The sequence below is a fragment of the Bosea sp. BIWAKO-01 genome, assembly GCF_001748145.1.
Taxonomy (GTDB): Bacteria; Pseudomonadota; Alphaproteobacteria; order Rhizobiales; family Beijerinckiaceae; genus Allobosea.
The window spans coordinates 5,998,124-6,055,794 of the sequence record NZ_BCQA01000001.1 but is presented as its reverse complement, the minus strand read 5'-3'; the positions used below and the strand labels follow the sequence as shown (position 1 = coordinate 6,055,794).

General features: G+C 65.6%; 42 protein-coding genes and 1 pseudogene (1 of these 43 cut by a window edge). 23 read left to right on the top strand and 20 right to left on the bottom strand.

All coding sequences use genetic code 11. From position 1 onward, the window contains the following. The first annotated feature begins 474 nt into the window (after positions 1 to 474). Positions 475 to 999: a helix-turn-helix transcriptional regulator gene (locus BIWAKO_RS28145; protein ID WP_141740262.1), complete on the top strand. Its 525-nt coding sequence runs from the start codon at positions 475 to 477 to the stop codon at positions 997 to 999. Positions 1,000 to 1,108: 109 nt separating this feature from the next. On the opposite strand, the gene BIWAKO_RS28140 is transcribed toward BIWAKO_RS28145, so the two are convergent. Continuing rightward, a complete protein-coding gene (locus BIWAKO_RS28140; protein ID WP_069881464.1) occupies positions 1,109 to 2,659 on the bottom strand; it encodes an MFS transporter in 1,551 nt (516 codons plus the stop codon). Between the two features lie 201 nt (positions 2,660 to 2,860). Here BIWAKO_RS28140 and BIWAKO_RS28135 point away from each other — a divergent pair, with 201 nt between their 5' ends. After that, a complete protein-coding gene (locus BIWAKO_RS28135; protein WP_069881463.1) occupies positions 2,861 to 3,781 on the top strand; it encodes a LysR family transcriptional regulator in 921 nt (306 codons plus the stop codon). Here the strand turns inward: BIWAKO_RS28135 and BIWAKO_RS28130 are convergent. The 4 genes from BIWAKO_RS28130 to BIWAKO_RS28115 all read right to left on the bottom strand — a co-directional run bounded on the left by BIWAKO_RS28130 (position 3,775) and on the right by BIWAKO_RS28115 (position 7,551). Next, the gene (locus BIWAKO_RS28130) at positions 3,775 to 4,152 is read right to left on the bottom strand and encodes a hypothetical protein (protein WP_069881462.1); all 378 of its coding nucleotides are present in this window, start codon (positions 4,150 to 4,152) and stop codon (positions 3,775 to 3,777) included. The two genes, BIWAKO_RS28135 and BIWAKO_RS28130, sit on opposite strands and share 7 nt — an antisense overlap. Positions 4,153 to 4,643: 491 nt before the next feature. After that, entirely contained in the window at positions 4,644 to 6,344 is a 1,701-nt protein-coding gene (locus BIWAKO_RS28125; protein WP_069881461.1) for an arylsulfatase, read from the bottom strand. 258 nt (positions 6,345 to 6,602) lie between these two features. Then, positions 6,603 to 6,821 (bottom strand): hypothetical protein, encoded by a 219-nt coding sequence (locus BIWAKO_RS28120; RefSeq protein ID WP_069881460.1) that lies wholly within the window; start codon positions 6,819 to 6,821, stop codon positions 6,603 to 6,605. A 142-nt stretch (positions 6,822 to 6,963) separates the two neighbouring features. After that, positions 6,964 to 7,551, bottom strand: coding sequence for a Chromate resistance protein ChrB (locus tag BIWAKO_RS28115; protein WP_069881459.1), 588 nt, complete (start codon positions 7,549 to 7,551; stop codon positions 6,964 to 6,966). A gap of 133 nt (positions 7,552 to 7,684) precedes the next feature. Between BIWAKO_RS28115 and BIWAKO_RS28110 the strand changes: the two genes are divergently transcribed. Next, positions 7,685 to 8,446, top strand: a complete 762-nt coding sequence (locus BIWAKO_RS28110; protein ID WP_069881458.1) for a COG4280 domain-containing protein — start codon at positions 7,685 to 7,687, stop codon at positions 8,444 to 8,446. Beyond that, positions 8,443 to 8,649 carry a hypothetical protein gene (locus BIWAKO_RS28105; protein WP_069881457.1) on the top strand — a complete coding sequence of 69 codons (207 nt, stop codon included), beginning with the start codon at positions 8,443 to 8,445 and terminating at the stop codon, positions 8,647 to 8,649. Before BIWAKO_RS28110 ends, BIWAKO_RS28105 begins: the two co-directional genes overlap by 4 nt. Positions 8,650 to 8,656: 7 nt before the next feature. On the opposite strand, the gene BIWAKO_RS28100 is transcribed toward BIWAKO_RS28105, so the two are convergent. Both BIWAKO_RS28100 and BIWAKO_RS28095 read right to left on the bottom strand, forming a co-directional pair. Next, entirely contained in the window at positions 8,657 to 9,130 is a 474-nt protein-coding gene (locus BIWAKO_RS28100) for a GNAT family N-acetyltransferase (protein WP_069881456.1), read from the bottom strand. Positions 9,131 to 9,341: 211 nt separating this feature from the next. Continuing rightward, positions 9,342 to 10,394, bottom strand: a complete 1,053-nt coding sequence (locus BIWAKO_RS28095) for a LacI family DNA-binding transcriptional regulator (protein WP_069881455.1) — start codon at positions 10,392 to 10,394, stop codon at positions 9,342 to 9,344. 142 nt (positions 10,395 to 10,536) lie between these two features. Between BIWAKO_RS28095 and BIWAKO_RS28090 the strand changes: the two genes are divergently transcribed. From BIWAKO_RS28090 to BIWAKO_RS28055, 8 genes are all read left to right on the top strand, one after another. Next, positions 10,537 to 11,844 carry an ABC transporter substrate-binding protein gene (locus tag BIWAKO_RS28090; protein WP_069881454.1) on the top strand — a complete coding sequence of 436 codons (1,308 nt, stop codon included), beginning with the start codon at positions 10,537 to 10,539 and terminating at the stop codon, positions 11,842 to 11,844. A 6-nt stretch (positions 11,845 to 11,850) separates the two neighbouring features. Further along, positions 11,851 to 12,801, top strand: coding sequence for a carbohydrate ABC transporter permease (locus tag BIWAKO_RS28085; RefSeq protein WP_069881453.1), 951 nt, complete (start codon positions 11,851 to 11,853; stop codon positions 12,799 to 12,801). A gap of 82 nt (positions 12,802 to 12,883) precedes the next feature. Then, positions 12,884 to 13,657: a carbohydrate ABC transporter permease gene (locus tag BIWAKO_RS28080; protein WP_244523694.1), complete on the top strand. Its 774-nt coding sequence runs from the start codon at positions 12,884 to 12,886 to the stop codon at positions 13,655 to 13,657. 7 nt (positions 13,658 to 13,664) lie between these two features. After that, the gene (locus tag BIWAKO_RS28075) at positions 13,665 to 14,849 is read left to right on the top strand and encodes an aminotransferase class V-fold PLP-dependent enzyme (RefSeq protein ID WP_069881451.1); all 1,185 of its coding nucleotides are present in this window, start codon (positions 13,665 to 13,667) and stop codon (positions 14,847 to 14,849) included. Between the two features lie 523 nt (positions 14,850 to 15,372). Further along, positions 15,373 to 15,636, top strand: coding sequence for a DUF1488 family protein (locus BIWAKO_RS28070; RefSeq protein WP_069881450.1), 264 nt, complete (start codon positions 15,373 to 15,375; stop codon positions 15,634 to 15,636). 28 nt (positions 15,637 to 15,664) lie between these two features. Next, on the top strand, positions 15,665 to 15,877 hold the full coding sequence (locus BIWAKO_RS28065) for a hypothetical protein (RefSeq protein WP_069881449.1): 213 nt from the start codon (positions 15,665 to 15,667) through the stop codon (positions 15,875 to 15,877). An 11-nt stretch (positions 15,878 to 15,888) separates the two neighbouring features. Continuing rightward, the gene (locus tag BIWAKO_RS28060; RefSeq protein WP_069881448.1) at positions 15,889 to 16,122 is read left to right on the top strand and encodes a hypothetical protein; all 234 of its coding nucleotides are present in this window, start codon (positions 15,889 to 15,891) and stop codon (positions 16,120 to 16,122) included. Between the two features lie 36 nt (positions 16,123 to 16,158). Further along, positions 16,159 to 16,422, top strand: coding sequence for a hypothetical protein (locus BIWAKO_RS28055; RefSeq protein WP_069881447.1), 264 nt, complete (start codon positions 16,159 to 16,161; stop codon positions 16,420 to 16,422). Here BIWAKO_RS28055 and BIWAKO_RS34495 read toward each other — a convergent pair. The 4 genes and pseudogenes from BIWAKO_RS34495 to BIWAKO_RS28040 form a co-directional block, all read right to left on the bottom strand. Beyond that, positions 16,419 to 16,643: pseudogene (locus BIWAKO_RS34495) on the bottom strand (integrase core domain-containing protein); the annotation flags it as partial. The gene BIWAKO_RS28055 and the pseudogene BIWAKO_RS34495 overlap by 4 nt on opposite strands. A 6-nt stretch (positions 16,644 to 16,649) precedes the next feature. Then, positions 16,650 to 17,102: a GNAT family N-acetyltransferase gene (locus BIWAKO_RS28050; protein WP_069881446.1), complete on the bottom strand. Its 453-nt coding sequence runs from the start codon at positions 17,100 to 17,102 to the stop codon at positions 16,650 to 16,652. 537 nt (positions 17,103 to 17,639) lie between these two features. Beyond that, the gene (locus BIWAKO_RS28045; protein ID WP_069881445.1) at positions 17,640 to 18,041 is read right to left on the bottom strand and encodes a hypothetical protein; all 402 of its coding nucleotides are present in this window, start codon (positions 18,039 to 18,041) and stop codon (positions 17,640 to 17,642) included. A 371-nt stretch (positions 18,042 to 18,412) separates the two neighbouring features. Continuing rightward, positions 18,413 to 19,309, bottom strand: a complete 897-nt coding sequence (locus tag BIWAKO_RS28040; protein ID WP_244523569.1) for a DMT family transporter — start codon at positions 19,307 to 19,309, stop codon at positions 18,413 to 18,415. A gap of 166 nt (positions 19,310 to 19,475) precedes the next feature. Between BIWAKO_RS28040 and BIWAKO_RS28035 the strand changes: the two genes are divergently transcribed. The 5 genes from BIWAKO_RS28035 to BIWAKO_RS28015 all read left to right on the top strand — a co-directional run bounded on the left by BIWAKO_RS28035 (position 19,476) and on the right by BIWAKO_RS28015 (position 34,366). After that, on the top strand, positions 19,476 to 19,937 hold the full coding sequence (locus BIWAKO_RS28035; RefSeq protein WP_069882865.1) for an Lrp/AsnC ligand binding domain-containing protein: 462 nt from the start codon (positions 19,476 to 19,478) through the stop codon (positions 19,935 to 19,937). A 679-nt stretch (positions 19,938 to 20,616) separates the two neighbouring features. Then, positions 20,617 to 28,428 carry a peroxidase family protein gene (locus tag BIWAKO_RS28030; RefSeq protein WP_069881444.1) on the top strand — a complete coding sequence of 2,604 codons (7,812 nt, stop codon included), beginning with the start codon at positions 20,617 to 20,619 and terminating at the stop codon, positions 28,426 to 28,428. A gap of 83 nt (positions 28,429 to 28,511) precedes the next feature. Further along, on the top strand, positions 28,512 to 30,308 hold the full coding sequence (locus BIWAKO_RS28025) for a type I secretion system permease/ATPase (RefSeq protein ID WP_069881443.1): 1,797 nt from the start codon (positions 28,512 to 28,514) through the stop codon (positions 30,306 to 30,308). Next, on the top strand, positions 30,305 to 32,989 hold the full coding sequence (locus BIWAKO_RS28020; RefSeq protein ID WP_069881442.1) for a calcium-binding protein: 2,685 nt from the start codon (positions 30,305 to 30,307) through the stop codon (positions 32,987 to 32,989). The genes BIWAKO_RS28025 and BIWAKO_RS28020 overlap by 4 nt, the downstream gene beginning before the upstream one ends. A gap of 57 nt (positions 32,990 to 33,046) precedes the next feature. Further along, a complete protein-coding gene (locus BIWAKO_RS28015; RefSeq protein WP_069881441.1) occupies positions 33,047 to 34,366 on the top strand; it encodes an HlyD family type I secretion periplasmic adaptor subunit in 1,320 nt (439 codons plus the stop codon). Positions 34,367 to 34,503: 137 nt separating this feature from the next. Here BIWAKO_RS28015 and BIWAKO_RS28010 read toward each other — a convergent pair whose 3' ends face one another. Then, positions 34,504 to 35,910 (bottom strand): heavy metal sensor histidine kinase, encoded by a 1,407-nt coding sequence (locus tag BIWAKO_RS28010; protein ID WP_176733421.1) that lies wholly within the window; start codon positions 35,908 to 35,910, stop codon positions 34,504 to 34,506. 16 nt (positions 35,911 to 35,926) lie between these two features. Continuing rightward, positions 35,927 to 36,592: a heavy metal response regulator transcription factor gene (locus tag BIWAKO_RS28005; RefSeq protein WP_069881439.1), complete on the bottom strand. Its 666-nt coding sequence runs from the start codon at positions 36,590 to 36,592 to the stop codon at positions 35,927 to 35,929. Positions 36,593 to 37,172: 580 nt separating this feature from the next. On the opposite strand from BIWAKO_RS28005, the gene BIWAKO_RS28000 reads away from it, so the two are divergent. From BIWAKO_RS28000 to BIWAKO_RS27990, 3 genes are all read left to right on the top strand, one after another. Then, the gene (locus BIWAKO_RS28000; protein ID WP_069881438.1) at positions 37,173 to 37,847 is read left to right on the top strand and encodes a LuxR C-terminal-related transcriptional regulator; all 675 of its coding nucleotides are present in this window, start codon (positions 37,173 to 37,175) and stop codon (positions 37,845 to 37,847) included. Between the two features lie 335 nt (positions 37,848 to 38,182). Then, complete coding sequence (locus BIWAKO_RS27995) at positions 38,183 to 40,624, top strand: arylsulfatase (protein ID WP_069881437.1); 2,442 nt, start codon at positions 38,183 to 38,185, stop codon at positions 40,622 to 40,624. Positions 40,625 to 40,940: 316 nt separating this feature from the next. Next, positions 40,941 to 41,867: an alpha/beta hydrolase gene (locus tag BIWAKO_RS27990; protein WP_069881436.1), complete on the top strand. Its 927-nt coding sequence runs from the start codon at positions 40,941 to 40,943 to the stop codon at positions 41,865 to 41,867. 85 nt (positions 41,868 to 41,952) lie between these two features. Here the strand turns inward: BIWAKO_RS27990 and BIWAKO_RS37435 are convergent, their stop codons facing one another. Genes BIWAKO_RS37435 through BIWAKO_RS27975 form a run of 3 tightly spaced genes read right to left on the bottom strand, consistent with a single transcriptional unit; the run spans position 41,953 to position 45,088 of the window. After that, positions 41,953 to 43,008, bottom strand: coding sequence for a cupin domain-containing protein (locus BIWAKO_RS37435; protein ID WP_069881435.1), 1,056 nt, complete (start codon positions 43,006 to 43,008; stop codon positions 41,953 to 41,955). Continuing rightward, positions 43,008 to 44,018, bottom strand: a complete 1,011-nt coding sequence (gene pdxA, locus BIWAKO_RS27980; RefSeq protein ID WP_069881434.1) for a 4-hydroxythreonine-4-phosphate dehydrogenase PdxA — start codon at positions 44,016 to 44,018, stop codon at positions 43,008 to 43,010. Before pdxA ends, BIWAKO_RS37435 begins: the two co-directional genes overlap by 1 nt. Further along, positions 44,015 to 45,088, bottom strand: a complete 1,074-nt coding sequence (locus tag BIWAKO_RS27975; RefSeq protein ID WP_069881433.1) for a four-carbon acid sugar kinase family protein — start codon at positions 45,086 to 45,088, stop codon at positions 44,015 to 44,017. The genes pdxA and BIWAKO_RS27975 overlap by 4 nt, the downstream gene beginning before the upstream one ends. 74 nt (positions 45,089 to 45,162) lie before the next feature. Between BIWAKO_RS27975 and BIWAKO_RS27970 the strand changes: the two genes are divergently transcribed. Next, entirely contained in the window at positions 45,163 to 46,041 is an 879-nt protein-coding gene (locus BIWAKO_RS27970; protein ID WP_069881432.1) for a LysR family transcriptional regulator, read from the top strand. A gap of 207 nt (positions 46,042 to 46,248) precedes the next feature. Here the strand turns inward: BIWAKO_RS27970 and BIWAKO_RS27965 are convergent, their stop codons facing one another. Beyond that, positions 46,249 to 46,578 carry an ArsR/SmtB family transcription factor gene (locus BIWAKO_RS27965; RefSeq protein ID WP_069881431.1) on the bottom strand — a complete coding sequence of 110 codons (330 nt, stop codon included), beginning with the start codon at positions 46,576 to 46,578 and terminating at the stop codon, positions 46,249 to 46,251. A gap of 77 nt (positions 46,579 to 46,655) precedes the next feature. On the opposite strand from BIWAKO_RS27965, the gene BIWAKO_RS27960 reads away from it, so the two are divergent. Next, positions 46,656 to 47,636, top strand: coding sequence for a quinone oxidoreductase family protein (locus tag BIWAKO_RS27960; RefSeq protein WP_069881430.1), 981 nt, complete (start codon positions 46,656 to 46,658; stop codon positions 47,634 to 47,636). 360 nt (positions 47,637 to 47,996) lie between these two features. On the opposite strand, the gene BIWAKO_RS27955 is transcribed toward BIWAKO_RS27960, so the two are convergent. Both BIWAKO_RS27955 and BIWAKO_RS27950 read right to left on the bottom strand, forming a co-directional pair. Further along, positions 47,997 to 48,479 (bottom strand): peroxiredoxin, encoded by a 483-nt coding sequence (locus BIWAKO_RS27955; protein WP_244523692.1) that lies wholly within the window; start codon positions 48,477 to 48,479, stop codon positions 47,997 to 47,999. A 275-nt stretch (positions 48,480 to 48,754) separates the two neighbouring features. After that, positions 48,755 to 50,185: a DUF1254 domain-containing protein gene (locus tag BIWAKO_RS27950; RefSeq protein ID WP_069881429.1), complete on the bottom strand. Its 1,431-nt coding sequence runs from the start codon at positions 50,183 to 50,185 to the stop codon at positions 48,755 to 48,757. Between the two features lie 586 nt (positions 50,186 to 50,771). On the opposite strand from BIWAKO_RS27950, the gene BIWAKO_RS27945 reads away from it, so the two are divergent. Next, positions 50,772 to 57,062, top strand: coding sequence for an autotransporter domain-containing protein (locus BIWAKO_RS27945; protein WP_176733420.1), 6,291 nt, complete (start codon positions 50,772 to 50,774; stop codon positions 57,060 to 57,062). A gap of 98 nt (positions 57,063 to 57,160) precedes the next feature. Here the strand turns inward: BIWAKO_RS27945 and BIWAKO_RS27940 are convergent, their stop codons facing one another. Continuing rightward, positions 57,161 to 57,671 carry the 3' portion of a LysR substrate-binding domain-containing protein gene (locus tag BIWAKO_RS27940; RefSeq protein ID WP_069882864.1) on the bottom strand. The gene runs 383 nt beyond the window's last position, so 511 of the gene's 894 nt are visible here — the last part of the coding sequence; the start codon falls outside the window, past its right edge; the stop codon is at positions 57,161 to 57,163.

Below are 57,671 nucleotides of genomic sequence, written 5' to 3'. Positions count from 1 at the left end.
GGACCCGGTCGAATTCCTCAGCGAGCTGCCTGCAAGCGACGTTCGGCGTGCCTGGTGTCCAGTTCCGGGCCCATCAGGATGCGCCGTAGTTTCTGAACCGCATTGCAAAATCGCGCCTTCAGGATCCCGCCGCGGGAACAGGCGGGACCCTGCCAGTGATAGCATCGAAGGGAAAATGGGCCAAGACCAGCCAAATTCGGGGACAGGGGGAGCCTTTTGCCCGCTCCCGAATTTTTGGTGGAGTCCATGTCTGGCATGACGACCAGCGTAGCGCCATCCGCACGGAAATCCTTCTCAAAGGAGCACGTGAGGGATTACAATTGTAGCCACAGAGCATCGGAAACATGGGGGGCCAAAGAACAGAGGCTCGGCTAACCGATGATCGCGAGGCCTGATATCACCTCCAGCGCGGCAACCGTCGAGCAGGTCGGCGGCAGAACTCTGGCTAGCGATCCCAGTGCCACCTTCCTCGGTATGCTCGATCGCATCGGCTGCGGCTATCTCCTCCTCGATGACCACCGGAACATCGTAGAAGCCAACGCGACGGCCCGCCTGATCCTTGGTCCCGAGGATGGCTCTGTGGACAATCTCGACCGGCTGACGAGCGCATTGAAGCAATTGCTTCAGCGCGGCCCAAACCGCTCGCCGCTCGGGCCCCTGACCTGGATCGTGATCTGGAGCCAGGAGGATGCCCCCTTCGTGCTTAGTCAGTCCGCGGACGACATCCCGGCTGGTCGCAGCGTCGTCATGTTGCTCAATCTTGACGCCCACCTGGAACCCAATCCCTTTATGCTTCGGCGCATGTTTGGCCTCACTTTGGCCGAAACGCGCCTCGCGCTTGAATTGGCGCGCGGCGGCAAGCCCGTGGATGTCGCCCGGGTTCACCGCGTCAGCCGCACGACGGTTCGCTCGCAACTGGCGTCGCTCTTCGCCAAGACCCAGACCAGACGTCAGTCGGAGCTGGTCAACTTGCTCGCCCGCATTGCCCTCTTGCCTTGAAAGGTCGCTCGAGCTCGCGCGCCGGGGGCCCTGGCTCCCGGCAATCCGCTGATCGTGCGCAGATGAGCTCTCTCCACCCATGCCTTGCCGCAAACCGGGCGAGCCCGGGTCAGGCTTCCGAGGTGCGCAGGCGCTCTTGCGCCTCCACCGCTGGCTCGGCCCCTTGCTCCCCGCCGCGCCCGAGGAAGGCGAAGACGACGATCGCGGTGACGACCGTGACGGCGCAGAGCATCACGAGCACTGTCGCGAAGGCCTCGCCATAACCCTGGACGAGCGCAGTCCGGCTCATCTGCGGCAAGGCGGCCGCGGCGCTCGCGATGTCGCCGGTGACGAGCCGTTGGGCGGCGGGGCCCGCATGCGCCGTCGTCGCGCCAGCTGCAAGATGGCCCGCCGTCAGGGCGGACAGCACGGCGCTGACGACCGCGAGCGCCACGCCTTCGCCGGCCACGCGCGTGGTGCTGAAGATGCCGGTCGCCATGCCGGCGCGTTCCCTGGGCACGACGCTGACTGCAAGCCCGTCCATCAGCCCCCAGGGCAGGCTGATGCCGATGCCGATCAGCGCCATCGGCATGGCGATGCCCATCGTTTCGCCGCCGAGCGGAACGCGGCTCAGCCAGAACAGGCCGGCAGCGCAGATCAGCAGGCCTGCGCCGCAGATCGTCGCCGGCGCGAACCAGCGCGTTAGCAGGCCGGCCGCGATCGGCAGAACCAGCAACGGCGCGGAGAGTGCGATCATCAGCCGGCCGGCGGCGATCTCGCTCAGGCCCTCGATGCCGATGAAGCGCACGGGCAGCAGGATCAGCAGCACGACGAAGGCATAGGCCGGCGCTGCGGCCAGCAACTGCACCCCGACAAACCGGGGGTAGCGGAACAGGGAGAGGTCGAGCATCGGCCGAGCGACGCGGCCCTCGATCACGACGAAGGCGATGAAGAGCAGGACCGAGCCCGCCAGCAGGCTCATCACGCCTGGCTCGTACCAGCCGCGCTCCGGCGCCAGCAGGGCGCCATAGGTGAAGAGCGCCAGGGCCAGCGTGAAACTGGCGGCGCCTGGCCAATCGAGCCCGGCGGCGTCGGGATCGCGCGATTCCTGCAGGACACGCGCTCCGAGCGCCAGGGCGAGCACCGCCAGGACGACCACGAGCCCAAAAATGCTGCGCCAGCCGAAGGCGTCGATCATCAGGCCTGATGCAATCGGTCCGAAGGCAAGGCCGATGCCGAAGCTTGTGCCGACGATGCTGAAGGCGCGGATGCGCGACGCGCCATCGAATTCCTGTGCGAGCGCCGCCATGCCGCCGGAAAAGGCGGCGGCCGCCGCGACGCCCTGAGCCGCCCGCCCCAGATCGAACCACAGGATGTCGGGCGCAACGGCCAGCGCCATGGAGAGCACGGCGAATGCGCCGACGCCGATGAGGAAAACGCGCTTGCGGCCATAGGCATCGGCCAGTCCGCCCGCTGCCATCAGGCTCGATCCGAAGGTCAGCATGAAGGCGTTGGTGACCCAGTTGAGGGCGATCGGGCTGCCGCCCAGCGCCTTGCCGATGGCAGGAAGCGCTACGGCCGGCCCGGTAAAGGTCAGCGGCATGGCCGCAGCGGCGAGGCAGACGGATAGGAGCACGAGCGCCTGCTCGGCCGTGCGCGGCCGCGTGATGGTTTGCGTCATGGATTGGATGCCCTGTTCGATGGCGGCGGCGCTGCGATTGGGCGGCGCCCGCCTTTCCCGGGAAAGCTGGCCTTTCCCCGGGGAAAGTTCGTCTTTCCCCGTGAGACAGGATAATCTCGATGGAATACCTGCCAAGGAGTCGCGCATTCCGATCTTGGCGGAAGAAAACGCTCGAATGATCGTGTCTCGGGAGAGTCAGGAATGGATTCGCTGAGCGGCCTGATGGCCTTTGTCCGGACCGCCGATCTCGGCAGCTTCGTCATGGCCGGGCGCGTGCTCGGACTGTCTGCGTCGGCGGTCGGCAAGGCCGTGACCAGGCTCGAACAGCAGCTCGGCATCCGGCTGTTCCAGCGCTCAACCCGCAGCCTGCGGCTGACCGAGGAGGGGCGGGCCTTCCACGAGCGCTGCCGGCGCATCCTCGACGATCTCGACGATGCCCGCGCCATGCTCGCCCGGACGATGGACGTGCCGCGCGGGCGCCTGCGCGTCAGCACGCCGATCGTGAGCTACCACCTGCTCTTGCCGGTCCTGCCGGAGTTCATGGCGCGCTACCCCGAGATCGAGGTCGATCTCGATTTCAACGACCGCCTCGTCGACCTGATCGACGAGGGCGTCGATGTCGCGATCCGCAGCGGCGAACTCCCGGATTCGCGCCTGATGACGCGGACCCTGCGCCCTTTCCAGATGCTGCTCTGCGCCGCACCGTCCTATCTGGAGCGCCACGGCAAGCCGGAATGCCCGCGCGACCTCGACGGGCATCTCGGCATCCGCTTCCGCTATCCCAACAGCGGAAAGGTCCAGGCCTGGCCGCTCACGCTCGTGGCTGGCGAGGCGGAATTGCGCACGCGCACGGTCCTGACCTGCAACAATATGGAGGCGCTGCGCGGCGCCACGGTCGCCGGCCTTGGCATCGGCTGCATGCCGGATTTCCTGGTGCGGGACCCGTTGGCGAGGGGCGAGCTGCTCACCCTGCTCGATGACCGGATCGATGCTCCCGGCCATTTCAGCCTGATCTGGCCCTCCAACCGCAACCTCTCGCCGAAGGTCAGGGTCTTCGTCGATTTCATCGGGGAGCGCCTGTTTTCAACCCGCTGCGAAGCGCCTCCCCAGCCGTGTCAGTGAGGCGACGGCAGCTTGTCCAGCAAGGTGCGAAGTCCGCGCACGGTGGTCTCGTCGAAGCTGATATCGATATCCACGCCGGAGCGGGTCTTGGTCCGCAGGATCAAGGTTCCATCATCGGCCATCACGAAACTGGTCTGTTCGGCGAGCACGGCGTTGACGACGTCGGCATGTGACGGGGAGCCGCGCATCTCGGCGGCGTGCATGGCTGCCGCTTCGAAGCGCGACAGGAAATCCCCCTCGAGCAGGCGCGGGATGTGAAGGATGAAGCGGCGTCCATTGCTGTCCGTCAGATCGAGGCAGCTGGTTTGCCCGCTCGCGGAGGCACCATGGCCATTGACCTGGCTCAAGAGGATCGTGGCGGGCTCGGTCATCCCTGGCATTCCCTGGATTTGCTGATCTCACCCGCCTCCTTAGCCGTTTCACTGCGAAGTCGGAACTTTGCAGGAGGGTGGTTTGCCGAGATTCGACGCCACCGGCTAAGCGTCAGCTCCCCACCGGCTTGTCGCTGGCTGGCCGTTGCGGCTCCGGCATCGGCCTGGACCGGCGTTGACGCTTGCATCGACGGCCTCGGCTTCAAGCACTGTGCGTCCGAGGGGCCAGCGACCGACGTCATGGCCATCGTCCACCACGGCGAGATCGACCGATAGTTTTCCCACCCGCGCCGGAATCAAGCGTGTGCAGCTTGCGTTCTCGCCCAATCTCCGGCGCGACCGAAGAAAAGCGGGCAGCTCCGACAGCGCCGCCCGCCGCTCGCTTCGCCCAGATCATCGAGCCGGATATCGTACCCAGTCCGATGATCTAACCCTTTGTCCTTGCATCGGCTTTGCCCGGAAAACCGCAATCCGCTTTTCGGGCCGATGCCTTAGTTGCCGGGCTTGTTCTTGATGGCCTGGTCGATCTGCCGCTTTACGGCCTCCAGATTGAACGAGGCCGGGTCCTGCATCGGTGGATAATCGATCGCGGTCCGAGCAAGCTTGGCGACCTCTTCCTGAACGGAGACGAACCGCCAGAATTCCCGGGCGTAGAAGTCGTTCATATAGCCGCCACCGAGGTCATTGAGGCTCTGGCCGCCGATCGACGGGGTGCGCTCGAAGGGATCCTGGCGGATATTGACCATGGTCGGCATGTCGGTGGTGACCTTCGCGCCGGGCCAACCCTGGGGCTGCTGGTAGAACTGGTACTTGAAGTTCTCGATCCGGACTGCGCCGAGTTGCGGGCCGCCGAAATAGAAGAACTCACGCCGCGCGGACGGACCGTTGCCTTGCAGCAGATCGATCTGGCTATAGCCGTCGAGATGGTTCTTGTAGGTCCTGTCGCCCAACGCCACGCCCTTGAGGAGCTGGCCGGTGATGTCGCTATTGCCGGCTGCAGCCAGGAGCGTCGGGAACCAGTCCAGCGCCGAAAAGATCCCGTTCTCGACCGTGGCGGACTTGACCTTGCCCGGCCAGCGAATGATCGCCGGTGCCCGGAAGCCGCCTTCCATGACCGTTCCCTTGGTCCCTTTGAAAGGGGTCATCCCGCCATCGGGCCAGGTGAAGACTTCAGCGCCGTTGTCGGTGGTGAAGATGACGATCGTGTTGTCCGCCTGCCCTGAATCCTCCACGCATTTCAAAAGGGCGCCGACGCTGTCATCGAGCTGCGCCATGCCCGCCTCTTCAAGGCCGAAATTGGTCTTGCTGTTCATCAGCGCCTGATATTTCGGCGACAGGAACGTCCAGACATGCATGCGCGTCGTGTTGTGCCAGACAAAATACGGCTTCTTGTCAGCCTTGGCCTTGTCCATGAAATCACATGACGACTTGACCAGGATTTCGTCGAAGGTCGTCATGTCATATTTGGCCTTCGGCGTGATGTCGTGCATGTTTGGCACGTTGCTCATATTGGGGTAGGGCGCCAAAGGCCCCTCATCCACGATCCTCTGCTTGCCGACCTTTCCCCAGCGCGGCATTTCCGTCGCGTCATCCACGGTTGTCGCAAAGGTATGCAGCAAATTGCGGGGGCCGACCTTGTCGCGATAGGACTGCTCGTCCGGGAACGAAAACCAGAACGGATCGGACATCGCGTCGAGGTGGTAGAGATAGCCGAAGAACTCGTCGAAGCCGTGCAATGTCGGCAGGAACTTGTTCAGGTCGCCCAGATGGTTCTTTCCGAACTGGCCCGTGGCATACCCTTGGGTTTTCAGAGCCGTGGCGATCGTCGCGGCCTGGGCCGGCATGCCGACATCCGCGCCTGCTTGTCCAACAGTGGTCAAACCCGTGCGCAAGGGGATTTCGCCGGTGATGAAACTTGCCCTGCCGGCGGTGCAACTGGCTTCGGCATAGTAATCAGTGAACATCATTCCCTGCGCCGCCAGCCTGTCGAGGTTGGGCGTCTTCCCGGACATGATCCCTCGGTGGTAGGCCCCGACATTGAACCAGCCCACGTCGTCGCCCATGATCACGAGGATGTTGGGTCGCTGTTGCTGCTGGGGCTGAGGTTGCTGCGATATCGCAGGGAAGCTCGCTCCCGTCAGCATGGCGATACTTGCAGAGAGACCAAGCCATTCGCGTCGACCAATTTTCATGTCCGACCCTCCAGGATGATGCTTGCGGCCGCCCCTGGTGCCCGCGGGCACGCTCAAGACCGAGTCAAATTGGCGGCGGTGGTGGTTTAACGAGAAAACTGGGCTCGGCTCTACTGTACCTTGGGCCAGTATCGAACGGGTCCGTTGGCGCTTCGATGCCCCAGGAACGACAATTCGAAGGTCCTGACTGGCCAGGCTTCGTCTGCCACCGGCGCCGCGCAGGCGTCCTGCCCAGGCATCTTCGTTCCGATCAAGCCGCTAGAATGCCCGCTCGCTCGTCTCGCGAAGCTTCTCGGCCTCGGAGCGGAAGGTCCGGTATTCCCAGCGCCCTGTGACGGGGTGGCGCCGATGCCAGAGCGCTTCCAGCCAGAACGGCCCGGCGTCGTCGCTCGGGAAGACCGGCCGCCACGCATACCATCCGCTCCAGATGCAGTCCGCAGCTGGGATCGGGCCGACATCGCGCGGGGCAGCCGTCATGATGCGTCTCCGCTAGGGCGCTGGTGAAAATGGAATCCTCTGCAATGCTTTATCGCCTTGTCTTCACGTGATTTCGCACGCCGGACCGCTACGTGGCCGGCCGGAATCGCTCTGTCTTCACGCAATTCCGGACGCAGAACCGCTACGCAGTTTTGCTGGAATTGCTCTGCCCCTTCGGCGCCTCGGGGGACATGTTCTCCTCCTGCGCCGAAAAGACATTATGCGCGTAAGCGTCGAGAATAGCTTCCGACTTGACCAGGCGGCCCGCTGCCTCTTCGGCGCGATTGGCCTTGTAGAAATCGAGCTTCTGGATCTTGGCGATCCAGGTCTTGAACTTGGTCAATTCCTGCTCGTTCTCCTCGAGCTCCGCGAAGGTGAAGTGCTTGACGCGGGTCTCCTCCGCAATCTCCTCCTCGAAGGCGATGCATTTCTCGATGAACTCCGTGTACTCGTCGTCGCGGTCGGCATTGAACCGGGCGATGATCTTGTCCTGCTGCTTCTGGTCGAGGCCGACTGTCGCCAGCAGCAGCGCTTCGCCCTCGGCCTCGGCGATCTCGTTCTCCAGCATCTTGAGCCGCCGCAGGTGGTCATCGGTCTTGGGCAGCACGCAGACGCCGCCCTGCAGGTAGACCGCGCCCATGCCCTTGAGCTTGCGCCAGATCGAGACCCGCTTCCGCGCCGGCTCGGCGGGCACCTTGTAGGTCAGCAGCAACCATTCCAATGCAGGCATCGGCTCTCCCAGAATCTCTTGAATGTAACAGCCGTTACAAATACAATGAACGTGACATCGCGTATCGAGCATACCATGGCCGCGCCAGGAAATCTCGTTCTGCTGCGCCGCCTGCGAAACGAAAGCGACAACCATGATCGCATGGGCAACGGCCGCCCCCGCCATTTCCGCCGCCTTCCTCGCCTCGCTGGTCGAGGTGGTCGAGGCCTTCACCATCGTGCTCGCGGTCGCAACGGTGCAGGGCTGGCGTCCGGCCCTGGCCGGGACGGCAGCGGGGCTCGGCGTCCTCGGCCTTCTGGTCCTGGCCCTGGGGCCGGTGATCGACCGCGTCCCGCTCCAGAGCCTCCAGCTCGTCATCGGCGTCCTGCTCCTGCTGTTTGGCCTGCGCTGGCTGCGCAAGGCGATCCTGCGGGCGGCGGGCATCATCGCGCTGCATGACGAGGAGCGCGCCTTTGCCAGCGAGACGGCCAGCCTGAGCGAGGCGGCGCGCCTTGACGCGACGCGGCGCAATTGGATCGCGGGCCTCGCCGCCTTCAAGGCGGTCGTGCTCGAGGGTGTCGAGGTGGTCTTCATCGTCATCGCCGTCGGCGCCGGGCGCGGGCTGTTGTGGCCGGCGGCGCTCGGCGCGGTCGCGGCCTGCGCGCTCGTCCTGGTCATCGGATTAGTCGTCCACAAGCCTCTGTCGCGCGTGCCGGAGAACACGCTCAAATTCGGCGTCGGGGTCATGCTCTCGGCCTTCGGCGTCTACTGGACCGGGGAGGGGCTCGGCGTCGCCTGGCCCGGCCATGATCTCGCGATCCTGGTCCTGGCCGCCATGTTCCTGGCCATCGGGCTCAGCCTGGTGCCGCTCGCCCGCCGTCCCCGGAAGATCGAGCCTCAGGAGATGGCCCGATGAACCTGTTGCGTCTGATCGTTCGCGAATTCGTCGGCCTGTTCGTCGATGACGAGAAGCTGGCCCTCTCCATCCTGGCCGTGGTCGGGGCGTGCGGGCTGCTTGCCCGCTACCAGCAGGGCACTTCCATCACGGTCGGCCTGTTGCTGCTCTTTGGCTGTATCGGCGTGCTTGTCGTCAGCGTCCTCCAGGGCGCGCGGCGATAGGGCTGGATCAGCGCGTCATTGGATCGATCCGATAGAGCTTGGAGATCAGCCCCTCCTGCGAGCGATAGGTCCGGAAGCCCATCGCCTCGTAATAGGCGAGGCCCATGCCATTGGCCTCGCCGATGGTCGCATCGATGTTTCGCAAGCCGAAGGTCCTGGCGGCCTGCATCGTTGCCTGAAACAGCGCCGAGCCGACACCCTGGCGGGCGGCGTGAGGGCTGACATGGGTTCCGATGATCCCCCAGCCCTCGGACACCCCGTAGGGATTGCCCTTGACCGCATGGCGCAAGGACTGGAACCCGAGAATCCGCCCCTGTTCGTTCTCCGCGACGGAGCATGCGATGCGGTGTTCCTGCACGATATAATGAGCCAGGACCCAGTCGGGATCGCCGGCGCTCTTTCGGAGCCCTGCGGCGAAGATCTCGTCCAGGGCCTGGCTCATGCCCTGCGCATCGGCCGATAGGGCGGGTCTGATCTTCATGCTGAGTCTGCTCTCATGGACTGGCGGGACTTTACCGAACGATCGCCCGTCGCGGGAAGGCCGGATGTCCGCCCCGACCGCCGTCGGGGCAAGGGGCGGCGCTGGCTCCATGCTCCGTTCCGCCGGCTCCACGCCCTGCGCGGCGATAGGGCGAGCGGGCGAAGCCTGTATCGCTCCAGCGCCGCCTCGCGCTCGATCTGCGCGCCCCGAGCTAACCCCGTCCGTTCGGCTTGCGCGGCATGGTTGGCGCGGTCGATTGCCTGACGATCAGCTCCGGCGGGAAGATCCGGCTTTGGACGGGCTGCGCTTGTCCCATCGCATCGACCAGGCAGTCGATCGCCGCATGCGCCATCGCCGAGAGCGGCTGCCTGACACTGGTCATTGGTGGGTTCATCAGGCGGGCCAGGAACAGGTCGTCGATGCCGACCAGCGAGATGTCGTCGGGAATCGCCAGGCCCTGTTCGCGCAAGCCCGCCGCGAGGCCGATCGCCAGCAGGTCGTTCATCGCGATCACGCCGGTCGGGCGCTGCTGCAGTCTTGCGATGGTGAGTCCGGCATCGATCCCGAGTTCCGCGATCATGTCGTCGCCAAACTCGTTCGGCGGCAGCGAAATCTCATGGACATGCCCGTCCAGCCCATGCCTCCGCGCTGCCGTCCTGAAGCCGTTCAGACGTGCCGCGCGCGCGGCCGTTTGAAGCGGTCCCGTGACATAGGCGATATGCCGATGTCCCAGACCGACGAGATGATCCACCGCAAGCGTCGTGGCCAATGCGTTGTCGGTCGATACGACGGTGATGCCCTGGGCTGCCGACAAGGCGGCATTGCCCTCGAAGGCGACGATGGCGAGCCCCTTGGCGGCAAGGCCGGAGAGATGCCGGGGGTTCAGCAGGGACGACCCGGTGATGATGCCGCGAACGCCGAAAGCTGCCAGTTCCTCGGCGAACTCGGTCTCCCGCTGCGGGTCCCGGTAGGTGTTGCACAGGATCACCTGATGCCCCCGGGCCTGGGCGGCATGCTGGATGGCGGTGGCGATTTCGCCGAAGAACGGATTTGCGACCGAGGGCACCAGAAGCCCGATCACGGCTGAATGCCCGGTCTTCAGCTGCCGCGCGGCCGAACTCGGCTTGTACCCGAGTTCCGCGACGGCGCTGCGGATGCGCTCAAGCGTGGCGGGGGTCATCTTCGCATGTCGATCGTTCAGGAAATTCGAGACACTTGAAGCGGAGACGCCGGCTATCCGCGCCACATCGAGAATGGTCGCCACCCCTTGGTTTCTCCCCTTTTTGGTGTTGGTGCATCGTTGCACCGATGCTGGAACCGTGCAACAAATCGCGACAACAACTGTGCGGCCCTCTCGCGGACGAGCGAGAATCAAGGGCCGAAGCAGGGTACCAAGGGAGAGCGAAATGGGCATGAAGGCATCACGGCGTGATGTGTTGCGTTTCGGGGCGCTGATCGCGTCGCCGGCCATTCTGAAGCTGACGGGCGCAGGCGCGCTGTCCTCGCCGGCGGCTGCCGCGGAGCCGGGCCGCCTGCGTATCGCCTGGTGGGGCGGAACCGACCGGGCGCGCCGGACGCAGGCCGCGATCGATGCCTTCAAGCAGGCGCGTTCCGGGCTCGAGATCGCTCCCGAAACCGTGGGCTGGGACGCTTACTGGACCAAGCTGGCAACCCAGGTCGCCGGCGGTAACGCGCCTGACATCATTCAGATGGACTACCGCTACCTGCCCGAATATGCGCGTCGTGGCGCGCTGCGGGCGCTCGACGATCTCGTCCCTTCGGTCATCGACCCCAGCGACTATGTCCCCTCGGTGCTCGAGGCCGGCAAGATCGACGGCAAGCTCTATGGCATCCCCATGGGCATGAACAGCGACGTCCTGCTCTATGACAAGACGATGCTGGAGAAGCTCGGCCTGCCGGCGCCGAACCCGGACATGAGCTGGGCCGAATTCGCGACGCTGGGCGAGAACATCACTAAGAAGGCGAACCGCCGCGGCTATTTCGGCTCGGCCGATCCCAGCGTGATGGAGCCCGAGCTCGAATACTGGGTGCTGACGCGTGGCCGTACGCTCTATGACAAGGACGGTCGTCTCGGCTTCACCCGCGACGATGCCGAGTCATGGCTGGCGCTCTGTGCCGAGATGCGGGGCAGGGGCGCCATCGTTCCCGCCGATCTCGCCGCGACCGACAAGATCACCATCGACAGCGACCTGCTGACGACGGGCCGCGCCGCGATCACCTTCACGAACAGCAACCAGATCGTCGGCTACCAGGCCGTCAGCAAGAGCAAGGTCGGGATGGCTTTCCATCCCAAGGGCGAGAAGCCGGGCGAGTATCTCAAGCCCTCGATGATGCTTTGCGTCTCGGCGACGGCTGCCGATCCCAAGACCGCTGCAGCCCTGATCGACTTCATGGTGCTGAAGCCCGAAGGGGCGAAGCTGCTTGGCGTCGAGCGTGGCGTCTCGCCCTCGGAGAAGATCCGCGCCCTGCTGGCGCCGGAGCTCGACGAGGGCGGGCAGATGCAGGTCGAGCATCTCTCGCAGCTGAGCAAGCGCGGACCGGCGCCACTTCCGCCGGCGCCGCCGAAGGGCGCGGCCGAAGTCACCGCCCTGATCCGTCAGGCGGCCGAGAAGGTCGGGTTCAAGCAGCTCACGCCGCAACAGGCGGCCGAGCAACTGGTCTCCGAGGCCGAGCGCATCCTCTCGAAAGCCTGATCATCCATGGCTCACAGTGCCAGTCTCGCCGCCTCAACGCCGGGCCGTGTCGCCCGGCGTCGCTGGGACGGCGTCAGGAATGCCTTGCCCGGCTATCTCTTCCTCGCGCCGTGGCTGGCCGGCTTCGTGCTGTTCACGCTCGGCCCGACGCTCGTCTCGCTCTATCTGTCCTTCACCGACTTTGACCTGTTGCGCGCGCCGCAATGGGTCGGGGCGGCGAATTATCAGCGGATGTTCTCCTCCGACCCGAAATTCTGGGCGTCGGTGAGCGTGACATTGACCTATGTCGTCCTGTCGGTGCCGCTGAAGCTCGCCTTCGCGCTTGCGGTTGCGATGATCCTCGATCGTGGCATCGCGGGGCTCAGCATCTATCGGGCGATCTTCTATCTGCCCTCGCTGCTCGGGGGCAGCGTCGCGGTCGCGATCCTGTGGAAGCAGGTCTTCGGCTATGAGGGCCTCGTCAACGAATTCCTCTGGTTCGCCTTCGGCATCAACGGACCGAGCTGGATCTCGAATCCGGCAACCTCGCTCTACACGCTGGTCCTGCTCAGCGTCTGGCAGTTCGGCTCGCCGATGATCATCTTCCTCGCCGGGCTGCGCCAGATTCCCCGGGATCTCTACGAGGCAGCCAGCATCGACGGCGCGACGCGGCGTCAGCAGCTCACCCGCATCACCCTGCCGCTGCTGGCCCCCGTGATCTTCTTCAACCTGGTCCTGCAGACGATCGAGGCGTTCAAGGCGTTCACGCCGGCCTTCATCATCAGCGGCGGCACCGGCGGCCCGGTCGACTCGACGCTGTTCTACACCCTCTATCTCTATCAGCAGGGCTTCGCCTATTTCCGCATGGGCTATGCCTCGGCCCTGGCCTGGGTCCTGTTGCTGACGATCGCGGCCTTCACGGCGCTCACCTTCTTCTCGCAACGCTTCTGGGTCTATTATGAAGACGATCAGCGCTGACGGCCGCGTCGCGCCGGAGGAGACCGACCGGTCGTGGCGGGCGCTTCCCAAGCATATCGCGCTCGCGCTCGCCTCGCTGGCGATGCTCTATCCCTTGCTCTGGATGCTGAGCAGTTCCTTCAAGCCGGAGGACGAGATCTTCAGCGATCTCTCGCTCTGGCCGAAGGCGGTCACCTTGGCCAGCTATGTCGAGGGCTGGTACGGCCTCGGCATCAATTTCGGCCGGTTCTTCCTCAATTCGCTGATCGTCTCGGGGCTGGCCGTCGTCGGGAACCTGGCGGCCTGTTCGCTCGCCGCCTTCGCCTTCGCGCGGCTTGACTTTCCGCTGCGGAAATTCTGGTTCGCGGCGATGCTGGGCACGCTGATGCTGCCCTATCACGTCACCCTGATCCCGCAATATGTGCTGTTCCAGAAGCTCGGCTGGCTCAACACGTTCTGGCCGCTCGTCGTGCCGAAATTCATGGCGGTCGACGCCTTCTTCATCTTCCTGATGGTGCAGTTCTTCCGCGGCATCCCGCGGGAACTCGACGAGGCGGCCGTCATCGACGGCTGCGGACCCTGGCGGATCTACTGGAGCATCATGCTGCCCCTGTCCAAGCCGGTCCTGGCGGCAGCCGCGATTTTCTCCTTCATCTGGACCTGGGACGATTTCTTTGGGCCGCTGCTCTATCTCACCGATGTCGCCAATTACACGGTGCCGCTGGCGCTGCGCGGCTTCGTCGATGCGACGAGCCGCTCGTCCTGGGGGCCGCTCTTCGCCATGTCGGTGCTCAGCCTCGTCCCGGTTTTCGCAGCCTTCCTGATGTTCCAGCGCCATATCATCGAGGGTATCGCGGCCTCCGGCCTGAAACGGTGAGGAAGCGATGACAGCGACCGCCACCTCCGTCTCGCCCAAACCTGCCGAGCTCGGCGCCTCGATCCGCGGGGAATGGTTGCTCGACTGGAGCAAGCTGACGGTCAATCACGGCGCCTATGGCGCCACGCCCAAAACCGTTCTCGCCGCCCAGGACGTATGGCGCCGGCAGATGGAGAGCCAGCCTTCGCTCTTCATGCGCTCGGTCCTGCCTCCGGCCCTGCGGCAGGCGGCAGATGCGCTGGCGGATTTCCTCGGCGCGAAGGGCGAGGACCTCGTCTTCGTCGACAACGCCACGAGCGGCTGCAACGCCGTGCTGCGCTCGCTGGATTTCGCGCCGGGTGACGAAATCCTGATCCTGAGCCACGCCTATGGCGCGGTGCGCAACACGGTCGCCTATCTCGCCGAGCGCAGCGGAGCCCGCATCGTGGAAGCGCCGATTGCGTTTCCGCAGCCCAGCGCCACGCAGATCGTCGCGGCTGTCGCGGCCGCCATCACGCCACGCACCCGCATCGCGGTGCTCGACCATATCACCTCGTCCAGCGCGCTCCTGCTGCCGATGGCGGAGCTGATCGCGGTCTGTCGCGCTGCAGGCGTGCCGGTGCTCGTCGACGGAGCCCATGCGCCCGGCCAGATCGCACTCGATCTCCAGGGCCTCGATGCCGACTGGTATGTCGGCAACTGCCACAAATGGCTGATGGCGCCGAAGGGCTGCGCCTTCCTGTGGGCCAGACCGGACCGCCAGGCAGCGATCCATCCGCTGACGATTTCGCATGGTTTCGCTGGTGGTTATCTCGCCGAGTTCGACTGGACGGGCACGCGCGACCCCAGCGCCTTTCTGGCCGTGACGGCCGCGCTCGCCTTTCACCAGGACCTCGGCGGTGCCGCCCTGCGGGCGCGCAATGCCGATCTCGCGGGGCGTGGCGCCGAGATCCTCGCAACAGCGCTCGGTACTGAAACCGGCTCCGGGCCGGAGCTCGCGCGGGCGATGAGGCTCGTGCGCCTTCCCGTGCGCTTTGAGGCGAGCGCGGAGGGGGCGTTGGCGATCCGGCGGCGCTTCGAGGTCAGGGGCTGCGATGCGCCGGTTTCCGCTCTCGCCGGTGGGCTGTGGCTGCGGCTCTCGGCCCAGGCCTATAACGAGGAAGCCGATTACGAACGGCTGGCCGCGCTGGTGCAGGCTGCGCTCGCGGAGTGACGGGGCGGACGCTGGGGGCTCTCGGCCCTCGGTCACGCACATGGCAGGGGCAGGCGGCCTTTGCCTGCGCTACCTCCGATCCCAACCCGGATCCAGGCGGCTCGTTTGACGAGGACCGGGCGGCGCGGCCATGCCGGCCGCTTTTATTCTGGCGCCAGCCTTACAAACCGTGCCACGGTTCCCCATGTGCAAAACACGGTCGCCGAGACCAAGCCGCCTGGCGGTTGATTTGTTTCGGCGTGGCCGTCGTTGAGAAAACAGCTGGCTTGTTCGACCCATCCGAGATCCGCCGTGGCGTGATTGACCGCCGCGCGCGGCGTGTGCCGTATCTTCATAACGTCCGAGGCCGTATCATGTCCGGCGTTCGGCGATCTTTCGGACGCGTTGGTGTGGCGACGGCGCATATGAGACCTTTCGTGATGGCGCTCGGGCGGCAGGTGCAGCCGTCGCAGTCGTCTGCGACGGAAGCCTGTGCTGGCGTCGCCGGCCGCCTCGCACCGGCGCAGCCGGGAGGACACTGACGATGAGCCTCAATTTTCCCAATTCGATCCGGCGCTTCGACGCAGGGCGCGCCTGCGTCAGCTTCTGGGGTTCCGACGCATCGCTGGAGGTCTCGTTCCAGGTCGATTTCGCGGCTTTGCACAAGCTCAGTCCGAACGCTGGCGATGCTGAAGCAGCCGTTCTCGATGTCTTCGACCGGAACCGCGACACGATTTACCAGGCTGCCCGCTCTGCCTATTCCCGCCATCGCGGCGGCTATCACCGACTGACGGCGGAGAGCTTTTGATGCCCCGCGCCCCAAGGACAACGAAGACATGACGACGACAGCCTACAAGGCGGGGGATCTCCTCAGCCTCACCAACGACATGATCAATCAGCCGCGGCCAGGCCCGTTCGAGGTTTTGCGCGTCATGCCGTCGCGCGACAATGCCGAGGAGCAGTACCGCGTGCGCGGGCCCGATGGCCGCGAGCGCGTGATCGGCCATCACGAGATCGTCGGGAATGGCGCCGCCGTCGCGAAGATCTGAGGGGAAAACCGATGTCTGATCGTTCAAAGCTCATTGCCAATGCCGATAATGCGTTCCTGAGGACGCAGACCCAGTCATCGGTGCGCAACCGGATCATCTCCGAAGAGGAGAGTGCCATCCAGGCGCGCGAGGCCAAGACCGCGCGGCTGAAGGCGGAGCGCTTGGCCAAGGAGGCGCTCGACCGCGAACGCCTCGCAGCCGAGCCGCCGCCGAAGCCGAAGAAGCGCCGGCCCGCCTCCGCGTGAACGGACGGTCGGCATCCCGATCAGAGTGAGTGCTTCGTGGACATCACCGTCACCCAGAGCCCCGATGACACCGTCTGGCTGCTGAGCGACCTGCTCGGCCGGCCGATGGGCGAAATCACCGAAAACCCTGCGGGCGAGTTCCGGCTTGTCACGGCGGGCCAGGCGCTGGAAACGATGAAGGCCATGAAGCATGGTCCGTTCCCGAGCCTCGATGCGGCGCTGGCCGAAATCGAGCGCTTCACGCGCAGCGCCTGCCGCCGGGTCTCGGTGAAATCAGGGAATGGCGAAGTCCCGGCCTAGTTGTCGCTACCTTGAAGGTTGTTCCGCCTTGTCCATGGCGGCTTTCCGCCGAGGACAGAGTGAGGCCGGCGGCGGTTGTCGTCGTTTGCCCATGGCCCGGTGGCGGCGCGGCGCTCGGCGGAGCTCAGGTCTGGCATAGCCCATTCGCGCAGGCTGGTCTGAATGAGGCGCTCGGCCTTGCCGTTGGTTCGCGGGGTGGAGGGCCGGATGCGGAAACGGCGGGCGGGTCAGCCTGTGGCCGATGCGACCTTGAAGCGCGCGACCGTCTCACCGGCGATGACCTCGCCGGTCTCGCGAAAGCCGAAGCTGCGATAGAGCCCGGCGGCGCGCTCATTCTCCGGGTGATAGCTGATCGTGATGTGCGCGCAGTCAGGTTCGGCCGAGATCAGGGGCACGAGCGCCGCCAGCGCGGCGCGGCCGTAGCCCCGGCCTTGGAAGCGCGCGTCGATCATCAGCCGGTAGATCCAGTAATGGCCGTCATCGGGGTCCAGCGCATACATGGCGAAGCCGACGAGCGCGCCGTCCGCACGCACGGCGAGCGGTATGCATTCCGGCCGCTCATCGGCCTCCTCGAGCGATTCCTCATTGCTCGCGATCAGGTCGTCCTGCTCGGGAGAAACCGAAAGGCCGAGGATGGCTTGACGTTCGGTCGCGTCGAATGGCGTCACGGTAATCGGCATCGCGAGATCTCGTCTGCTGAGGCACAAGGCCCTGTCATGGCGGCCGTTCCTAGAGCAGGCCAAGATTGCACGGAGATGATCGTGGTCGGCCCGTTCACCACGACGACCCATCGCGGCCGCCCATCGCAAGCTCCCGGTACTTGGAACCGCGCGCAATCCCGCTGATCGGATGCGCCATAGATCACGCTGCGTTTGGACAAAATCGTCCAAACGCAGAAAACGTGATCGAGTCTTATCGTTTAGAGCATGCTTCGTACGAAAAACCGATGCTCGACGGCGAAACGCGGGGAGGGCGAACTCTCCAGGGACGCGGGCCGCTACATGGTCACCAACAGCTTCGGCACGCTCGTGAATCCGGCGATTGCCGGCCTGTCGCCGTCTGAAACCATCTCTCAGCACAACCTGTCGCCGAATACACGCCGCTTGACACTCCGGGCGCGGGTTCGACGTGCGCCCCGGCGAGACGAACGCATCGTCAGCTTCGCTGCCAAGCCGTCAATGGTGACGCCGCACCCGACAGCCCGTAGGCGGCACGGATCAGTTGCAGCGAAAGCCGCCGAAGCCGTCGGAACGGCAATACGTTCCATTGCTGTTTCGATAGCCGCCGAAGCCATCCGAATGGGTCGAACTGCCATCACTGTGTCGGAACCCGCCGAAGCCGTCCGATCGGCTCGAGGTTCCATCACTGTGGCGATAGCCGCCGAAGCCATCCGAGTGGCTTGACGACCCGTCATTATACCGGAACCCGCCGAAACCATCTGGACTAGCGGTAACGCCGTTGTCGCAGCGGTAGCCACCGAAGCCATCCGACGGGCAGTTCTGAGCAAAGGAACCACTCGTCGAAATCAGCAGCCCCGCGATTACAAGTGCAAGTAATTTTACGGGCTGATCGTAGATATGCCGATTGAGCATGAAAGAGAATCCAAAAAAATTGAACATGACGATCAGCTATTGTGGAGACGTTGATGTCAAATACCCGATCCAGGTTCAGTGCCACCTAGGTCATTGGTGCTGGAGAGCTCGGCGCGGTCATGCTCCGCGCTTGTGTCTGATCAACCTGGTGCGAACCGCGATGGCTCATTGAGCGTGCACCTGCGGCCCGCCGCGACAGACGAACCAGATCATGTGCAGGACAGGCCGGGCGCGCCGCTGCATGAAGGAGATGAAGCACGGTCCCTACCCGAGCCTGGATGCGGCGCTGGCCGAGATCGAGCGCTTCACGCGCAGCACCTGCCGCCGGGTTTAGGGCGGCGCACGGGAACGGCGAAGTCCCGGCATAGCGCGCCGCACGCACTTGCGCCGGCCCCGGTCTAGGCTCTCCTCAGGATCGGAAAAACCATTCCGCATGTGATGACGGCGATGGCGACGAACTGGGGCGGTGTCGGGATTTCCCCGAGCACCACCATGCCGGTCAGAACCGTCGTCACCGGGATACAGGGCATGAACAGCGAGGCCGGTTGCGGGCCGAGCTGGCGAACCACATAGGTGTAGAGAACGATCGCAGCCGCGCCGGCCAGGAAGCCTTGGACCACGACTTGCGTGATGATTTCGGCAAGCGAGGCGGCCCCGAGCCCGCTGGGCGCCAGGGCGTGCAGCAAAGGCAGCGGCAGGCAGGAGACGAGGACGACGGCGATCGTCGCCGTCACCGCATCGACCGACCAGAGCCGCGCCAGCACCGCATAGGCGGAGAACATGACGCCCGATCCGGCAAAGAGCAGATCGCCGCGCCAGGTGTCGCCGGCACTGAGCCCAGCATGGAAAACGAAGAGCGCGAGCCCGGCCATGATTATGCCGATGCCGATCAGGCGCGCGCCGGACACCGTCTCCTTGAATGCGATGCGCGACAGCACGAACGAGAAGAAGACGATGGAGGCGGGAGAGAGCGCGGCGGCATGGGCGGCCGGCGCCTGGGTCAGCCCCTGATTGATGATGAGCGGGTAGGGCAGCCCCGCCAACAGCGCCAGCAGCGCGGCTCTCCGCCAGCCCAGCGCCCTCAGCTTGCCGGTGCCGGTCGTCCAGAGCACGGGCAGGAAGACGAGACCCGCGCCGAGAAAGCGCAGGCTCACGATATCGGCCGCGGTCAGATGCTCGCGCAGGCTGAAGCGCGCGGCGACGAACTGGAGAGTGGTGATCGCAACGAAGGCCGCACCCGCCAGGATTGCCAGCCCTTTGCCGCCGGCACCGTCTCCGAGCATCGCATTGCGCAAGCGGGCCTCCGTGACGGTGGGTCGGTCCGGCGGGCATGGGGCCGCCGATAGAACCGGACTGCAACAATCACAGCCTATTGCCGGTACAGGTGCGGCTGAATATGCTCATTGCGTGAATGCGACGTGAGATTCACTCTGTCTTGGGTCATTTGGCGTGAAATATGAAATCGCCGATCTCGACGCGATCGACCGCAACCTGCTCCGGCTGCTGCAGGAAGACGGCCGCCGCACCACGCTCGAGCTGGCGAACCGGGTCGGCCTGTCCCCGACCGGGACCAGCCAGCGCGTCAAGCGCCTGTTCCGGGAGGGCTATGTCAGGGCCGTCAGGGCGATCCTCGATCCGCAGAAGATCGGTCGGGGCACCGTGGTCTTCATCCAGGTCCGCCTCGACCACACGGCCCCGCATATCTTCGAGCGGTTTGCCCAGGCGATCTCACAGGCATCCGAAGTTCTGGAATGCCACATGGTCATTGGTGGCTTCGACTATCTCGTGAAGGCGAGAATTGCCGACATGTCCCTGTTCCAGGACTTTCTGGAACGGGTGATCCTGCCTCTGCCCGGCGTCAGGGAAACCCATACCTACGCCTCGGTGGCCGATGTGAAGCCCGACGCCGTGTTGCCGATCTGAGGCGGCAGCACAAGGCGCAGGGGCGAGCTACCATTTCGGAGCGGAGTTCTGCGCCAACGTTCGGCCTGATCCTTGGTCTGCCGGATGCGGGCTATCGCCAGCTTGCGAACCAGATCGAAGGAATAGAATCGCGGGAAGGAGTCTTTGCGCGACGGTAGTTCAGTGCCGATTCTCGCCCTGTCCGGTCGCTGGCCGCCCCCGTGAGCTTATTCAGTCTGTGTCGTTCGGTCGTCTCTTCCGCATGGCAAGATTTTCAAATGCTGCCGCCATGCCGGGAACTCAGTGGGTGCGGTCCAACAGACCAAGGTCGGTGGTCTCGGTCCCGCTAGACCACGGACCAGAGGCACCAGACAGGCACACATTGGTCCCGAAATTGCGGTGACCTTGTCCTCTACCTGCCTATACGATGGAAGAGTTAATTTGCCCCTAATATAAATCTACGCTCTTCAACTGGGGGTTTGTCATGTCTTCAAGTTTCGTTGTAAACCTTGGCGATCTGAACAAGATACTCGAGCAGATCAAGGTTGCAGAGCGTAACGCTGCGGGTGAAAATCTTGTCGATATTATCGGTCAAGATGCATCTTTGCTGCCAATCGGCCTTAGAACGGTCGATGGCAGTAACAACCATCTCCTTCCAGGTCAGAGCCAGACTGGCGCTGCGGACGAAATCTTCCCGCGGTTGCTGACCCCGACCTATATCAATGATGCCGATGGCGACATCATGCCGCTCGGCCCCCCCGGAGCGCCGGTCGTCACCAATACCAATTACGACCCCACCATCACCTCCTCGAGCAACCAACCGGGCGTGAACGTCCACAGCATCGCGGATGCTGACCCTCGCATCATCTCGAACCTGATCGTCGATCAGACCCTGAACAACAGGTCTGCCCTGATCGCGGCGCTCGAAAGGAGTGCGGCGGCTGGGGGTATTTCGCTGACGCCGGGGTCTTCCGTAGCGGCGGCTGCCGCCGATCTGATCCTGGCCGCGCGTGATGCGGCGGCCGCGGCTGCTCCCTTCGCCGTGGCAACGGCGGCCGCTTACGCACAGGGGGTGACGAATGCGGGAACTGTACAGACGCAGATCAACAGCGCGCTTGCCAGCCTGACGGCGCTTCGCGCCGACGTGGCCGCCGATGGCGTCGTCGACGTCTTGACCACCGCAGGCGACGCCGTCGCGGCGGCGACCGCCGCCCTTGCGGCAGCAAGCGGCGTCCTGGCGGCGCTTCAGACGCCCGGCTCGGCTGCCGCGGCCGCGGACATTGCCAGCGCCCAGGCTCAGGTGAACGCCCTCACGACCTTTGTGGCGACCGTGACGGCCGTGCAGAGCGCCGTCAGCGACGGTGTCACCATTCCCGAATTCAACTCGGTCGTCCTTGCGGAGGCCACCGCCCAGGGGCTGGCGACCACTGCGGCGGCAAATGCGGTCGCGCTCTCCGGCGCCGTGGCCGACCCGGCTGGCCAGCACCTGGTCAATCTCCTCGCAGATGCCGGTCTCGAACTGTCGAACGATGGCTCGATCCTGATCGAGCACCGTTCGGCCGACGTCGGCCTCTCGCCGCCGAACAGCGCCTGGATGACGTTCTTCGGGCAGTTCTTCGATCACGGCCTCGATCTCGTCACCAAAGGCAACAACGGCACGATCTACATTCCGCTGCAGGCCGACGATCCGCTGATCGCCGGCAAGGACCATATCCTCGGCACCGCGGACGATCTCCCGGCGGCATTGCGCTTCATGACGCTGTCGCGGGTGACGCCATTCGACGCCGCCGGCAACCCGAATCCGCTCGGAACCGAGTCCCAGAACACGACGACGCCGTTCGTCGATCAGAACCAGACCTATACCTCCAGCGCCTCGCACCAGGTTTTCCTGCGGGAGTACAAGTTCAGCGTGGACTCGGTCGGCAATGACGGCATCGCGGACTCGCATGCCGTGAACACCGGCCACCTGCTCAACGGCGTCCATGGCGGCATTGCGAATTGGGCCGAAGTCAAGCACCAGGCACAAGAGAAGCTTGGACTGCTCCTGAATGACCTCGATGTGCTCGACGTGCCCAAGCTGCTCGTCGATGCATACGGAAAATTCACTCCAGGGCCAAACGGCTTCGCCCAGGTATTCGTGGCCGTCAAAGTCGTCGATGCATCGGGCGCGCTGGTTTCAACAGTGCCTGGCGAGTTCTTGATGGAAGGCACGGCGAGCGGACTTGATCTGCACCACCTGCCGACTCCAGCAGGTCCGGGACTTCCATCCTTGCTGCCAGGGCAGTCATTTGTCGTCTCTACCGTCGGCACGGGCCACGCCTTCTTGAATGATATCGCGCACGACGCTGTGCCGGTCAGCATCGGTGGCGTGTTGCAGCCTGATGGCAATTCGGTCGTTAATCCCGCCGGGACTGTCCTTCCAAACGATGGTCAAGGGCATAACACCCAATATGACGACGAGATGCTCAATTCTCATTTCGTGACCGGCGACGGCCGCGGCAACGAGAACATCGGGCTGACCGCGGTTCACACGATCTTCCATTCCGAGCACAATCGCCTCGTCGAGGCGAACAAGGATACGATCATCGCCTCCGGCGACGTGGCCATCGTCAATGAATGGCTCGCCGCCGATCCCAACAACGCCCGGACGGCGATCAGTCAGGCCGAGCTTAATGCCATCAATGCGCTGGCAGACCCGCTGGCAAAGGCGGCGGCGATCGATGCATTGGACTGGGACGGCGAGCGTCTGTTCCAGGCAGCCCGCTTCGTCACCGAGATGCAGTACCAGCATCTCGTGTTCGAGGAGTTCGCGCGCCGCATTCAGCCGAATGTCGATCCGTTCGTCTTCACCAACTCCGCCGATCTGGATCCGGCGATCGTCGCCGAGTTCGCCCACACCGTCTATCGCTTCGGCCACTCGATGCTGGTCGATACCGTGGACCGGCTCAACAATGATCTCTCGCTCGTCAATAGCGACAACGTGCAGGCCGACGATCCCGAACAGGTCGGCCTGATCGAGGCCTTCCTCAATCCGCAGGAGTTTACGGCCGGCGGCGTGTTCCAGGACAGCCTTGGCAATGTCGGATTCAGTGACGAGGTGGCGACCGGTGCGCTCATCCGGGGCATGTCTCGCTCGGTCGGCAATGAAATCGACGAGTTCGTCGTCGAAGCCTTGCGGAACAACCTGCTCGGACTGCCGCTGGATCTTCCCGCGTTGAACCTCGCCCGCGGACGCGACACCGGCATCCCGAGCTTGAATGATGCGCGCGCGCAGATCTACGCCACGACCGGCGCCGCCGATCTCAAGCCCTATACCAGCTGGGCCGACTTCACCCAGCACATCAAGCACCCGCTATCGGTGGTCAACTTCATCGCAGCCTACGGCACCCATCCCCTGATCGCCGCAGAGACGACCTCGGAGGGCAAACGTGCGGCCGCGATGGCCATCGTGCTCGGCACCGATCAGAACGTGCCTGCCAATGCAGCGATGCAGCCGCCGGTCCTGGCGCATACGATTCATGCGCCGGCCGACCGCCTCGACTTCCTGAATGCGACCGGCATCTATGCGGCGGACGGCGCCGGTCCCCATGACGACAGCCTTGGCGGGCTGAACCATGTCGATCTCTGGATCGGCGGTCTGGCCGAGGAGATCAACGAGTTCGGCGGCCAGCTCGGCTCGACCTTCAACTTCGTGTTCGAGTATCAGCTCGAGCACCTGCAGAACGGCGACCGGTTCTACTATCTCAGCCGCACGCAGGGCATGAACCTGCTCAACCTGCTGGAGCCCAATACGTTCACCGACCTGGTCATGCGCAATACGGACCTGGGCGACCTCCATTCGACGCATCTCCCGGGCAACCTCATGGCGGTTTCCGACATGATCCTGGAGCTCGACAAGCTGGCGGGGCAGGAGAACTACAGCGGCGTTGCCTCGCGCGACGGGACGGACCCAGCCGATCGCAGCCTGCTCGATCCCGTGCACTCCGATCCTTTCGTGCAAGGCATCGATCCCAAGGTTCACCGGGTCGAAGGGACGGCCCGCCTGGATGCCAATGGCAATCCGGTCCTCGATGCGGATGGTAAGCCAATCTTCGATGGCGGAATCCTGCAGTTCTCCGGCGGCGAGCACGTCGTTCTCGGCGGCACCGAAGGCAATGACAGGCTGTATGGTGACAAGGGCATCGACACCCTCTGGGGCGACGGCGGCGACGACTATCTGAATGCCGGCATGGAATCCGACCAGGTGTTCGGCGGCGACGGCGACGACATCATCGAGGATCCGTTCGGGGACAACTTCCTGCGCGGCGAAGCCGGTGACGACGTGATTGTCAGCGATGCGGGCCTCACCCTGATGTTCGGCGGGGAGGGGAACGATTTCATCATGGGCGCCACGGACGCGAAGGAGGTGTTCGCCGGCCCAGGCAACGACTTCGTTCTCGGCGGTTCCGCGCCCGATGGACTGATGGGCAACGAAGGCGATGACTGGATCGAGGGTGGCGAAGGCTTCGACGGTCTGTCGGGTGAAAATTCAGAACTGTTCTTCAACTCGCCGATCATCGGTCATGACATCCTCAACGGGCAGGGCAACGACACGGATTATGACGGCGAGTCCGGCGACGACATCATGGTCCAGGGCGCCGGCATCCAGCGCAATAACGGCATGCTGGGCTTCGACTGGTCCATTCAGAAGGGAGACGAAACCGACGGCGTCATCGATCTCGGCATCTCGCGCTTCGCCAATCAGCTTGCGCTGACATTGCGGGACCGCAACGACTCGGTCGAAGGTGCCTCGGGCTGGAAGCACAACGATACCTTGATCGGGACCAGCTTTCCGGTCGGCGCTGTCGGTGCAGGAACTGGCCCTGTCAACGGGCCGGCGACGGACAGCAAGCTTCTGTCTCAGAACGTCGACCTGATCCGCGGGCTTGAGGACTTCGTCAAGCTGGCGCCGGGTGCGGTCATCGGCCAATCGGCCGCGACCGTCGCGGCCATGGCGGTCCCTGGCTCGCATTTCCGCGATCTCGCTCCCGACACCACGGTCTTCGACCCCGGCAATGGTGGCGATATCCTGCTCGGCGGCGCCGGCAGCGATACCATCACCGGGAATGCCGGCAACGATCTGATCGACGGCGACCGCTGGCTCAATGTCCGGATCTCCGTGCATGCCACCAAGGACCCGGCGAGCGCCCAGCTGTTCACGGTCGATGGCCTGACCAGCCTCATCTCGGGAACCGGGAATGCTAATTGGGACGGAAAATCGATCGCCGACCTGATGCGGACCGGAAAGATCAATCCGGGCCAGCTCGAAGCGGTGCGCGAGATCATTTCCGACGGCGCCCTGGCAACCGACACCGACGTGGCGGTCTTCCACGGCAGCCGCGCCGACTTCACCATCACGCGCAATGCCAACGGAACTGTGACAGTGGTCGATACTGTCGTGGCGCCGGTCCTCGGGGCAGATGGCATCAAGATCCCGTTGATCGACGACGAAGGCACCGACACGCTCGTGAATATCGAGGTCGCGCGGTTCACGAACTATGATGCCAACGGTATTCCGACGGGAACGTTCACGGATGTGTCGCTTGCACGAGCAAGCGGCGCACCGACGATCACCAGCACCGGCACGAATGTCCTGACCGCCAGCACCGCTGGAATCGTCGATGCCAACGGCATTGCCAACACCATCCGCTACCAATGGCAGACCTCGGCAACGGGAACAGGACCTTGGACCAATGCCGGGCTGCCGACGGCGACTGCCACCCGCGCCATCACCGACGCCAACTACTACCGGGTGATCGTCAGCTATATCGATGGTGACGGGCTTGCCGAGTCGGTGACCTCCCAGATCGTTGCCCGGGTGGGAACCGGTGGGAACGAGACATTGAACGGCACCGCCGATCCAAACCTGATCAACGGTCTGGCGGGCAACGACACGCTCAACGGCCTGGGAGGCGACGACGTCCTCAATGGCGGAGCCGGCGCCGATACGCTGAACGGCGGCGCCGATAACGATACGCTCGTCGCCGGTACCGACACCGTCCCCGTCCGGGACGTTCTCGATGGTGGCACCGGGAGCGACACCGCGGACTATTCGGCGGCAGGCGCGGCATTGACCGTGACGTTGAACGGCGCAACCCCCGCGGTCGTTACGGGTTCGGGGACCACCACCGCCAACTCGGACACGATCGCCAATATCGAGAACTTCATCGGTGGGAGCGGCAACGACAACATCACCGGTGACGCCCTCGCCAACGCGCTCAGCGGCGGCGCCGGTAACGACGCGCTGACCGGCGGTCTGGGCAACGACGTGCTCAGCGGCGGAGCCGGTCTCGACACGCTGAATGGCGGCGACGGCAACGATCTGCTCGATGGCGGCGCCAATCCCAACGCTACGGGCGATGTCATGACCGGCGGCGCCGGCGACGACACCTATGTCATCGACGATGTCGCAGGCGCCACGGCCGCTCAGCGGGACCAGGTCATCGAGGCTGCGGGCGCCGCCGGCGGCATCGATACGGTGACCGGCTCGGTCAATCTCGACCTGGCACTCTACGCCAATGTCGAGAACGTCACGCTGACTGGAGCCGCGAATGTCAACGCGACTGGCAATGCCGGCGACAACGTCCTCACCGGCAATGCCGGCAACAACGCCCTGACCGGCGGCGGCGGCACGGACACGGCCGTATTCACCGGATCGGTGCTCGACCATACGCTCACCACGACGAATGCAGGCGTGCAGACGATTACGAGCGATGCCGACGGCCGCGACACGCTGACGACGGTCGAAAAGGTTCAGTTCGGCGCGACGGTCTACACCACCCAGCTGGGAACGGTGGCGGGGACGACGATCACCGGCTCGGCGGGCAATGACCTGATCTTCGGCCTTGGGGGCAACGATACGATCAATGCCGGCGCCGGTGACGATGCCATCGTCTGGCGGGTCGGCGATGGCCGCGATGTCGTCAATGGCGGAGCCAACGGAACGGTCGGCGATGCCTTCAGCATCACCGGCGACAATTCGGACGAGGTCTTCTCGATCTATTCCAGGTTCGAGTGGCTGAAAGTCGCAGGCAATCTCGCCAGCGATCTCAATGCCAACACGGATATCGTGATCACCCGCAACGGCACGGGTACGGCCTCGGTCGTGGCCGAGCTGGACCAGATCGAAGAAATTTCGATCAATACCGGCGGCGGCAACGACAGTGTCCTCGTGATCGGCAACCTGACCCCCTCGGATCTGCGCTTTAACACCATTACGGTGAACTCCGGCACAGGTGACGACACGGTCGACGTGACGGCTCTCGAATCGGCCCACCACGTCGTGCTCAACACGGGCGGCGGCTCCGACCATCTGGTTGGCATGCGTGCCCAGGATGAAATGAATGAGACCGGGCCAGCGTCTGCTGGCGGGTCCACCGGCGGCGCGGATGAGGACGACGATGATGACGACGGCGACGGTGATGACGGCGCCGGAGATGGCGACGATGATGATGATGACGGCGCCGGCACCGGTGGCGGTGATGATGATGGCGACGACGATTGCGGCTGCGACGACGGTGATGATGACGGGGCCGGCACGGGCACGCCGGCTCCGGGTCCGGGCACCAACCCCGGGACGCATGTCGGGACGGGGCTGGGCGACGTCCTGATCGGGGCGGCGGGTGCCGACAACCTGATCGGCCAGGGCGGCGACGATGTCCTGATCGGTGCGGGCGGCGACGACACGATCTCGGCGGGAGACGGCAACGACTTCGTCGATGCCGGGGAGGGCCGTGACGTGGTCTTCGGCGGGGCCGGCGACGACGTGCTGCTCGGCGGGGCCGGCAACGACCTGATCGAGGGCGAAGCCGGCAACGACCGGATCTTCGGTGGCACGGGCGACGACCGGATCACGGCCGGAGCCGGCGACGACACCGTGGTGGCGGGTGCGGGCAATGACGTGATCGTGGGCTCGATCGGTGACGGCAACGACGTCTATTTCGGCGATGACAGCGACGGCGGCTCGGGCATCGACACGCTCGATCTCTCGGCGATCCTGGCGAACCTGACGGTCGATCTCGGCACTGGCCTGCTCGGACGCGGCAGCGCGGTCAGCACGGACAGCGGCACCGACACGCTCTGGAGCATCGAGAACGTCGCGACCGGCGCAGGCAACGACACGATCACGGCCAGTGCCGCGGTGAACGTGATGGAGGGCGGGGCGGGCAACGACACCTTCCGCTTCCTGAGCAAGGAAGCGGCGGATGGCGACACCATCCTCGACTTCCAGCCTGGCGATAAGCTCGACCTCTCCGGCATCGACGCCAATGGCGCGCTTGCCGGCAACCAGAGCTTCACCTTGACCAGCGGCCCGGCCTTCACCGCCACCGCCCAGCTGGTGGTCTCCCACGAGACCCGGGCCGACGGCGACTACACCGTGGTCAAGGGCAATGTCGACGGCGACGGCGATGCCGACTTCCAGATCAACCTGAAGGGCAGTCACACCCTGACCGCCGGCAACTTCACGCTCTAGAAGCCGCGTCCTCCCGGCCGGCGGGGCCCGTGCCCGCCGGCCGCCTTCCTGCCGACTGCTTCTCCATTTGACGGTTTGCGATCATGGCACCTTCCAAGGCACAGACCTCCGCCCGCCGCCGCGATGCCGCGAGGCTGACGCAGGGCTTCCGCTCGGCCTTCCTCTTCCTGTTCGTGATCTCGGGGCTGATCAATGTGCTGGCGCTGACCGGCTCATTCTACATGCTGCAGGTCTATGACCGGGCGCTGACCTCGGGCAGCGTCCAGACGCTGGCGGCGCTCTCGGCGCTGGCGATCGGGCTCTACCTGTTCCAGGGCGCCTTCGACGTGATCCGCTCGCAGGTACTGGTCCGGGTCGGGGCCAGGCTCGACAAGGACATCGCGCCGCTGGCGCACCGGGTGGCGATCGACATGCCGCGCTTCGGCTTCTCGAGCACCGAGGCGCTGGAGCGCGGCCGCGATGTCGACACGGTGCGCGGCTTCCTCGGCAGCCAGGGGCCGGGCGCGCTGTTCGACCTGCCCTGGATCCCGCTCTATCTCGCCTTCGCCTATTTCCTGCACCCCTGGCTCGGCGCGCTGACGCTGGCAGGCGCGGTGGTGCTGACCCTGCTGACGGTGGCGAGCGAGATCCTGACCCGCCGGCTCAACGGCACGACGCGCCAGGCGGCGATCACCCGCGGCGCGATCGCCGATTCCAATGCCCGCAATGCCGAGGTGCTGAAGGCGATGGGCTTTGCCGACCGGGCGGTCGAGCGCTTCAACCTGGCCAACCGCGAGCATCTGGCGCTGCAGACCCGGGCCAATGACCTCGGCGGCAGCCTGGGCGCGGTCTCGCGCGTGCTGCGCATGATCCTGCAATCGGCGATCCTCGGGATGGGCGCCTATCTGACGATCAAGGGCGAGCTCTCGGCCGGTGCGATCATCGCCTCCTCGGTCGCCTCGTCGCGGGCGCTGGCGCCGGTCGATCTCGCGATCGCCAACTGGAAGTCCTTCGTCGCGGCCCGCGCCGCCTTCCAGCGCCTGCGCGAGACGGTGGTGGCGCTGAGCCAGGCGGTGGTGCCGATGCAGCTGCCGGCGCCGGTGGGCGCGCTCAAGGTCGACAAGATCACGGTCGCCGCCCCGGTCTCGGGCCAGGTCCTGCTCAGCGAGGTCGGCTTCGACCTGAAGGCGGGCACGGCGCTCGGCCTGATCGGGCCGAGCGGCGGCGGCAAGACGACGCTGGTGCGGGCCCTGACCGGGATCTGGCCGTGCCTGCGCGGCTCGGTCCGGCTCGACGGGGCCGAGCTGGCGCAATGGCCGGAAGCCGCGCTCGGCCGCTTCATCGGCTATCTCCCGCAGGAGGTCAGCCTGCTCGATGCCAGCGTCGAGGAGAACATCTCGCGGCTCTCGGCCGAGAGCGATGCGGCCGGGGTGGTGGCGGCGGCGAAGGCGGCGGGCATCCACGAGATGATCGTGCGGCTGGCCGATGGCTACCAGACCCAGCTCGGGCCGCAGGGGGCGGCGCTCTCGGCCGGCCAGCGCCAGCGCATCGGCCTGGCGCGGGCGCTCTACGGCAACCCCTTCCTGGTCGTCATGGACGAGCCGAACTCGAATCTCGACGGCGAGGGCGAGAGCGCGCTCAAGGTGGCGATCGAGACGGTCAAGGAGCGCGGCGGCATCGCGATCATCGTGGCGCACCGGCCGAGCGCGCTCGCCGCCGTCGACTTCGTCGGCGTCATCCAGAACGGCAAGCTCGCCGCCTTCGGGCCGAGGAACGAGATCCTGACCCCGGCTGCGACGCAGGTTGCCCCCGCCAGCACGCCGGCAGCACCGCTGCGGATGCCGCCGGCCAGTCCCATCGCAGCTCCCTTCAAGCCTGCGCATGAACGGGTGTCGGCATGATCGCGATCAAGACCCTCAAGGCCCGCGCGCCGGGCGCGCCCACCGCGGAGCAGAGCTACCGCAAGATCACCGACGAGGATGCGGCGCCGTCGCGCTGGCCGGCGCTGGTCGTGCTCGCGCTGACGGCGGTCGCGATCTACGTCAAGAGCCTCTTCCCCAGCCACGCCAAGTCCGATCTCGGTCCGCCCACTGAGACCCCGGGCGAGGATGCGGCTGGGGGAGGCCCCTCGCGGCAGGCGCAGGCCGAGGCCGAGGAGGCGGACAAGGAGGCCGAGGACGAGACCGGGGCGATCAGGAAGGAGGCCGAGGACGACCAGGCGCTCGGCTCCGGCGGCCAGGCTGTGGGCACGGCCGGGCTTGCCGCCTTCCTCGGCATCGATTCCCCGCCGATCGACTATGAGCAGCTGCCGCTGCGCCGGTTCTCGCCGGCCAGGCTCGAGGATGTCTTCGGCAGCGATCCGGCCAGCAACGACAACCTGACGCTGAGCCATGGCGGCGGCCTCTCCGGCAGTGCCGGCGGTGGCGGAGGCCATGACTTCGAGGGCATCGCCTCGGCCGGCGGCGGCTCGGGCGGCCACCATCCCGGCCCGGGCAGCCATCCCGGCCCCGGCGGCGAGAACCCCGGCGGTGAGAACCCTGGCGGTCCTGGGGGCCCACGCCTCAACCGGGCCCCGCAGCTGGCCGGCGTCGTCAGCCTGCGCAGCATCGGACGCTGCGAGACATTGCTGATCACCACGATCGGCCTGCTCGCAGGGGCACGTGACCCCGATGGCGATGCGCTGGCGATCCGCAATCTCACCACCTCCAGCGGCACGCTGACCGCGGTCGAGGGCGGCTGGGAGTTCATCCCGGCGCCCGGCTATTTTGGCCCGGTGACGCTGAGCTACGAGGTCAGCGACGCGACCGTCGCGGTCGCCCAGACCGCGCTCTTCAGCGTCGTCGAGTTCATCGAGATCAACGGCACGTCCGGCGATGACAGCCTGACCGGGACCGAATGCGCCGACCTGATCGACGGGCGCGACGGCAACGACGTGATCGATGGCCGCGGCGGCTCCGACATCCTGCATGGCGGCGCCGGCAACGACTTCATCCGCGGCGGCGCCGGTCATGACCTGATCTATGCCGGCCGCGGCAACGATATCGTCTATGGCGGCGACGGCAACGACACGATCCATGGCGGCGATGGCGACGACCGGCTCTACGGCGAGGATGGCGACGACATCATCTATGGCGAGGCCGGCAATGACACCATCGTCGGCGGCAAGGGCAACGACCAGCTCTCCGGCGGCGACGGCAATGACGTGATCCAGGGCGGCGAGGGCGACGACCAGATCGCCGGGGATGCCGGCGACGACGTCATCCATGGCGACGAGGGCGACGACACGGTGGATGGTGGCGCCGGGAGTGACGAGGTTCATGGCGATGCCGGCGACGATCACGTCATGGGCGGCGCCGGCAATGACCAGGTCTATGGCGAGGACGGCGACGACATCCTCGATGGTGGCGACGGCGACGACTGGATCGACGGCGGGGAAGGCGACAACACCGTCTTCACCGGCGACGGCAACAACAGCGTCCGCACCGGCAATGGCAACAATGTCGTCACCGGTGGCGCTCATGTCGATATCGTCCAGTTCGGCGCCGGCCAGGACACGGCCCAGCTCGGCGGCGGCGACGATGCCGCAGCCGGTGGCGCCGGCAATGACCGGCTCTTCGGCGAAGCCGGCAACGATACGCTCTCCGGCGATGACGGCGACGATGTGCTCGATGGCGGTTCCGGCAACGATCATCTCGCCGGCGGCAGCGGCGACGACCAGATCCAGGGCGGGACCGGTGACGACATCGTCTTTGGCGGCGACGGGCGCGACCGGATCGAGGGCGACGGCGACGACGACATCGTCTTCGCCGGCGCCGGCGACGACCGGGTCGAGGGCAATGCCGGCAACGACCGGCTCTTCGGCGAGGCTGGCGACGACCGGATCGAGGGCGACGAGGGGGATGACGTCCTCGATGGCGGGGCCGGCAACGACCGGCTCGAGGGCGGCAGCGGCGACGATACGCTCGATGGCGGCGCGGGCACGGACCGGGTCGAAGCCGGGTCAGGCAATGACGTGATCATCGGCACGCTCGATGCCACGGCCGATTGCTATGATGGCGGCAGCGGCTGCGACACGCTGGACTATTCCCAGGCGACGCAATGCATCGACATCAACCTGGTCGAGGGCAAGGCGGTCGGCGTCGAGATCGGCGAGGACCGCTTCTCCAATATCGAGGCGGTGATCGGCGGCAGCGGCAACGACCATTTCACCATCGGCGCTGACGCGGTGACGCTGTCGGGCGGGGCCGGCGACGACTGCTTCTCCTTCGACGTGCCCTATGATGCGAATGACCGCGACCTGATCCACCGGATCCTCGATCTCGAGGCGGGCGACCGCATCGTCGTCAAGCAGTACCAATTCGGAACCGATGGCGCTCCCGCCGACAACACGGCCGCGGATGGGGCCGATCCGTTCGCCAACGCCTATGGCGACGAGGCCGATGCTGCGGGCCGGCCCTTCCGCTTCCGCATCGAGAAGATCGGCGAGGATGACTACACCTATGTCGACGTCTTTCTCGAGCAGCATGACGAGAAGGACTACTCGATCGAGATCCAGGGCAGTCACAGGCTTTATTACTATTGACCTCGGTGCGGGGCAGTTCGGCCTCGCATCCCGGTCGGGCGGACGGGAGAGACCAGCATGACCAGGCGCAATGTCGTATCGCAGGAGGAGCGCGAGCCGGATTTCGGCCTCGGCCGGCATATGCTGGCCGGCACGGCGCTCGCCCTGTTGCTGGTCGTCGGCTGCGGCGGCTGGGCCGCGAGCGCCAACCTCAACGGCGCCGTGATCGCCCAGGGCTCGATCAAGGTCGACCAGAACCTGAAGGAGGTGCAGCACCGCGACGGCGGCGTCGTCCAGGCGATCGCGGTGCGCCAGGGCGACCGGGTCGAGGCAGGCCAGACCCTGATCTGGCTCGACGATGTCCAGACCAAGGCCGAGCTCTCGATCATCCGCTCGCAGCTCGGCGAGAATCTCGGCCGCAAGGCCCGCCTGATCGCCGAGCGCGACACTCTCGCCGCGATCACCTTCCCGGCCGAGTTCGCCAGATTCTCCGAAGACGCCGCCCAGATCATCCAGGGCGAAACCCGGCTGTTCGACGGCAACCGCACCAACCGCGAAAGCCGCAAGGAACAGCTCGAGATCAGCATCGTCCAGTCCGGCGAGGAGGTGAAAGGCCTCGAGGCCCGTCAGGTCGCCAAGGTCGAGGAGCTGCGCCTGGTCGAGCTCGAGCGCAACAAATATCTCGGCCTGTTCCAGAAGGGCTTCATCGACGGCACCAAGGTCTACAACATCAACCGCGAATGGGCCCGCCTGCTCGGCGAGCGCGGCGAGATCGAGGCCTCGATCGCCCGCGCCCGGCTGCGCATCAGCGAGGCCCGCATCCAGATCATCGCCGTCGACGAGACCGCCCGCACCGAGGCCCAGCGCGAGCTGCGCCAGGTCGAGGCCAAGGTCTCCGAGCTCAGCGACCGGCGCCTGGCCAGCGAGGACCGGCTCTCGCGCTCCGAGATCCGCGCCCCGATCGCCGGCCTCGTCAACGAGTTGACCGTCTTCACCGTCGGCGGCGTCATCACCCCGGCCGCGCGCCTCGCCACCATCGTGCCCGGCGAGGCCAGGCTCACCGTCGAGGTCAGGATCGCGCCGACCGATATCGACCAGGTCAGGCTCGGCCAGCCCGCCCGCCTGCGCTTCTCCGCCTTCGCCAAGAACGCGACCCCGGAGCTGCCGGGCAGCGTCAGCCATCTCTCCCCGGCGACCACCCGCGACCCCACCACCGGCGCCAATTTCTACACCGGCGAGATCCAGATCGACGGCGATCTCGCCGCCGCCCTCGGCGATCGCAAGCTCCAGCCCGGAATGCCGGTCGAGGTCTTCATCACCACCGAGGAACGCACCGCGCTCTCGTTCCTGACAAAACCCTTCGCGGACCACGCCAACAGGATCTTCAAGGAACGCTGAAACAGGGCCAGGCCATCTCCGGTTTAGGCCGGGGAGCTCATCGAAGGGGAGGGGGCGCGCTCAGGCGCCCCGGTCTCACCTTCTGATCGTGCGATAACCCCAACCCACCGATCGGGGCCACCGATCGAGGCGATGCCTTAACCATGCGCGCGTGTCGAGGCCGGAAACGTCATGCTGAAACGCGAACCGGTGCCTTTGGCACTGACGACCGCGATCAGGCCGTGATGCATGGCGACGATGCTTTTCGTGATCGATAGTCCAAGGCCAAGCCGCCGCTCGGAGCTCGATCGGGAGCGGTCGCCGCGGAAGAAGCGATCGAAGACATAGGGCAGATCTTCAGCCTCGATGCCGTCGCCGCCATCGGTGACGGCGACGACCACGCTTTCGCCGTCGCGATGGGCTGTGATGTCGATGAACTGGCCGGGTGGCGTATGCGACAGGGCGTTGCTCAAGAGATTGCTCAAGGCTCGCCTGAGCAGCATGGCATGGCCCACGATTACGAGCTCGGGATCGGTGCGGATCCGCAGCTCGATGCCTTTCTCCTGGGCCAGCGCCGAGTAGAACTCGTGCACGTTTGCGATTTCTTCGGCGAGGCGCACGGGCTCCATCTGAAGCTGGACCTCGTCGCTGTCCGCCCTGGCCAGAAAGAGGAGATTGTCGACGATCTGCGCCATCGTCAGCATGTCGTCTCGCGTGTTCTCCAGAACGTCGCGATAGGAGGCCTCGTCGCGCGATTTCGAGAGGGCCACCTCGACGGTCAGCAGCATGCGATTGACAGGACTGCGGAGTTCGTGCGCGACATTGTCGGCATATTGCCGGAGACGCGAATAGGCGCCCTCGAGCCGGTCGAGCATGTGGTTGAATTCCAGGCCGAGATGGGCCAGCTCCGTCGGCAAGCCGGCCGTGTCGAGGCGCTCATTCGCCGTCGCGTGCTCGATGCTCGCGGTTGCGTGGATCACGCTCCGCAGCGGCGAGAGCTGGCGCCGAATGATGATCCAGCCCACCAGGGCGCATAAGGCGCCTGACAGCAGGATCACCGCGACGAGCACGTCCCTGAAGCGATCGACCGCCATGTCATCGAGAGTCGTATCCATCGCGACCTGGACGACGGTGTCCTTGGGCCAGCCTTCCGCCTTCAGCGGCACAAGCGCGCTGTGCGCCCGAAACCTGAAGCCGTTTTCGGTAATGGTTTCATAATGGGGCGTTCCACCGGGGGCTGGCGTCTGGAAGCGGCTGGCCGGCAGCCGCTTGTCCATATCCGGTGTCGCCAGCACCAGGTCCGGAAGATTCGCCACCACACGGATCAGAACCTGACGGGCCTCATCGGCTGCCTCGCGCACCTCATGCGTGATCATGGCGGTGTCGGGTTTGGGCGTCTGCAGGAGAGACCGTATTTCGCCGAGATGCTGCTCGAGAACCTGATCCTCCGTCCACTGCACCGTCGCCCGGACGGCGTCGTACAGGACGAAGGCGGTCACCAGGACCAAAGCGAAGGCCGAGGCGCAGAACCAGGCCGTCAGGCGGCCCGCGATCGATGCCGGCACGCAGCGGCTCAGCAGGCTACTGGATGACATAGCCGCGCCCGCGGATGGTGTGGATCAGCTTGCGGGGAAAGGGGTCGTCGATCTTCTGTCGCAGGCGGCGGATGTTGACGTCCACGACATTGCTGTCGCAGTCGAACATCATGTCCCAGACCTTGTCGGCAATGAAGGTCCGAGACAGCACGTCGCCGCGATGGCGCAGGAGCAGTTCGAGCAGCAGGATTTCCTTGGGTGAAACCGGGATCGGCGTGCCGCCGCGAGTGACCTTGTGGCGCTGGGGATCGACCTTCAGATCATCGAATTGCAGGATTTCGGCAGGAGCGGAACTGGCCCGGCGCAAGACCGTCCGGACGCGTGCGAGGAGTTCCGCGAAGGCGAATGGCTTTGTCAGGTAATCGTCAGCGCCCAGCGTCAGGCCTTTGACGCGCTTCTCGATAGCATCCTGCGCCGTCAGCATCAGGATCGGCATGCGGGGGTCGGCCTGTTTCAGCACCGTCAGCACCTGCCAGCCATCCATGCCGGGCAGGTTCACGTCAAGGATGACGATATCGTAGCGTCCACCCGGGGCTTCCGTGACGGCGTCCAGGCCGTCATGCACCATGTCGGCGACAAAGCCTTCCTCGATGAAGGCCTTGCGCAGGATGGCCGCCGTGCGGACGTCATCTTCGACGATCAGGAGTTTCAACTGTGCGCAACCCTCCTGTGCACTCCTGAAGGCTGGCGGAAGACGCTGCCTGGGCCCATTGCGAAATGCTCCGTCACTGTAGCACAAAATGAACCGCGCGCTTTACGAACTCTCGGAATGGTTAGTCTCGTCGTTCGCCGGCGAAACCCATGCGCTTGCCTCAGGCATGCACTGCGCGGCTCCAAAGTGCAGTTCCGCGACAGAATAAAACCTCCTCTTCGGTCCCCGCGAAAATGACAGTTCTGTTAACTGGGCGTCATCGATGAGTCATTTCGCGTTCGCTAGCCTGCTCCTCATGGCGAGGTGCCTGTGTCGCGTGAGTCGTGAAGTCATTCTGATCAAGCAGCAGTTCGTATTCTTGCGGCACTCGCTGGCAATCAGAGCTTCAGCCACACCCTGACCGGCAGCACCTGCACGCTTGGGGGCGGCCGTCCCAACGGCCATCCCTTGGGCTGCTTGATGAGGTGGAGAAGTATAAATATAGATGATTCAAAGTATAATCTGATATTTCTTTGATAGTTGATGAAATTGCAGACAATATTTTGCTGATTCGGGATGATAGGCATATGGGGGCAAGATCATGTCGGACCGTTCCGTCGCAATAGTCGATGATCATCCGGTAATGATGGAGGGGGTGTCCGCGCTGCTGCAGCGATGGGGCGGTTTCACGCTCGCCGCGACCGGAAAGGCTGCCGGCGATATCGTCTCGATCATCTGCTCCCATCAGCCTGATGACATGATTGTCGATCTGGTCATGGCGGGAGATGTCTTTCAGGCGATTGCAGACGCCTCCAGGATCTCCCCCAAGACGAAGATCATCGTGTTCACCGATTCGGCCAACGCGGATGATGCGATCAGATCTCTTGATGCCGGCGCAAAGGGCTATGTCCTGAAAGGCAGCCCGGTCGACGACCTCATCCAGGCCCTTCAATGCGCGCAGAGCAACGATGTCTATGTCAGTCCCGTGTTCGCGACCAAGCTGATCTGCGCCTTGAAGGACAAGGCGCACGAACGACAGAAGCCGGCCTGCAACAGGCTCAGCGTCCGGGAGGAGCAGATCATCAGGCTCCTGCTTTGTGGGAAGATGAACAACGAGATCGCCCGCGAGCTGTCGCTCAGCAACAAGACCGTAAAGAGCCACATGACCACGCTGATGGCCAAGCTGAACGCCCATAACCGCCTGGAGGCGCTCATCGCCGCGCAGAAGCTGCTTGCTGCGCCGAGCATCCCGGCGTCCAGCTGGTTCCGCTTGTGAAGGAGGTCGGGACCGGCCGGGTTGGGCTACGGGGCCTCCCGCGGAACCGCGCCAGCAGATCCAGGGCGCCGCGAACGGTGCTCCGGAGGTTGATGGTCTGACCTCGGCCGAGGTCCGCTTACCGCCCTCCGAAGACCGCCGGACGGTCTGCTCTTCGGCAAGATTCCGGCCGAGCCGGAAGGAGGGCTCCAGATCATGGGACCGGATATCGTATCCAGATCCGATGATCTAACCCTTTGTCTTTGAATCGGCTTTAGTGGCCAAATCAGCCGTTTGACCGCTGCCCCGCCGAGGATCACAATATCTCGCACTCTGTAACCGGGGAGCTTTCCATCATGAAAGCCATACCCACTCTGGTTGCTGGCGCCAGTTTTCTCGCATGGGTCTGCAACCCAACGCTGGCCCAACAGAGTACAGGTGTTCCAGGTTCTCCCAGCGCCACCACCACGCTCGACGGGAAGCAACTTCCCCCGCCCGATCCGAAATTCGGCGGCGTAATCAAGGAGAAAGCCTCGGAGTCGACGGCTTGGTGGGCTCCGCGCGTCGTGCCGCCCAAGAGCGCGCCCAACGTGTTGCTCATCATGACGGATGACCAGGGTTTCGGTGCGCCAGGCACCTTCGGCGGCGTCATCCCCACTCCTGCGATGGATCGCATCGCAAGCGCTGGATTGCGTTACACGAATTTCCACTCCACAGCGCTCTGCTCGCCGACGCGGGCGGCCCTTATCACGGGACGCAACCATCACTCGGTTGGCTTCGGAGTGGTAGGCGAGCTCGCGACCGGATTCCCGGGCTACGACTCGATCATCCCGATCGAGAAGGGCACTGTTGGCACGATCCTCAAGGAGAACGGATACGCCACTTCGTGGTTCGGCAAGGACCACAACACGCCCTCATTCCAGTCGAGCCAAGCCGGGCCGTTCAATCAATGGCCCAACGGCATGGGCTTCGAATATTTTTACGGTTTTGTCGGTGGCGACGCCAGCCAGTGGCAACCGAACCTCTTCCGCAATACGACGGCCATCTATCCGTTCCAGGGTAATCCCAAGTGGAATCTGGAGACGGCGATGGCCGACGACGCTATCCAGCATATCAAACAGCTCAAGGAGATCGCGCCCGACAAGCCGTTCTTTGTCTACTACGTGCCGGGCGCCACCCATGCGCCCCATCATCCCACGCCGGAGTGGATCAAGAAGATCAGCGACTTGCACCTCTTCGACGATGGCTGGAACAAGGTGCGCGAGACCATTTTCGCCAACCAGAAGCGGTTGGGCATCATGCCCGCCAACGCCCAACTGACACCCTGGCCGAAGGGACTGCCGGAATGGGATTCCCTCAGTTGGGATGAGAAGAAGCTCTTCATCAAGCAAGCGGACGTCTATGGAGCCTACCTGGCCTACGCCGACCATGAGATCGGGCGGGTCATCCAGGCTGTCGAAGACCTCGGCGAGCTCAACAACACCTTGATCATCTATATCGGTGGCGACAATGGCGCGAGCGCCGAGGGCATGCTCAACGGCACACCGAACGAGTTCACCACCTTCAATGGCGTTGCCGTGCCGGTGAAGGACCAGTTTCTCTGGTACGAGTTCTGGGGATCGGAGCGGACATTCCCGCATTTCGCGGCGGGATGGGCCTGGGCGATGGACACGCCCTTCAAGTGGGTGAAGCAAGTGCCATCGCATTTCGGCGGGACAGCCCAGGGTGTGGCCATGTCCTGGCCCGGTCACATCACTGATCTGGGCGGCATCCGCCGCCAGTTCCACCACGTCATCGACATCGTGCCGACCATCCTCGAAGCGGCCGGCATCCCGGCACCCGATACGGTCAATGGCATCAAGCAGATCCCCATCGAAGGCACCAGCTTGGTGTATACGTGGGACAAGGCGAACGCCGACGCCCCGACCCGGCATACGACGCAATATTTCGAGATGCTCGGCAATCGCTCGATCTATCACGACGGGTGGGTCGCAGCCACGACGCCGGCGAATCTCCCGTGGGAGTTGAGCGCAGCCACGCCGCCGGACGTGATCACCGGATACAGTTGGGAACTTTACAACGTTAAGGAGGACCCCACGCAATTCAACGATCTTGCCACCAAAATGCCCGACAAGCTCAAGCAGATGCAGGACCTCTTCTACGCCGAGGCGAAGAAGTACAACGTGCTGCCGCTCGACAACTCGACGCTCGCGCGCTGGAATACGCCGCGCCCGAGCCTCACCGCGGGACGAACGGCCTTCACATATTCGGGCGAACTGACCGGCGTGCCGCCTAGCGCAGCGCCGAGCATCCTCGGCAAGTCCTACACCATCACGGCCGAGGTCGAGATCCCCGAGGGCGGCGCTGAAGGCATGATCGTCACCGAAGGCGGGCGCTTCGGCGGCTATGGCCTGTTCCTGAGCAAGGGCGAATTCGGCATCGGCCGCGGCAAGGTGGTGTTCCTCTACAACCTGCTCGACCTCAAGCGCACGGCGTGGGAGGGCCCCGAGCTGGAAGCCGGCAAGCACACCATCATCTTTGACTTCAAATCCGACGGTCCGGGCTTGGGCAGGGGCGGGACAGGCGCACTCTCCGTGGACGGAAAGGAAGTAACCAGGAATTCCATGGAACACACCATCCCGGTCACGTTCCCGGAGGACGAGACCTTTGACGTTGGCCAGGACACCCGCACTGGGGTCACGCTGCTCGAGTATCGCTACGATGTTCCGTTCAAATTCACCGGCAAGATCAACAAGTTAACGTTCAAACTGGAACCGGGCGCGCAGGCGAAGCCCTGACGTATTCCCGCAGTTGACGCCTGAGAACGGGACGATTGGACCGGATCCCTGCGAGGAGGCGCGGCCTGGTCCCTGATCTGCCAGCGCGGGGTTTCGCAGGCTGGCGCTAATCGACGCTGGCTTGATCATCCGCCGGCTCCTCGAGCCTGGGCCCGAACCGAATTCAGAACTCCGCGGCAGGAGCTCGATTCATGTTTTCTTAAATGCGAATCCAATCGCGAGCATCCGAGCCTCATTGTTGCGCGAGCGCGCCACTAACAGTCGGCCGCCCTTAATCCCGTGAGCTGAGACCAGTGGTCGCCAGCGGAGACTTCACGTGCAACGACGTTTTCAAAATGCCCTGCTGATTGCCCTGGTTGCCGGCTTCGGCGTCTCCAGCGGTCCGCTGCACGCCCAGGCCCAATCGACTGCAAAGGTGCAGCCTGGCGAGGGGCGCCCCTACGAGATCGTCGGCAGCGAGGTATGGGACGTGCCCGATCCGGTCTCGGGCCGCGACTACCAGGTCTTCGTCGCCTTGCCGCCGTCCTATGCGAAGCAGCCGCAGCGGCGCTACCCCGTGCTTTATGTCACCGACGCCGACTACGCTTTCCCGATCATCCGGCAGATAGCGCGCCGACTGAACGTCGAAGGGCCCAAGATTGAGGAATTCATCCTTGTCGGCCTGTCCTACGGGAAGGGCGAGGACGGCATGGTCAGCCGCCAGCGTGACTATACTCCCACACCGAACGGTCCAAGCACCGCACCAGCCAATGCGGTCCATGGTCAGGCGCGCGCCTATCAGAAATATCTGCGCGATCAGGTGAAGCCGTTCATCAGCGCTCGCTACCGGGCCGAGCCTGCCAGAGCGATCTTTCTCGGCCACTCCTACGGCGCCCTGCTTGGGACGCAGATCCTTTTCACCGAGCCCGGCTTGTTCAACGGCTATATCCTCGGCAGTCCCTCTCTCTGGTACGACAAGCGACATGCCTTGAAGTTGGAGGCGAGCTACGCCACGCAGAACCAGGACCTGCCGGCGAGTGTCTATCTCTATGTCGGCGCCTATGAGGCCCTGCAGAAAGGCGATCGGCGCTACAACCAGACCGTGGACATGGTCGCCGACAGCCGGGCTCTGGAGACAGCGTTGCAGGGCCGAAACTATCCGGGCCTGAAGCTGAAGTCAGCGGTCCTCAACGACGAAGATCACCTCACCGTCGCGCCGCGCGCCTTCACGCAGGGCCTGAAATACCTGCTGGCGGTGCGCTGACCCATCGCAGAGAGCTCCGGGTCGGAGACGGGATCGGCTGCGGGTGCTTGCGCGCGCCGGTCCAGGTTTCGGCTGACGGTGCGTATCAGCTGTGGGAGACCCCGGCGTCGGTCCGACGATCCTCCACGATGCCGGCGGCTGGCGCCGGGCCCAGCTCGAGCAGCACCACCTCGCAGGCGCCCTCGGGGGCGGCGGGGCAACGTTCGACGCCATGCGGCACGACGATGAACTCGCCTTCTTCGACGAGCTCGTCGCGGTCACGGAACCGCATCAGCAGCCGGCCCTTGTGGACGAAGAAGACCTCGTCCTCATGCTTCTGGAAATGCCAGGCCGCTTCGCCTTCGAACCTCGCGAGCTTGATCTGCATGTTGTTGACGCGCGCGGCGATATGGGGCGGCCAGGTGTCGGAGAACCGGCCGAACGCAAAGGTCAGGTTCTCCTTGTGGAACGGCGAAATGTGCCGGTTGAGCGTTGCGACGTCGCGGATGATCCTGGCGAGCTGGTGCGGCACGTCCTTGCCCTCGGCCGGGTATTTCCCGTCGAGCGCGGCCGTGCCGATGGTGAAGCCGGCGGCTCCGGCTTCCTTGAGGGCCGAAATCCGCTCCGGCGTGTCGATCGACCCGGCGACATAGACGGGCTTGGAGACCGCGGCGCAGACGGCCTGGATCAGCGCCGGCACGTTCTCGCTCGAGCGATAGGCCAAGAGATCGAGCCCATGCACGCCCTCGCGGGCCGCCAAGGTTTGCGCACTGGCGACGACCTCGTCGATGCTGCCTTCCAGCACGCTGGGATGACCGGAGATCCGCCCAGGGAACGGACAGTACTGGATCGTCGTGCCGGCGATGATCGGGAGCACGTCGTCGACCCGCGTGCCGCCGAGCAGGACATCGATGCCGATCTCGACCGCAGCCTTCGCCGATGCGATTTCGCTGTCGCGGTCGAGTGAGACGACTTCGAGATAGGATGTCGCGCCGCCCTCCCGGATGGCTGTGTTGAGGGCCTTCAACTGAGCAAGCGGCAGGCCGATATCCTTGAAGCCGATATGCCGGACGCCGAGATGGAGCGCGGTCTGCAACTGCTCCGACGCGTCTTCGACGGTGCGGTCGTTGCGCGTGAGCATGAAGATGAAGCGAAGTCCCATCAGGACACCTTTTCCGTTCTGTTCGACATGGTTTGCGCGGAAACGAGCCGGCGGGCATAGGCGAGCGCTGTCGCCAGGCTGGCGGGATCGGCGATGCCCTGGCCCGCGATGTCGAAGGCCGTGCCGTGATCGGGACTGGTGCGGACGAATGGCAGCCCCAGCGTGATGTTCACGCCCTTTTCGATGCCGAGATATTTCACGGGGATCAGGCCCTGGTCGTGATACTGGGCCACGACGATGTCGAAGCGCCCCTTGCGGGCCTGCATGAACACGGTATCGCCCGGCCAGGGGCCGCTCGCATCGATGCCCTCAGTGCGTGCGGCCGCGATGGCGGGCGCGATGATCGCGATCTCTTCATCCCCGAACAGGCCACCTTCGCCGGCATGGGGGTTGAGGCCCGCAACGGCAATGCGCGGGGCCGCGAACCCGAGCGCCTTCCCGCCCTCATGCGCGAGGCGGATGGCCGACATCTGGGCGTCGAAATCGGCCTGCTCGATGGCGTGGCGCAGCGAGGTGTGGATGGTCACGAGAACCGTGCGGATCTCCTCATTGGCGAGCATCATCGCGACGCGCTGCGCGCCGCCATGATCCGCGAGGATTTCGGTGTGCCCGGGATAGCCGATCCCGGCGCGCGCCATGGCTTCCTTGTTGATCGGCGCGGTGACGATGGCGCTGACCGTGCCGGCCCTGGCCGCCCTGATCGCGGCCACGATGGCATCGAACGAGGCCTGGCCGGACAGGGCGCTGATCCTCCCCAGCGGCGGCGGTTCGCGGAGCCCGGTCACCTCGATCACCTCGATGCAGCGGGGCTGGAGCGTCGCCTCCTCGGGAGCGGCCACCGTCCGGACGGCAACGTCCAGGCGAAGGCGGCGAACGATGTCGGACATCACGACAGGGCTGCCGAAGACGACGGCGCGCTCATCTCCGTGGGCGAGCACCTTGGCCACGATCTCCGGGCCGATGCCGGACGCATCGCCCATGGTGATGGCGAGGGGAGGCGTTCCGGTCATGGCAGCACGACCTCGCAAGGGGAAGCCGCGTGGCGCAGCCGGGTGACCGCACGGCGCAAAGTGTCGTCCCCGCCAAAACCCCCGGCCTTCATGGCGAGACGGAGCGCGCGCCCGTCATCGAGCCAGGCGCGGCCAAGCGGAAAACCTGGCTCGAGTTCGTGGAGGATCTCGAATTCCCTGATCTGCAGGAGGTCGAGGATCGCCTCCATCGTGTCACCGCCCGTGGCGATCACCGCGTCGAAAGATCCGGCGCGAAGCCTGTCCGCCGCATCCCCCGCGATCCGTCGCAGAAGCGGCGCGGGATCGTCCTCGCGCTGTGCCGGGCTGCGCAGCAGGGTGACGCCGTTCGCCCCCTCGACCTGATCGGCCTGACGGTGACTGCGCGGGTTCGCGCTGCCGATGACGACCAGGATGTCGCCATCCCCGCCACTGGTCGTTGCAGTCGGGGCCCCGGTCGGCATCGGCGCCAGCCGCCGCGCCAGCGCTGCCGCCATCCCCGGGGAGCCGACCCAGAGCGTGGCCTCCGGTTCGGGCAGGGCCGCAACCTGCGCGTCGAGTTCGTCCTGCGTCGTGGCGTCGAGCATCACCACGTTCCCGATGGCGGGCGGGACCAGGTCGGCAAGCACCGAATGGCGTGCCGGATGCACCGGATCGCGGCCATAGGCGGTTTCCGAGACGGGGATGCCGTCCACGAGCTGGACGCCGCCGACGGTGATGCGCCCGGCCGCGGGAAAGGCCGGGGCGAAGACGAGCCTCTTGCGCCCGCTCGCCCGAAACGCCGCGTCCAGCTCGGCCCTCACATGTCCGCGAAGCGTCGAGTCGACCGTCTTGTAGAGGATGTCTCGCGAGGCGAGCTCTGCGGTGAGCCGCGCAACTCGCTCCGCGACCTCAGTCTCGGGAACCGAGCGCGAGCCACTGTCGACGGCGATGACGTCGCTCGTTTGCCGGGGCAACCGGCCCCGGCCGACCCAGGCGCCAAGGCCGCGCATGACGAAGGGGCCAGCCCCGTCCGCCGCGCTGGTCAGGTCGTCGGCGAGAACCCCGACCGTCATTGTCCCGTCGCTTTTCATGTCCCGATCATGCCCCGTCCACGCCACAAGAAAAGCGATAGTTTCTGCGCCGGACCGGTGATAGCAGATCACCAATGAAGCGGTCGGAACTGCCATCGCTGGACGACCTGCGCGCATTCGAGACTGCGGCGCGCCTCGGCTCGGTGCGCCAGGCGGCCGGCGCGCTTGCGCTGACCCATGGTGCCGTCAGCCGGCGCATCACCAGGCTCTCGGAGGATCTCGGCTTCAAGCTGTTCGAGAAGAGCGGCCGCGGCCTGCGGCTGACGCCTGCCGGCGAGATGCTCAACCTCACGCTGGGCCGATTCTTCACGGAGCTATCGGCGACCGTCGAGGGCCTGCGCGCCACGACGTCCCGGCAGAACGCCCTGGTGCTCTCCTGCGAGTCCTCGGTCGCCATGCGCTGGCTGATCCCGCGGCTGGGCGCTTTCCAGGCCGCGCATCCCGATGTCGCGCTGCATCTCTCGGTCGGCGGCGGGCCGGTCGAGTTCCGGCGCGACCGGATCGATCTCGCGATACGCCGGCTCGACTTCGCCTTGCCCGACGCATGGCATGTCCAGCGCGTGTTCGCGGAAAAGGTAGGGCCCGTGATGAGCCCCCACGTCCTTCCGGCGTTCGAGGGCGGCGACTATATCGCGCTCGGCTCCAGGACCAGGCCGGACGCCTGGTCGCAATGGCTCGCGGCCCATCCCTCATGTCATCGGCCCAGCGAGATCCGGTTCTACGACCATCATTTCCTGATCGTCGAGGCCGCTTCAGCCGGGCTCGGGGTGGCGCTGAGCCCGCTCGTCCTGGCGACCGACGACCTGGACCGGCAGCGTTTGCTGGCACCTCTCGGCTTCGACGCCGATGGAAGTCACTACGGCCTGATCTGGACCGGCGAGCGAGAGCTGTCCAGGGGCGCTCGCGCGCTCGCAGAGTGGCTGCAGCAGGAGTGCGTGAGGTCGCTGGGCTGAGCGGATTTCCGCCCGTCACGCCGGTCATCACCGTCATCCGCCCCGCGGACCCTCCGCCGACAGGCAAAGCCCTGCGGCACCCGAGGGGGACGGGGCGGCTCCTTGCCGGCGTTCGATCGAGTGTCTGGTTCCGGGCTGGAGGCGAAGGGGCATCGTCGACCCTAAGCGGTCGTTCGCCGCTTGTGCGTCGCGGGTCTACGCGGCAGCCTAGGATCGCACCATCTTTGAGCGAGCTTCAGCGAGAAGAAGCTCGACCAGCGCCGGGAAGCGTTGCTTCAACTCCGCGATGCGCAGCCGATTGGAGCGGCTGTTGCCCCTGTCGGTTTGGTGGATGAGGCCTGCCTCGCGGAGGACCCGGAAATGGTGCGTTCGCGTGGCCTTGGTGACCGGCAGATCGAACGAACTGCAGTGGCGGACGACGTCTGGTTCGACGGCGAGTGTCAGGACGACTTCGCGGCGCAGCGGGTCCGCCAGCGCCGCGAAGATCGCGCCCAAATCCATCTCGTCGGGCGTCGGGTGGCCGAACTCATCAGGCATCGGTCGTCTCGAAGGTATGTCTTGCATCATACCTCAGGTTGGTGTGATCCTCCGATTCACCATGGAGGCCGCACCCGATGACCACAAGACGTGTCGTCACGCTGACCGAGTTTGGATCACCTGAGGTTCTGAAGCTTGGGACCGACGAGCTTGCGCCGCCGATGACAGGCGAGGTCCAGATCCGGCAAACCGCAATCGGATTCAATTTCATCGACATCTATCAGCGCAAGGGCGTCTATCCGCTGCCCCTGCCGACCGGCCTCGGCTTCGAGGCGGCGGGCGTCGTCGAGGCGCTCGGCCCCGACGTCGCGGACATCCGGATTGGCGATCGGGTCGCTTACATGAACGCGGGCGTCGGTGCCTATGCGGATCGACGCAACGTCCCGGCGGATAGGCTCGTTACGCTGCCGGAAACGGTGAGCGACGAGGCCGCGGCGGCACTCCTCTTCAAGGGCATGACGGCGCAGTATCTGCTGCGCAAGACCCACGCCGTCAAAGCTGGCGAGCTTCTGCTTGTGCATTCGGCGGCCGGCGGAGTCGGGCAGATCCTGACGCGGTGGGCCACGGCGCTTGGCGCGACGGTCATCGGCACGACGGGATCACCGCAGAAGCGCGAGGCCGCCTTGACCGCCGGCTGCGTCGAGGTCGTCGACACGAACGACCCGTCATGGCCCGAGCAGTTCCTGACGGCGTCAGGCGGCCGGAAGGCTCGTGTCGTCTACGATGCCATCGGCAAGGACACTCTGCTCAGGTCTCTCGATTGCGCGGAGCCCTTCGGCCTCGTCGTCAGCTACGGGGCCTCTTCCGGCAAAGCCCCCGCCATCGATCCCGAGCTTCTCAACAAGAAGGGCTGCTTGTTCCTGACCCGACCGTCCGTCTTCCCGCACAACGCCGAGGCGGCGACGTTTCGTGCCAACGCGGCCGACCTGTTCGAGGCCATCGCCCGTGGCTACGTGAAAGCCGATATCGGTCAAACCTTCCCGCTTGAGGATATCGTCGAGGCCCATGTTGCGGCGGAAGAACGTCGGTACAGCGGCGCCTTGCTCGTCATTCCATAGGTGCAGAGACCAGCTTCGCGCCCGGACGGCGCAGGCGTGCACATCTCCAGGGGCGCAGGTGGGGCAGGCCCCGCCAACTCCCCGCGAGCAGGAAGGGCGCTCGTTGCTTGCGGGAGAATGCCGCAACCATCCGTGGAGGCTGCTCACCGGCAGGCGCCGGGCCGCCGCAAGGCCAGCGCGGTCTGGGCTACCGGCAATGGCAGCCCCCGCCTTTCCCGACATCGACAAGCGCCGGCAGGGAGCACATCGGCCGCGCCCGAGGGGGAAGGGCGAACCCTTGTTGGCGTCTGATCGAATGTTGGGTTCCGGGCCGGAGGCGAAGCGGGCCCTGTCGACCCTCAAGCGGAACTCACTCTGGAACTAAACCGGATGCGCGGCGAGCCATTCAAGCGTGTCTTCCGCACTCCGTTCGGGCCTGGTTACCGGATGCAAGACGTGCTCGATCGCTCCGTCTTTGACGACCAAGGTCAACCGCTCGATGAGGCGCATTCCGTCCGCGACGAACGTTGGAAGCGACAGCGCATCCGTCAGCTGGAAGTCCTCATCGCTCAGCACGTCAAAGGGCAGGTGCAGACGTGTCGCCATCTCCTGCTGATAAGAGGTTGCTTGGGTGCTGAGACCGAACACGGTCGCGCCAAGGCGAGCCAGATCGCCATGATGGTCACGAAATGCGCAGGCCTGGGGGGTACAGCCTCGCGCGCCGGGAATGACATCCCAGCCAGTGGGCGCAGGTTTCCCCGGTTCGCTCGTCCGAGGGTAGCAATAGATCACCGTGCGCCCTCCAGGCAGTGACGCCAGATCGACCTTTCGCCCCGCCGTTGAACGCAGAGCGATCGCAGGCATCCGAATGCCGACCAGACGAGCGCTTAGGGACATTGATGGCCTCGGTCAGATGGAGATCCTAGCCCGCTCCATCGCATAGGAGCTGTCGGATGCCCAGCCTCCGGCGCCCTTCGGGACCTGCGCTCGAGGGTGAGGCCCCGGCAACTCCCCGTGAGCAGGAGGGGGGCGGCGGTCGCTGGCGGAAGAATGCCGCAACCATCCGAGGAGGCTCCTCACCGGCAGGCGCCGGGCCGCCGGCGCGTCCGGGGCTGCCGGCAATGGCCAACCCTGGACGCTCAGCCGACCTTCCGGGCTGCTGGAATGGACCATGTCCCGTTGATGATCGACGGATCGGTCTCGCCTGGCCAATACAGCCGCAGCATCAGGATGAAACCGCCGGCAGGGGCGGGAAGCCAGTTCGACTCCTTGTCCTTCCCCGGTGAATCCTTCTGGATGTAGAGATCCGTCGACCCGTCTGGATTGACCTGCAGGTTTTGGCGCGGGCTGATCGAATACCGGTCGAGCGGGTTGTTCACGAAGAAGTACTGGTCGTCATACATCGTCAACGACCAGAACCCCTCGACGGGCGGTAAATGGCCTTTGGCGAAGCGCATGACATATCTGTTCGCGCCGCTGTATGTCTTCCCCTCCGCATCCGCCGTCGAGGTCGGGTAGACCGCGTCCTGCGGGCGATTGGCGCCCAGTCCGATGGCGGTCACGAGAGCCCGCATCACGTAGTCCGTGCCGTAGATTCCGGTTCTGGTCGTGAAGGCCCAGCCGTTCTCGTTCTTGAGCGCCGGGTTGGCCTTGAACTGCTGCATGATCTTGTCGAACGCGACCTCCGGAACGCGCTTGGCGACATCCGCCTTGAGCTTGCTCTCGTCAAAGTCCTGCCCGGGAACGATGCCGATGCGCGCGAACTTTGCGATATGCGGCGCATCTGCTGCGGCCGGCGGGTTCGTCTTCATCAGCTCGCAAAGCAGCTTGAAATAGGACACCGCATCCATTCGGTTGACCTGATCGCGCACGGCCGTCTTCATATCGAGGGACGGATCGACCTTGCCCGGCGGCGGCGTGTAGGGCTTGCCATAGGCGCTGAGCGGAACGAGCTTGCACGCGTCCTGCAGCGTGTGGACGGCAGCGTAGTCTTCCGGCGTGCCGGTGCAGTAGATGCGGCCGAGCAGCCACACGATGCTGGTGAGCGACTTATACTCCTTCACGCCCTCCGGCAGCGTGCCTTTCCAGCCCGGGCCGGTGATCGCATAGGTCTGCGCTCCGGTGCCGGTCGTACGCTTGCCCGGGACCTGGAACACCGTCGTCCAGCCGTCGAGCAACGGCATCACGGAGTAACGGCCCTTCATGTCGGGGATGCTGAGCACCCAGGGCTCCTTGCCGACATCGAAGAAGGCGCTTGTGTAGAGCGTGTCGGCATTCGGCGCCGTGACGTCCTTGAACGAAGCGTCGGGATAGCTGCGCAGCCTGATGATGTGCCCCATCGGCCCCCGCGTTCCCACGGGCTCGGCGACATTGGTGATGATCCGCCGGGTCATCTCCATCGTCACCAAGGGGTATCCGAAGATGTAGGCGTCGGTCGCCAGCCAAAAATCCTCGAGACCTTCGCCGATACCGTGAAAGGACCCCTGCTGGGCGAGCGCCGAGCGAGCCATTGCCGTGCCGGCGAGCAAGGCGAATCCGCTAAGAGCAGCGGACCGACGAGTGATCTTCATATGTGCCTCCGTAAGCTGCTTTGAACCTGACGCGCTGCAAAGATCAGACGCGCACCGTCAACCTCGATCGGCGCCCATGGCGGCGCGCCATCGACGACGGCGGTTCGGTCTCGCGATCTCGCAGACCGCGGGGAGGCGAGTCTTGCCATTCCGCGCCAAACGCAGCGGCTCGGTGGGAACTGCTCCCTTTCGGGTTCGTGCGCTGGCGTGTCTCGCCCTTGCGGTATCGCTGGCGAGCCCGAGGTTCCCCACACAGACGGCGTCCCCTAAGGGAGGGGCAAGTCTCCAGACAGCGATCCGGTCCGGGGACGCGGGAGCCGACGCCGCAACTGAGATGATTCAGCGATTAAAACGCCGCTATGCCTTTGCGTTTTTATGCGCTAGCCGCAATCATGAGCTGTTTCGGCGATGAATCGCCGCGGTCGACCAGATCAGATCGGCCTCAGCGTGAGGGGTATTTGCGTGAGGTAAGGCTTTCGCACAACCGAGACGAGCTTTGCACCGCCTGTTTTCGCGCGCTTCACGATGCGATGGATCGTGACGTCGCAAGACAGAGGCACGCCCCCCTTCGCCGGATACGATTCACATGGGATATGCTTTGCCCCCCTTCCGAGCGATGCTGCTCGCCGGCACCGCCCTGCCGCTTGTTCTGCTGATCGGGCAGCCCGAGGCCATGGCCGTTTGCCCGGATGGCAACAGCGCGTCCGGGCAAACGGCCGGCACAGGGTGCGGCGCCACGGGCGCAGGCGGAGCCGGTGGCGTTTCAGTCGGTCAGGGCGGCGGCGGTGGCGGCGTCAATTTCTCCGGGGCGGGTAGCGGCGGCGGCGGTGGTGGTGGGGCCGACTCTTCCGGAAGCGCCGGCAGCATCAATGGCGGCGCCGGTGGAGACGGTTCGCTTGGGACTTACGGAGGCGGGGGCGGAGGCGGAGGTGGAGTCGCGCTTCTCACCCCCACGGGTAGGCCGATCAACGCGCCGATAGCCGGTGGCAACGGTGGCCACGGAGGCGGGGCCGGCTCTGCGACGATGGCCACCGGCGGTGGCGGCGGCGGTGGCGGTGGCGGCGGCGCGGGTGCTGTGCTCGGTGGCATCTCCCAAACCTATTTCGCGACGGCGACAGTGTCCGGCGGTAACGGCGGTCAAGGCGGTGTGGGCGGCGCGTCCGCCGTCGGCGTCGGCGGTTCCGGCGGTGGTGGCGGCAATGGTGCCTTCGCCGTCAGGATCACCAACGGCACCCTCACGGTCCTGAGCGCGATCTCTGGCGGCGCAGGGGGGAGCGGCGGCGCCGGCGGAGCCGCGGTCTCCTCGGGCGCGGGAGGGACCGGCGCGGCCGGCGGAACCGGCGGGGCCGGGCTGATATCCTCGCTCGGCACGCTGTCCGTCAATGCCAATGTGAGCGGCGGCTCCGGAGGAGCGGGCGGTGCCGGCGGGACCGCGCAGGCGGTCGGCTTCACCGGGGGAGCTGGCGGACAGGGTGCGGCTGGCGGCGATGGCGTTACCTTCGCCGCCGGGAGCCTGGTGTTGCAGAACCTCTCCGTCATCAGTGGCGGGGCGGGCGGCGTGGGCGGCATCGGCGGCGGCGCCATTACGACCGGCGGTCTCGGCGGCACGGGTGGCGCCGGCGGCATCGGTGCCCAGGTCACCTCGGGCGGGACCCTCACGATCGGGGCCGGAACGTCGGTCCTGGGCGGAGCCGGCGGCACAGGTGGCGCCGGCGGCGCGGCCTTCACGTCCGGCCTCACTGGGGTAACCGGAGCGGGCGGCATCGGCATCACCGCGGCGGGTTCGACGATCACCGTGGCGGGTTCCGTCAGCGGTGGCTTGGGCGGCAGTGGCGTTCGGGCCAATGCGATCGCGTTCTTCGGCTCGAACAACCGCCTCGTCCTCGAGAGCGGCTACGCTATCACGGGCAATGTCGTTGGCGCCGGCACCACGACGCTGACACTCGGCGGGGTGATCGCGGGCTCGTTCGACGTCTCTGCCGTCAATGCCGGCGGCGGCCAATATGCCGGCATCACCGCTCTGACGAAGGAGGGCAGCAGCACCTGGACCCTGACGGGCACATCGGTCCTGACGCCCGCCTGGACAGTCAACGACGGCACGCTTTCGATCGCGTCGGATTCCAGCCTCGGCCTGGCGGGCAACGGCCTTACGCTGAACGGCGGCACATTGCAGACCACGGCTGCCATCACCACCGCGCGTAACGTAACGCTGGGGGCGAGCGGCGGTACCATCGAGACCGGTGCGAACCTCACCCTCGGCGGCATCGCGGGATCGGGCAGCTTCACCAAGACGGGGACGGGCACGCTCTCGCTGCAGAGCAGCCTCGCCGCGAGCCAGACCTTGATCAGCGGCGGCACCCTCACCATGCTGGCCGGCGGGCTGCTTGGAGGGGCTGGCGCCGTCACGATCACAGCGGGTGGCACGCTCGATCTCGGCGGCTTTGCGCAGACGGTCGGCAGCCTCGCTCTTTCCGGCGGCACACTCACCAGCGGGTCGCTCGCCGGCGCGATCAGTTCCACGGGCGGCGCGATCTCGGGATTGTCCGGCGCTGCCTCGCTCACGACCACGGCCGGCACGACGACCCTGACCGGAACGAACGCCTATACCGGGGCGACATCGATTACTGTCGGCACGCTGCAGGCCGGCGCGGCCAACACCTTCAGCGCCGGCAGCGCGACATCGGTCGATCTCGGTGCGGCGCTTGATCTCGGCGGCTTTGCGCAGACGATCAACAGCGTCACTCTCTCCGGGGGAACGCTGACCAACGGATCGCTCAGCGGCGCGATCAGTTCCGCGGGCGGCACGATATCGGGATTGTCAGGCACCGCTTCGCTGACGGCAACCGCCAGCTCGACGATCCTGACCGGAACGAACGCCTATACCGGAGACACGTCCATTTCCGGAGGCACGCTGCGGGGCGGTGCGGCCAACGCCTTCAGCGCCGGCAGCGCGACATCGGTCGGCCCCGCCGGGGTACTCTATCTCGGCGGCTTTGCGCAGACGATCAACGCCGTCAGCCTCGCCGGCGGCATCGTGATGAACGGCACGCTGACCGGCGCAATCACGTCGACGGGCGGCACGATATCGGGGTTGTCGGGCACCGCCGCGCTCACGACAACGGCCGGCACGACGTCTCTGACCGGAACGAACGCCTATACCGGGGCGACATCCGTTTCCGGCGGCACGTTGATCGCTGGCGCCACCAATGCCTTGAGCGCCAGCAGCGCGACATCGGTCTCGCTCGGCGGCACGCTCGATCTCGGCACCTTCGCGCAGACGATCAACAGCGTCAGCCTCGCCGGCGGCACGCTGAAAAACGGCGCGCTGGCCGGCGCGATCAGCTCGACCGGCGGCTTCATGACGGGCCTGTTCGGCACCGCATCCCTGACGGTCAGCGCCGGCACGACGATGTTCACCGGGTCAAACGCGTATACGGGCGCTACGACCGTCTCCGGGGGGACACTGACGGCCGCAGGAGCCAACCTGTTCAGTGTCGCGAGCGCCACCACCGTCAATGCCGGTGGCACGCTCGACCTCGGCGGCTTCGGGCAGATGATCAACTCCGTCACCCTTGCCGGGGGAACGCTGAGCAACGGTTCGCTGACCGGCGCGATCAGCTCCACCGGCGGCTCGATCTCGGGATTGGCGGGCACCGCCGCGCTCACAACCACCGCCGGCACGACGGTGCTGACCGGGGCGAACACCTATATCGGCGCCACGACGGTGTCGGGCGGCACGCTTCGGGTCACGGGCAGCTTGAGCAACTCGGCGGTGAGTGTGGCCTCGGGTGCGACGCTGGGCGGCACCGGCAGCATCACGGGCTCGGTGACGGTCGCCGATGGCGGGCGCCTCGGGCCGGGCGCGAGCCCCGGCACGCTGACGGTCGGATCGCTGGTCCTGAATGCGGCGTCCCAGCTCGACTTCGAGCTCGGCACGCCGGGCGTGATCGGCGGCGGGGTCAATGATCGCGTCATCGTCAACGGCAACCTCACGCTCGCCGGCTTGCTCAACATCGTGCCCCAGGCCGGCTTCGGCACGGGCACCTACCGGCTGTTCGACTACGGCACGCTGACCAACAGCGGACTGGGCTTCGGGCTGGTGCCGGCTGGCTATACGCTGAGCATCGACACGGCCACATCGGGCCAGGTCAATCTCGTCACCAGCTACACCGGTCTGCAGTTCTGGAACGGCGCGACGACGACGCCGGACGGCACCGTCCACGGCGGGAGCGGCAGCTGGAGCGCGGCCACTACCAATTGGACGGACGAGACCGGCATCATCCGCAGCGGCTGGGGCGACCTGACGGCTGTCTTCGGCGGCCCGGCCAGCGGCACCGTGACGATCGCTGCCAACCAGCAGATCGAGGGGCTTCACTTCTCCACCAGCGGCTATGTGCTGGACGGCCCGGGCAAACTGGAGATCAGTTCGGCCGCGAGTGAGCTGCGCATCGACCCCGGCATGACCGCGACGGTCAATGCCGCGATCCAGGGTTCCGGCGGGTTGGCCAAGACCGGCGGCGGCACGATCGTGCTCGGCGGGGTCAACCTCTATACCGGCGGCACGGCGCTGAATGCCGGCACGCTGCAGGTCTCGTCGGACGCCAATCTCGGCGACGCTGCCGGCAGGCTCACCTTCAACGGCGGTACGCTCGCGACGACGGCGAGCTTCGCAAGCTCGCGCCCCGTGACGCTTGCGGTTACCGGCTCCGTCGATGTGGCGGCGGGTACGGAGCTCGAGCTCGGCGGCACGATCTCCGGCGCCGGCGGCCTGACCAAGCTCGGCGCGGGCACGCAGGTCCTGACGGGGACCAACAGCTATACCGGCGTGACCACGATCAGCGCCGGCACGCTTCAGCTCGGAAATGGCGGCACGACCGGCTCGATCGCCGGCAACGTTGTCAATGACGGCACGCTCGTCTTCAACCGCTCGAACCCCGTCATCTTCACGGGGGCGATCTCGGGTTCCGGCGCGCTGATCCATAACGGCACCGGCAGCACACGGCTTGCGGCCGCGAGCAGCTATACCGGCGGCACGACGATTTCGGCCGGCACGCTGATCGGCCACGCCACGAGCTTCGGCAGCGGCACGATCCTGAACCATGCCGCGCTGGTCATTGACCAGCCGAGCGATGCGAGCTTCGCCAATGCGATCGATGGCGCCGGCTCCTTCACCAAGGCGGGCGCTGGCAACCTCAGGCTGACCGGGACCAGCGGGCTCACCGGCCCGACCACGGTCGCGGCCGGGCGGCTCTCGGTCAATGGTTCGCTGGTCGGCTCCACCGTCACCGTGCAGTCGGGCGCCGAGCTCGGCGGCAACGGTACGCTCGGCGCCACCACCGTGCTGGCCGGGGGCAGGATCGCGCCGGGCAACTCGGTCGGCACGCTGACCATCAAGGGCAACCTCGTGCTGGCGCCGGGCTCGACCTATGCGGCCGAGATCGCCGGCAATAGCATGTCCGACCTGATCGCGGTCGCCGGCTCGGCAACTGTGACGGGCAGCAACGTCCTGATCTCCGCGCTCGATCCGCAGGTGAGCTACCAGACCGGCCGGCGCTACACATTGTTGACCGCCACGGGCGGGATCGTCGGCCGTTTCGCCGAGGTGACAACCAGTTCGGCCTTCCTCGATGTCAGCCTGGAGCCGAGGGCGGGCGCGGTCGGCCTGAGAATCCAGATCAAGGCCACCGATCCCGCCACGCCATCGACACCGCCTGCCGTGTTCCAGACCGTCACGGCGACGCGCAACCAGTTCGCGACCGCGGTGGCGTTGAACAACCTGCCGCAGGCCGGCGGGACGCTGGCTCTCTATAACAGCCTGTTGATGCTCGACGCGGCCTCGGCCCGCGGCGCCTTCGATCTGCTCTCGGGCGAGATTCACGCCGCGGCGAAGACGGCGCTGGTCGAGGAAAGCGCCCTGTTGCGCTCGGCCGCGGTCGACCGGCTGCGCTCGGCCTTCGGTGCGGTCGGCGCGGCGCCGATGGCGACGATGAACTACGGCTTCACTGCCGATCTCGCGCCTGCCGTGACGGGGCCGATGCCCAAATTCAGCACCGAGCGCTTCGCGGTCTGGGGCCAGGGCTACGGCGCCTGGGGCCGCAGCGATGGCGATCACAACGCATCGAAGCTGACCCGCTCGACCGGCGGTCTGATGATCGGCGCCGATGTCGCCGTCTTCGACACGATGCGCGTCGGCCTGCTCGCCGGCTACAGCCATAGCGAGTTCAAGGCGAGCGAGCGGCTGTCCTCGGGCGAGAGCGACAACTACCATCTCGGCCTCTACGCTGGCGGCCAGTGGGGCGCGCTCGGCCTGCGCACCGGCGCGAGCTACACCTGGCACGATCTCGAGACCTCGCGCCTGGTCGCTTTCACCGGCTTCGGCAACAGCCTGAAGAGCAGCTACAACGCCGGCACGGCGCAGGTCTTCGGCGAGCTCGGCTACCGGCTCGATGTCGGACAGGTCGCGCTCGAGCCCTTCGCCGGCCTCGCCTATGTCAACCTGCACGCCGACGGCTTCAACGAGACAGGCGGCATCGCGGCGCTCTCGGGCCGCAGCGGCGACAGCAATCTCGGCTACTCCACGCTCGGCCTGCGCGCCTCGACCGCGTTCGCGCTACAGGGCATGGACATGACCTTGCGCGGCGGGCTGGCCTGGCGCCATGCCTTCGGCGATGTCGACCCGCAGGCGACGCTGGCTTTCGCGGGCTCCAATCCCTTCACGGTCTCGGGCCTGCCGATCGCGAGGAATGCCGCGCTGATCAATGCCAGCCTCGATATCGCTGTCGGCCGGAGCACCACGCTCGGTGTGTCCTATACCGGGCAGCTTGCCAGGGACGCCCAGGACCATGCCTTCAAGGCGAACCTGGCCGTGAGCTTCTGAGGGAGAGGGGCGCAGGCCTGCCTTGAGGCTCCGTTCGGCGCGCAGGCAAGGGCGCGCGCTGGCAAGAGTCTTCGACGCAATCCGGCTTTCCGACAGGTTTAGCCGGGAGAGGACAGCTTGGCCTGACGTTTGGACTGCGCGACGACCCAGGCCCTGAATTCGGTTGCGAAGGGCTTGTCCAACGCTGCGCGGTCCCAGGCCAGAAAATAGGGTTCGCTCAGTTGCAGGCGATGGTCGACGGGGATTACGAGGCGGCCGGCCGTGAGGTCTTCGGCGATCATCGCCAGTTGGGCTAGCGCGAAGCCACGCCCGTTGACGGCGGCGTCCAGGGCCGAGCTCGAGAGCGAGAAGGCCAGTTCGGTTTCGGGCCTGCGCAGCTTTGCTCCGACGCTTGCCGCCCATTCCGACCATGACGGCGCTGGGCGATGCTGCTGTTCCCATTCGATGCCGATCAGGGGATAGCGCAGGACGTCGTCAGCGGTGCTGACATCCTGTCCGGCGATCAGGGAAGGCGCGCAGGCCGGCACGACCCAGTCGGTGAACAGCTCGCTGAAATGGGCGAACCCCTTGCTCTTGTCGCCGTAGGAGATGCGGAAATCGAAAGCGTCC

Coding starts and splice junctions, on each gene's coding strand:
- BIWAKO_RS28060 (WP_069881448.1), top strand. CDS start 15,889: ATGTCTGATCGTTCAAAGCTCATTGCCAATGCCGATAATGCGTTCCTG.
- BIWAKO_RS28135 (WP_069881463.1), top strand. CDS start 2,861: ATGGATTCGCTGAGCGGCCTGATGGCCTTTGTCCGGACCGCCGATCTC.
- BIWAKO_RS28025 (WP_069881443.1), top strand. CDS start 28,512: ATGGCACCTTCCAAGGCACAGACCTCCGCCCGCCGCCGCGATGCCGCG.
- BIWAKO_RS28125 (WP_069881461.1), bottom strand. CDS start 6,344: ATGAAAATTGGTCGACGCGAATGGCTTGGTCTCTCTGCAAGTATCGCC.
- BIWAKO_RS28145 (WP_141740262.1), top strand. CDS start 475: ATGCTCGATCGCATCGGCTGCGGCTATCTCCTCCTCGATGACCACCGG.
- BIWAKO_RS27970 (WP_069881432.1), top strand. CDS start 45,163: ATGAAGCGGTCGGAACTGCCATCGCTGGACGACCTGCGCGCATTCGAG.
- BIWAKO_RS28130 (WP_069881462.1), bottom strand. CDS start 4,152: ATGACCGAGCCCGCCACGATCCTCTTGAGCCAGGTCAATGGCCATGGT.
- BIWAKO_RS28105 (WP_069881457.1), top strand. CDS start 8,443: ATGAACCTGTTGCGTCTGATCGTTCGCGAATTCGTCGGCCTGTTCGTC.
- BIWAKO_RS37435 (WP_069881435.1), bottom strand. CDS start 43,008: ATGGGACTTCGCTTCATCTTCATGCTCACGCGCAACGACCGCACCGTC.
- BIWAKO_RS28140 (WP_069881464.1), bottom strand. CDS start 2,659: ATGACGCAAACCATCACGCGGCCGCGCACGGCCGAGCAGGCGCTCGTG.
- BIWAKO_RS27975 (WP_069881433.1), bottom strand. CDS start 45,088: ATGAAAAGCGACGGGACAATGACGGTCGGGGTTCTCGCCGACGACCTG.
- BIWAKO_RS28115 (WP_069881459.1), bottom strand. CDS start 7,551: ATGCCTGCATTGGAATGGTTGCTGCTGACCTACAAGGTGCCCGCCGAG.
- BIWAKO_RS28120 (WP_069881460.1), bottom strand. CDS start 6,821: ATGACGGCTGCCCCGCGCGATGTCGGCCCGATCCCAGCTGCGGACTGC.
- BIWAKO_RS27960 (WP_069881430.1), top strand. CDS start 46,656: ATGACCACAAGACGTGTCGTCACGCTGACCGAGTTTGGATCACCTGAG.
- BIWAKO_RS28085 (WP_069881453.1), top strand. CDS start 11,851: ATGGCTCACAGTGCCAGTCTCGCCGCCTCAACGCCGGGCCGTGTCGCC.
- BIWAKO_RS28075 (WP_069881451.1), top strand. CDS start 13,665: ATGACAGCGACCGCCACCTCCGTCTCGCCCAAACCTGCCGAGCTCGGC.
- BIWAKO_RS28080 (WP_244523694.1), top strand. CDS start 12,884: ATGCTCTATCCCTTGCTCTGGATGCTGAGCAGTTCCTTCAAGCCGGAG.
- BIWAKO_RS28070 (WP_069881450.1), top strand. CDS start 15,373: ATGAGCCTCAATTTTCCCAATTCGATCCGGCGCTTCGACGCAGGGCGC.
- BIWAKO_RS27995 (WP_069881437.1), top strand. CDS start 38,183: ATGAAAGCCATACCCACTCTGGTTGCTGGCGCCAGTTTTCTCGCATGG.
- pdxA (WP_069881434.1), bottom strand. CDS start 44,018: ATGACCGGAACGCCTCCCCTCGCCATCACCATGGGCGATGCGTCCGGC.
- BIWAKO_RS28100 (WP_069881456.1), bottom strand. CDS start 9,130: ATGAAGATCAGACCCGCCCTATCGGCCGATGCGCAGGGCATGAGCCAG.
- BIWAKO_RS27965 (WP_069881431.1), bottom strand. CDS start 46,578: ATGCCTGATGAGTTCGGCCACCCGACGCCCGACGAGATGGATTTGGGC.
- BIWAKO_RS27955 (WP_244523692.1), bottom strand. CDS start 48,479: ATGCCTGCGATCGCTCTGCGTTCAACGGCGGGGCGAAAGGTCGATCTG.
- BIWAKO_RS27945 (WP_176733420.1), top strand. CDS start 50,772: ATGGGATATGCTTTGCCCCCCTTCCGAGCGATGCTGCTCGCCGGCACC.
- BIWAKO_RS28045 (WP_069881445.1), bottom strand. CDS start 18,041: ATGTTCAATTTTTTTGGATTCTCTTTCATGCTCAATCGGCATATCTAC.
- BIWAKO_RS27950 (WP_069881429.1), bottom strand. CDS start 50,185: ATGAAGATCACTCGTCGGTCCGCTGCTCTTAGCGGATTCGCCTTGCTC.
- BIWAKO_RS28020 (WP_069881442.1), top strand. CDS start 30,305: ATGATCGCGATCAAGACCCTCAAGGCCCGCGCGCCGGGCGCGCCCACC.
- BIWAKO_RS28065 (WP_069881449.1), top strand. CDS start 15,665: ATGACGACGACAGCCTACAAGGCGGGGGATCTCCTCAGCCTCACCAAC.
- BIWAKO_RS28000 (WP_069881438.1), top strand. CDS start 37,173: ATGTCGGACCGTTCCGTCGCAATAGTCGATGATCATCCGGTAATGATG.
- BIWAKO_RS28050 (WP_069881446.1), bottom strand. CDS start 17,102: ATGCCGATTACCGTGACGCCATTCGACGCGACCGAACGTCAAGCCATC.
- BIWAKO_RS28015 (WP_069881441.1), top strand. CDS start 33,047: ATGACCAGGCGCAATGTCGTATCGCAGGAGGAGCGCGAGCCGGATTTC.
- BIWAKO_RS28090 (WP_069881454.1), top strand. CDS start 10,537: ATGGGCATGAAGGCATCACGGCGTGATGTGTTGCGTTTCGGGGCGCTG.
- BIWAKO_RS28110 (WP_069881458.1), top strand. CDS start 7,685: ATGATCGCATGGGCAACGGCCGCCCCCGCCATTTCCGCCGCCTTCCTC.